At 73.8% G+C, this 56,012-nt stretch carries 52 protein-coding genes and 1 pseudogene (2 of these 53 cut by a window edge); 32 read left to right on the top strand and 21 right to left on the bottom strand.

Annotation, left to right across the window (positions count from 1 at the left end; genetic code table 11):
- From K2F47_RS21680 to hpnH, 7 genes are all read left to right on the top strand, one after another.
- Positions 1-518, top strand: the 3' portion of a protein-coding gene (locus K2F47_RS21680) for an aminoglycoside phosphotransferase family protein (protein ID WP_242906569.1). The gene continues 415 nt to the left of window position 1, outside the view; only the last 518 of its 933 coding nucleotides appear in the window; its start codon lies beyond the left edge, outside the window; it ends in the stop codon at positions 516-518.
- A gap of 163 nt (positions 519-681) precedes the next feature.
- Positions 682-1,545: a squalene synthase HpnC gene (gene hpnC, locus K2F47_RS21675; protein WP_242906567.1), complete on the top strand. Its 864-nt coding sequence runs from the start codon at positions 682-684 to the stop codon at positions 1,543-1,545.
- Complete coding sequence (gene hpnD / locus K2F47_RS21670) at positions 1,542-2,459, top strand: presqualene diphosphate synthase HpnD (RefSeq protein WP_242906566.1); 918 nt, start codon at positions 1,542-1,544, stop codon at positions 2,457-2,459. Before hpnC ends, hpnD begins: the two co-directional genes overlap by 4 nt.
- Positions 2,456-3,778, top strand: coding sequence for a hydroxysqualene dehydroxylase HpnE (gene hpnE / locus K2F47_RS21665; protein ID WP_242906565.1), 1,323 nt, complete (start codon positions 2,456-2,458; stop codon positions 3,776-3,778). The genes hpnD and hpnE overlap by 4 nt, the downstream gene beginning before the upstream one ends.
- Entirely contained in the window at positions 3,775-4,788 is a 1,014-nt protein-coding gene (locus tag K2F47_RS21660; protein WP_242906563.1) for a polyprenyl synthetase family protein, read from the top strand. The genes hpnE and K2F47_RS21660 overlap by 4 nt, the downstream gene beginning before the upstream one ends.
- Positions 4,788-6,665 carry a squalene--hopene cyclase gene (shc, locus tag K2F47_RS21655; protein WP_242906561.1) on the top strand — a complete coding sequence of 626 codons (1,878 nt, stop codon included), beginning with the start codon at positions 4,788-4,790 and terminating at the stop codon, positions 6,663-6,665. Before K2F47_RS21660 ends, shc begins: the two co-directional genes overlap by 1 nt.
- Positions 6,666-7,670, top strand: coding sequence for an adenosyl-hopene transferase HpnH (gene hpnH, locus K2F47_RS21650; RefSeq protein WP_242906559.1), 1,005 nt, complete (start codon positions 6,666-6,668; stop codon positions 7,668-7,670).
- A gap of 12 nt (positions 7,671-7,682) precedes the next feature.
- Here hpnH and K2F47_RS21645 read toward each other — a convergent pair whose 3' ends face one another.
- Positions 7,683-9,665 (bottom strand): bifunctional phosphatase PAP2/O-acyltransferase family protein, encoded by a 1,983-nt coding sequence (locus tag K2F47_RS21645; RefSeq protein ID WP_242906557.1) that lies wholly within the window; start codon positions 9,663-9,665, stop codon positions 7,683-7,685.
- A gap of 188 nt (positions 9,666-9,853) precedes the next feature.
- Between K2F47_RS21645 and K2F47_RS21640 the strand changes: the two genes are divergently transcribed.
- The gene (locus tag K2F47_RS21640; RefSeq protein ID WP_242906556.1) at positions 9,854-10,654 is read left to right on the top strand and encodes a PadR family transcriptional regulator; all 801 of its coding nucleotides are present in this window, start codon (positions 9,854-9,856) and stop codon (positions 10,652-10,654) included.
- A complete protein-coding gene (locus K2F47_RS21635; RefSeq protein ID WP_242906555.1) occupies positions 10,651-11,106 on the top strand; it encodes a DUF1707 SHOCT-like domain-containing protein in 456 nt (151 codons plus the stop codon). The genes K2F47_RS21640 and K2F47_RS21635 overlap by 4 nt, the downstream gene beginning before the upstream one ends.
- On the opposite strand, the gene K2F47_RS21630 is transcribed toward K2F47_RS21635, so the two are convergent.
- On the bottom strand, positions 11,073-12,362 hold the full coding sequence (locus K2F47_RS21630; protein WP_242907518.1) for a sensor histidine kinase: 1,290 nt from the start codon (positions 12,360-12,362) through the stop codon (positions 11,073-11,075). The genes K2F47_RS21635 and K2F47_RS21630 overlap by 34 nt on opposite strands.
- A gap of 147 nt (positions 12,363-12,509) precedes the next feature.
- On the opposite strand from K2F47_RS21630, the gene K2F47_RS21625 reads away from it, so the two are divergent.
- On the top strand, positions 12,510-15,053 hold the full coding sequence (locus K2F47_RS21625) for an ABC transporter permease (RefSeq protein ID WP_242906554.1): 2,544 nt from the start codon (positions 12,510-12,512) through the stop codon (positions 15,051-15,053).
- Between the two features lie 3 nt (positions 15,054-15,056).
- On the opposite strand, the gene K2F47_RS21620 is transcribed toward K2F47_RS21625, so the two are convergent.
- Entirely contained in the window at positions 15,057-15,989 is a 933-nt protein-coding gene (locus K2F47_RS21620; RefSeq protein WP_242906553.1) for a LysR family transcriptional regulator, read from the bottom strand.
- A 73-nt stretch (positions 15,990-16,062) separates the two neighbouring features.
- Between K2F47_RS21620 and K2F47_RS21615 the strand changes: the two genes are divergently transcribed.
- Positions 16,063-16,224: a hypothetical protein gene (locus K2F47_RS21615; protein WP_242906552.1), complete on the top strand. Its 162-nt coding sequence runs from the start codon at positions 16,063-16,065 to the stop codon at positions 16,222-16,224.
- Positions 16,225-16,226: 2 nt separating this feature from the next.
- Here the strand turns inward: K2F47_RS21615 and eda are convergent, their stop codons facing one another.
- The 3 genes from eda to edd are packed head-to-tail and all read right to left on the bottom strand — an operon-like array spanning position 16,227 to position 19,752.
- Positions 16,227-16,892: a bifunctional 4-hydroxy-2-oxoglutarate aldolase/2-dehydro-3-deoxy-phosphogluconate aldolase gene (eda, locus tag K2F47_RS21610; protein ID WP_242906551.1), complete on the bottom strand. Its 666-nt coding sequence runs from the start codon at positions 16,890-16,892 to the stop codon at positions 16,227-16,229.
- A complete protein-coding gene (gene glk / locus K2F47_RS21605) occupies positions 16,889-17,941 on the bottom strand; it encodes a glucokinase (protein WP_242906550.1) in 1,053 nt (350 codons plus the stop codon). Before glk ends, eda begins: the two co-directional genes overlap by 4 nt.
- Positions 17,938-19,752 (bottom strand): phosphogluconate dehydratase, encoded by a 1,815-nt coding sequence (edd, locus tag K2F47_RS21600; protein ID WP_242906549.1) that lies wholly within the window; start codon positions 19,750-19,752, stop codon positions 17,938-17,940. Before edd ends, glk begins: the two co-directional genes overlap by 4 nt.
- A gap of 148 nt (positions 19,753-19,900) precedes the next feature.
- Here edd and K2F47_RS21595 point away from each other — a divergent pair, with 148 nt between their 5' ends.
- The 10 genes and pseudogenes from K2F47_RS21595 (at position 19,901) to K2F47_RS21550 (ending at position 27,480) form a co-directional block, all read left to right on the top strand.
- A complete protein-coding gene (locus tag K2F47_RS21595; RefSeq protein ID WP_242906548.1) occupies positions 19,901-21,013 on the top strand; it encodes an ROK family transcriptional regulator in 1,113 nt (370 codons plus the stop codon).
- A gap of 282 nt (positions 21,014-21,295) precedes the next feature.
- Positions 21,296-21,877 carry a hypothetical protein gene (locus K2F47_RS21590; RefSeq protein ID WP_242906546.1) on the top strand — a complete coding sequence of 194 codons (582 nt, stop codon included), beginning with the start codon at positions 21,296-21,298 and terminating at the stop codon, positions 21,875-21,877.
- A gap of 7 nt (positions 21,878-21,884) precedes the next feature.
- A complete protein-coding gene (locus K2F47_RS21585; protein ID WP_242906530.1) occupies positions 21,885-22,808 on the top strand; it encodes a J domain-containing protein in 924 nt (307 codons plus the stop codon).
- Positions 22,809-22,864: 56 nt separating this feature from the next.
- Positions 22,865-23,590: a DUF899 domain-containing protein gene (locus K2F47_RS21580; protein WP_242906528.1), complete on the top strand. Its 726-nt coding sequence runs from the start codon at positions 22,865-22,867 to the stop codon at positions 23,588-23,590.
- Between the two features lie 224 nt (positions 23,591-23,814).
- Positions 23,815-24,084, top strand: coding sequence for a hypothetical protein (locus K2F47_RS21575; RefSeq protein ID WP_242907516.1), 270 nt, complete (start codon positions 23,815-23,817; stop codon positions 24,082-24,084).
- A complete protein-coding gene (locus K2F47_RS21570) occupies positions 24,077-24,682 on the top strand; it encodes a DUF6879 family protein (protein ID WP_242906527.1) in 606 nt (201 codons plus the stop codon). Before K2F47_RS21575 ends, K2F47_RS21570 begins: the two co-directional genes overlap by 8 nt.
- A gap of 12 nt (positions 24,683-24,694) precedes the next feature.
- Positions 24,695-25,399 carry a DUF6082 family protein gene (locus K2F47_RS21565; RefSeq protein ID WP_242906526.1) on the top strand — a complete coding sequence of 235 codons (705 nt, stop codon included), beginning with the start codon at positions 24,695-24,697 and terminating at the stop codon, positions 25,397-25,399.
- Between the two features lie 21 nt (positions 25,400-25,420).
- On the top strand, positions 25,421-25,882 hold the full coding sequence (locus tag K2F47_RS21560; RefSeq protein ID WP_308198437.1) for an NUDIX hydrolase: 462 nt from the start codon (positions 25,421-25,423) through the stop codon (positions 25,880-25,882).
- Between the two features lie 148 nt (positions 25,883-26,030).
- Positions 26,031-26,762 (top strand): annotated as a pseudogene (locus K2F47_RS21555) (phosphatase PAP2 family protein); the annotation flags it as partial.
- A 31-nt stretch (positions 26,763-26,793) separates the two neighbouring features.
- Complete coding sequence (locus K2F47_RS21550) at positions 26,794-27,480, top strand: creatininase family protein (RefSeq protein ID WP_242906522.1); 687 nt, start codon at positions 26,794-26,796, stop codon at positions 27,478-27,480.
- On the opposite strand, the gene K2F47_RS21545 is transcribed toward K2F47_RS21550, so the two are convergent.
- From K2F47_RS21545 to K2F47_RS21515, 7 genes are read right to left on the bottom strand one after another with little or no spacing between them, the layout of a single operon-like run.
- Positions 27,394-28,302 (bottom strand): lysylphosphatidylglycerol synthase transmembrane domain-containing protein, encoded by a 909-nt coding sequence (locus K2F47_RS21545; RefSeq protein ID WP_242906520.1) that lies wholly within the window; start codon positions 28,300-28,302, stop codon positions 27,394-27,396. The genes K2F47_RS21550 and K2F47_RS21545 overlap by 87 nt on opposite strands.
- Complete coding sequence (locus K2F47_RS21540; RefSeq protein WP_242906518.1) at positions 28,299-29,057, bottom strand: class I SAM-dependent methyltransferase; 759 nt, start codon at positions 29,055-29,057, stop codon at positions 28,299-28,301. The genes K2F47_RS21545 and K2F47_RS21540 overlap by 4 nt, the downstream gene beginning before the upstream one ends.
- Entirely contained in the window at positions 29,054-30,100 is a 1,047-nt protein-coding gene (locus K2F47_RS21535) for a glycosyltransferase family 4 protein (protein WP_242906516.1), read from the bottom strand. Before K2F47_RS21535 ends, K2F47_RS21540 begins: the two co-directional genes overlap by 4 nt.
- Positions 30,088-30,486, bottom strand: coding sequence for a 6-pyruvoyl trahydropterin synthase family protein (locus K2F47_RS21530; RefSeq protein ID WP_242906514.1), 399 nt, complete (start codon positions 30,484-30,486; stop codon positions 30,088-30,090). Before K2F47_RS21530 ends, K2F47_RS21535 begins: the two co-directional genes overlap by 13 nt.
- On the bottom strand, positions 30,453-31,478 hold the full coding sequence (locus K2F47_RS21525) for a zinc-dependent alcohol dehydrogenase (protein ID WP_242906512.1): 1,026 nt from the start codon (positions 31,476-31,478) through the stop codon (positions 30,453-30,455). The genes K2F47_RS21530 and K2F47_RS21525 overlap by 34 nt, the downstream gene beginning before the upstream one ends.
- Positions 31,435-32,181, bottom strand: coding sequence for a CDP-alcohol phosphatidyltransferase family protein (locus K2F47_RS21520; protein WP_242906511.1), 747 nt, complete (start codon positions 32,179-32,181; stop codon positions 31,435-31,437). Before K2F47_RS21520 ends, K2F47_RS21525 begins: the two co-directional genes overlap by 44 nt.
- On the bottom strand, positions 32,178-32,846 hold the full coding sequence (locus K2F47_RS21515) for a GTP cyclohydrolase II (RefSeq protein ID WP_242906510.1): 669 nt from the start codon (positions 32,844-32,846) through the stop codon (positions 32,178-32,180). Before K2F47_RS21515 ends, K2F47_RS21520 begins: the two co-directional genes overlap by 4 nt.
- A 251-nt stretch (positions 32,847-33,097) precedes the next feature.
- On the opposite strand from K2F47_RS21515, the gene K2F47_RS21510 reads away from it, so the two are divergent.
- The 5 genes from K2F47_RS21510 to K2F47_RS21490 all read left to right on the top strand — a co-directional run bounded on the left by K2F47_RS21510 (position 33,098) and on the right by K2F47_RS21490 (position 38,530).
- A complete protein-coding gene (locus K2F47_RS21510) occupies positions 33,098-34,393 on the top strand; it encodes an extracellular solute-binding protein (protein WP_242906509.1) in 1,296 nt (431 codons plus the stop codon).
- Between the two features lie 34 nt (positions 34,394-34,427).
- Positions 34,428-35,429 carry a carbohydrate ABC transporter permease gene (locus tag K2F47_RS21505; RefSeq protein ID WP_242906506.1) on the top strand — a complete coding sequence of 334 codons (1,002 nt, stop codon included), beginning with the start codon at positions 34,428-34,430 and terminating at the stop codon, positions 35,427-35,429.
- Positions 35,426-36,244, top strand: a complete 819-nt coding sequence (locus K2F47_RS21500; RefSeq protein WP_242906505.1) for a carbohydrate ABC transporter permease — start codon at positions 35,426-35,428, stop codon at positions 36,242-36,244. The genes K2F47_RS21505 and K2F47_RS21500 overlap by 4 nt, the downstream gene beginning before the upstream one ends.
- Positions 36,245-36,267: 23 nt before the next feature.
- Positions 36,268-37,896 carry a glycoside hydrolase family 13 protein gene (locus K2F47_RS21495; RefSeq protein WP_242906504.1) on the top strand — a complete coding sequence of 543 codons (1,629 nt, stop codon included), beginning with the start codon at positions 36,268-36,270 and terminating at the stop codon, positions 37,894-37,896.
- 202 nt (positions 37,897-38,098) lie between these two features.
- Positions 38,099-38,530 (top strand): hypothetical protein, encoded by a 432-nt coding sequence (locus tag K2F47_RS21490; protein WP_242906503.1) that lies wholly within the window; start codon positions 38,099-38,101, stop codon positions 38,528-38,530.
- Here the strand turns inward: K2F47_RS21490 and K2F47_RS21485 are convergent.
- On the bottom strand, positions 38,522-40,075 hold the full coding sequence (locus K2F47_RS21485) for an MFS transporter (RefSeq protein ID WP_242906502.1): 1,554 nt from the start codon (positions 40,073-40,075) through the stop codon (positions 38,522-38,524). The genes K2F47_RS21490 and K2F47_RS21485 overlap by 9 nt on opposite strands.
- 89 nt (positions 40,076-40,164) lie before the next feature.
- Between K2F47_RS21485 and K2F47_RS21480 the strand changes: the two genes are divergently transcribed.
- On the top strand, positions 40,165-41,976 hold the full coding sequence (locus K2F47_RS21480) for an AfsR/SARP family transcriptional regulator (protein WP_242906497.1): 1,812 nt from the start codon (positions 40,165-40,167) through the stop codon (positions 41,974-41,976).
- Here K2F47_RS21480 and K2F47_RS21475 read toward each other — a convergent pair.
- Positions 41,961-42,752 carry a putative hydro-lyase gene (locus K2F47_RS21475; RefSeq protein WP_242906496.1) on the bottom strand — a complete coding sequence of 264 codons (792 nt, stop codon included), beginning with the start codon at positions 42,750-42,752 and terminating at the stop codon, positions 41,961-41,963. The genes K2F47_RS21480 and K2F47_RS21475 overlap by 16 nt on opposite strands.
- 11 nt (positions 42,753-42,763) lie before the next feature.
- Complete coding sequence (locus tag K2F47_RS21470) at positions 42,764-43,987, bottom strand: NRAMP family divalent metal transporter (RefSeq protein ID WP_242906495.1); 1,224 nt, start codon at positions 43,985-43,987, stop codon at positions 42,764-42,766.
- Between the two features lie 104 nt (positions 43,988-44,091).
- On the opposite strand from K2F47_RS21470, the gene K2F47_RS21465 reads away from it, so the two are divergent.
- Positions 44,092-44,865: a GntR family transcriptional regulator gene (locus K2F47_RS21465; protein WP_308198436.1), complete on the top strand. Its 774-nt coding sequence runs from the start codon at positions 44,092-44,094 to the stop codon at positions 44,863-44,865.
- A 24-nt stretch (positions 44,866-44,889) separates the two neighbouring features.
- On the opposite strand, the gene K2F47_RS21460 is transcribed toward K2F47_RS21465, so the two are convergent.
- Positions 44,890-45,525, bottom strand: a complete 636-nt coding sequence (locus tag K2F47_RS21460; RefSeq protein ID WP_242906494.1) for a GntR family transcriptional regulator — start codon at positions 45,523-45,525, stop codon at positions 44,890-44,892.
- A 133-nt stretch (positions 45,526-45,658) separates the two neighbouring features.
- On the opposite strand from K2F47_RS21460, the gene pdhA reads away from it, so the two are divergent.
- Genes pdhA through K2F47_RS21445 form a run of 3 tightly spaced genes read left to right on the top strand, consistent with a single transcriptional unit; the run spans position 45,659 to position 49,095 of the window.
- Positions 45,659-46,774: a pyruvate dehydrogenase (acetyl-transferring) E1 component subunit alpha gene (pdhA, locus tag K2F47_RS21455; protein ID WP_242906493.1), complete on the top strand. Its 1,116-nt coding sequence runs from the start codon at positions 45,659-45,661 to the stop codon at positions 46,772-46,774.
- A gap of 12 nt (positions 46,775-46,786) precedes the next feature.
- Entirely contained in the window at positions 46,787-47,821 is a 1,035-nt protein-coding gene (locus tag K2F47_RS21450; RefSeq protein WP_242906491.1) for an alpha-ketoacid dehydrogenase subunit beta, read from the top strand.
- Complete coding sequence (locus K2F47_RS21445) at positions 47,818-49,095, top strand: dihydrolipoamide acetyltransferase family protein (protein ID WP_242906489.1); 1,278 nt, start codon at positions 47,818-47,820, stop codon at positions 49,093-49,095. The genes K2F47_RS21450 and K2F47_RS21445 overlap by 4 nt, the downstream gene beginning before the upstream one ends.
- Before the next feature lie 55 nt (positions 49,096-49,150).
- Here the strand turns inward: K2F47_RS21445 and K2F47_RS21440 are convergent, their stop codons facing one another.
- The 4 genes from K2F47_RS21440 to K2F47_RS21425 form a co-directional block, all read right to left on the bottom strand.
- Complete coding sequence (locus K2F47_RS21440; protein ID WP_242906487.1) at positions 49,151-49,435, bottom strand: hypothetical protein; 285 nt, start codon at positions 49,433-49,435, stop codon at positions 49,151-49,153.
- Positions 49,432-49,740, bottom strand: coding sequence for a hypothetical protein (locus K2F47_RS21435; RefSeq protein WP_242906486.1), 309 nt, complete (start codon positions 49,738-49,740; stop codon positions 49,432-49,434). Before K2F47_RS21435 ends, K2F47_RS21440 begins: the two co-directional genes overlap by 4 nt.
- An 80-nt stretch (positions 49,741-49,820) precedes the next feature.
- Positions 49,821-53,579, bottom strand: coding sequence for a glycoside hydrolase family 2 TIM barrel-domain containing protein (locus K2F47_RS21430; protein ID WP_242906484.1), 3,759 nt, complete (start codon positions 53,577-53,579; stop codon positions 49,821-49,823).
- 156 nt (positions 53,580-53,735) lie between these two features.
- Positions 53,736-54,980 (bottom strand): ROK family transcriptional regulator, encoded by a 1,245-nt coding sequence (locus tag K2F47_RS21425; RefSeq protein WP_242906482.1) that lies wholly within the window; start codon positions 54,978-54,980, stop codon positions 53,736-53,738.
- 130 nt (positions 54,981-55,110) lie between these two features.
- Here K2F47_RS21425 and K2F47_RS21420 point away from each other — a divergent pair, with 130 nt between their 5' ends.
- Positions 55,111-56,012, top strand: partial view of a Gfo/Idh/MocA family protein gene (locus K2F47_RS21420; protein ID WP_242906480.1) — the 5' portion only. The gene runs 397 nt beyond the window's last position; the window shows 902 of its 1,299 coding nt (coding positions 1-902); the start codon lies at positions 55,111-55,113; its stop codon lies beyond the right edge, outside the window.

The following is a 56,012-nucleotide window of genomic DNA, read 5'->3' as shown; positions in this document are numbered from 1 at the left end:
TGGCGCGGCGGCTCCGGCACGCGCCGCCCCCCGGATGCGTCCTCCCGGACCTGGAGAAGGAGAGCGCGTCGTTCTCCGGCCACCTGCGCCGTTTCCCGGGCGACGATCCGCTCCCCCGCCACCTGGTCGAGCGGGCCGGACGGCTGTTCGACGAGCTGTGCGCGAGCGCGCCCGAGCGGCTCGTCCTGCACGGGGACCTGCACCACGACAACATCCTGAGCGCGGAGCGCGAGCCGTGGCTGGCGATCGACCCGCACGGCGTCGTGGGCGACCCCGGTTTCGAGGCGGGCGCGCTGTTCTACAACCCCGACCCCGACGACCGGGACGAGAGGCTGGTCGACCTGGTGCCCGCGCGGATCGAGCAGGTCGCCGACGGGCTCGCCATGCCGGTGGAGCGGGTCGTCGCGTGGGCCTTCGTGATGGCCGTCCTGTCGGAGGTGTGGAGGGCGCAGGGCGACGGGACGCTGGGCAGCCGCGCGCTGGACGTCGCCCTCAGTCTGGTGAACCGGCTGCCATGACGGGCCGCCCCGAGGCACGTCCGATAGCCAGCTAATTGCCACGAAAGGCGACTTTTCTGTCGCGCCCTTTCGGCCTCGGAAACCCGCGGAAACGCACGGCGGTTCAATAACTCCATACCTTGATCAGAGTTTTTCTGGTGCCGCACCGGCGAATCCCCTAGTGGTGACCACTGAATCACCCTGGAGCGCGCGGGAGCACGAGCGCGGTCTCGACGGGCTCGCGCGACGGGAGAACTTCCCGGTCGCGACCCGGCTGCTGCCGAGGCGGCACCGCGCCCACCTGCGCGCGGTCTACGGTTTCGCCCGCCTGGTCGACGACATCGGCGACGAGGCGCCGGGCGCGTGGCGGGCGGCGCTGCTCGATTCGGTGGACGCGGACCTGGACCTCCTCTACAAAGGGCGGGCTCCGGTTCTTCCGCAGTTAAGGCGACTGGCGGATACCGTCCACGCGCGGAGAATTCCGGCGGAGCCTTTCCGGCGGCTGGTCCAGGCGAACCGCCAGGACCAGGTCGTGACCCGGTACGCCTCGTTCGACGAACTGGTGCGGTACTGCGTGCTGTCGGCCAATCCGGTGGGACGGATCGTGCTGCACGTGTTCGGCGCCCAGGGGCGGGGGCTGGAGGAGGCGTCCGACCGGGTCTGCACCGCGTTGCAGGTGATCGAGCACTGCCAGGACGTCGGCGAGGACTTCAGAGCCGGGCGGATCTACCTGCCCGGCGAGGACCTGCGGCGGTTCGGCTGCGCCGAGGACGACCTGTCCCGGGCGGTGACGCCGACGCGGCTGCGCGGGGTGCTGGCGCTGGAGGCCGGCCGGGCGCGGGACCTGCTCGACCGCGGGTCCGCGCCGCTCATGGCGGGGCTGCGCGGGTGGGCCCGGGTCGCGGTGGCGGGCTATGTCGCCGGGGGGCGCGCGGCGCTGGCCGCCCTCGTGCGCGGCCGCTACGACGTGCTGGCGCGGACGCCGCGCCCGCGCGCGCCCGTGCTCCTCGCCAACTGGGTTTCCACTCTCGGAGAGGGTGAGCGATGACGGTTTCGGAGACGTGCGAGCGGCCCGAGTGGGTCGTGGAGGCGTATCGGCACTGCGAGCGGGTGGTCCGGGAGGAGGCCCGCAACTTCGGCTACGGGATCCGGTTGATGCCGACCCCGAAGCGCCGCGCGATGAGCGCGATCTACGCGTTCGCGCGGGGCGTGGACGACATCGGGGACGGCCCGGAGCCCGCGTGCGTCCGGATGGATCTGCTGGACCGGGCGCGCGGCCGGCTCGAAACGGTCCAGGAGGTGCTCTGGCGGCGGGCCGACTCGCGGGCGCTGGAGGGGCACCCGGTGCTGACGGCCCTGGCGGACGCGGCGGGCCGGTACCCGATCCCGCTGGACGCGTTCGCGGAGCTGATCGACGGCTGCGAGAGCGACGTGCGCGGCGCCGCGTACGAGACGTTCGACGACCTGCTGCGGTACTGCCAGCAGGTCGCGGGGACGGTGGGGCGGCTGTCGCTGGGCGTGTTCGGGTACGACGGGCGGCAGCGCGCGGAGGGGCTGGCGGACTCGCTCGGGGTCGCGTTCCAGCTCACGAACATCCTGCGGGACGTGCGGGAGGACCGGCTGGCGGGCCGGGTGTACCTGCCCCTCGAGGACCTCGACCGGTTCGGGTGCACGCTGGAGCTGGACGGGTCGGGCGAGTTCGTCGACCCGGCGTCCCGGCTGCACGACCTCGTGGCGTTCCAGGCGGAGCGGGCGCGGGCCTGGTACGCCGAGGGCCTCCGGCTGCTGCCGCTGCTGGACCGGCGCTCGGCGGCGTGCACGGCGGCGATGGCGGGCATCTACCGGCGGCTGCTGGAGCGCATCGCGGCGAGCCCGGCGGTCGCGCTGAACTCGCGGGTGTCGCTGCCGACCTGGCAGAAGGCCGTCGTGGCCGCCCGCGCGCTGACCGGGGTGGAGAAGTGAGCGTCGTCGTCGTCGGCGGCGGCCTCGCGGGGATCAGCGCGGCGCTGGCGCTCCAGGAGTCGGGGATGGACGTCACGCTGGTGGAGGCGCGCCCCTGGCTGGGCGGCGCCACGCACTCGTTCGGGCGCGGGGAGCTGAGCGTCGACAACGGCCAGCATGTCGCGCTGCGCTGCTGCACCGCCTACCAGGGGCTGCTGCGGCGCCTGCGCACCGACCACCTCATGAACATCCAAGCCCGGTTCGACGTGACGGTGCTGCGGCCCGGCGAGGCGCCCGCGCGGCTGAGGCGGGCGCCGCTGCCGAGCCCGCTGCACCTGCTGCCCGCCCTGGCCCGGTACGCGCCGCTGTCCCCGGCCGAACGGCTGAGGGCGGTGTGGGCGGCGGCGAAGATCCAGAGCCTCGACCCCGGCGACCCCGTCCTGGACGGGGTGGCGGCGGGCTCGTGGCTGGCGGAACGGGGCCAGCGGCCGTGGGCGCGCGAGGCGCTGTGGGGGCTGTTCGTCACGGCGGCACTGAACGCCGAGGTGGACGAAGCGGCGCTCGGCCTGTCGGCGATGGTGTGCCGCCGGGCGCTGTTCGGGCGGGCGGACGCGGCCGACATCGGCGTCCCGTCCGTCCCGCTGGCGGAGCTGCACGGCGCTCCCGCGCTCGCGCGGATCGAGGAGGCGGGCGGCACCGTCCTGCTGAAGGCGAAGGTGGAGGCGGTCACCGCCGACCCGAAGGTGATCGTGGACGGGGCGCCGGTCGCGGCGGACGCGGTGGTCATGGCCGTCCCGCACGACGTGGCGGCGCGGCTGCTGCCCGCCGAGGCGCTGCCCGTCCCGCTGCGCTGGCCGGAGCTGGGCGCGAGCCCGATCGTCAACGTGCACGTCGTCTACGACCGGCCGGTGCTGGGGCTGCCTTTCGTGGCGGCGGTCGGCTCGCCCGTCCAGTGGGTGTTCGACCGGACGGAGGTGAGCGGCCTGCGCGGCGACGGGCAGTACCTGGCCGTGTCGCTGTCGGCGGCCGACCGCTGGATCGACGTCCCGACGGCACAGCTGCGGGAGAGGTTCACGCGTGAGCTGCGGCGGCTGCTGCCCGCGGCGCGGCACGCGTCCGTCGGCGACTTCTTCGTCACGCGGGAGCGGCGCGCGACGTTCCGCCAGCGTCCCGGCAGCGGCGCGGCGCGTCCCGGCGCGGCGACGCGGGCGCCGGGGCTGTTCCTCGCCGGCGCGTGGACCGACACGGGCTGGCCAGACACGATGGAGGGAGCAGTGCGCAGCGGCCTGACCGCCGCACGCCTGGTCCGCCGCCACCTGGAGGGGGTGAGGGGCCGGTGACGACCGTTCCGGTCTCGATGACCGATGTCCGCGAGCTGGTCGACGGGGCGCTGCGCGCCGCGGTCGGGCGGCTCGACCCGCACACCTACCGGGTGGCGGCCTACCATCTCGGCTGGGCCGACGCGGAGGGGCGGCCGCGCAAGGAGCCCGCCGGGAAGGCGCTGCGTCCCGCGCTGGCCCTGTTGTCGGCCCGCGCGGCCGGCGCGCCGCCGGAGAGCGCGCTGCCGGGCGCGGTCGCGGTCGAGTTGACGCACGCGTTCTCGCTCCTGCACGACGACATCATGGACGGCGACCGGACGCGGCGGCACCGTCCGGCGGCGTGGGCCGTCTACGGCGAGCCCGCCGCGATCCTGGCCGGCGACGCGCTGCTCGCGCTCGCCGGGGAGGTGCTGCTGGAGGCGCCGGGGCAGGGGTCGGCGCGGGCCGCGCGGTCGCTGGCCGTCGCCACCCGCCACCTCATCGCGGGCCAGTCCCTCGACCTGAGCTTCGAGACCCGCCACAAGATCACGTTGGAGGAGTGCCAGGCGATGGCGGCCGGGAAGACCGCCGCGCTGCTGGCCTGCTCGTGCTCGATCGGCGCCGTGCTCGACGGGGCGCCCGAGCGCCTCGCGACCGCGCTGGAGGGGTTCGGCGCCGACCTCGGCGTCGCGTTCCAGCTCGTCGACGACCTGCTCGGCATCTGGGGCGACCCGGCGGCGACCGGCAAGCCCGCGCTGTCGGACCTGCGGTCCCGCAAGATGTCGCTGCCGGTGGTGGCGGCGCTGAACTCCGGCACGGCCGCGTCCGCGGAGCTGGCCGAGCTGTACGCACGCCCGGAACCGCCGGGCGAGGACGAGCTGGCCGAGGCGGCGCGGCTCGTCGACCTCGCGGGCGGGCGGGCGTGGGCGCGGGCCGAGGCCGCACGCCGGGTGGAACGTGCCGGGGAGCAGCTCACCGGCGCGGGAGTGCCCACCCCCGTCCGCACCGAGTTCCTGCGCGTCGCCGACTTCGTCACCCACCGGGACCACTGATGACCACGACAGCCGAACCCGCGGCGCCGTCCACCAGGGAGGCGGCGCGGAAGGCGCTGGACGCGGCGCGCGAGCACCTGCTCGGCCTCCAGTCCCCCGAGGGCTGGTGGAAGGGCGAGCTCCAGACGAACGTGACCATGGACGCCGAGGACCTGCTGCTGCGCGAGTTCCTCGGCGTCCGCGACGAGGACGAGACGCGGGAGGCGGCCCGCTGGATCCGCTCCCAGCAGCGCGAAGACGGCACGTGGGCGAACTTCTTCGGCGGCCCGCCCGACCTGTCCACGACAGTCGAGGCGTACGTCGCGCTGCGGCTCGCCGGGGACCCGCCGGACGCCGGCCACATGCGCCGCGCCGCCGCCTACGTGCGCGACGCGGGCGGCCTCCCGGCGACGCGCGTGTTCACCCGCTTCTGGCTGGCGCTGTTCGGGCGCTGGCCGTGGGACGCGCTGCCCGTCGTGCCGCCGGAGATGATCTACCTGCCGTCGTGGTTCCCGCTGAACGTCTACGACTTCGGGTGCTGGGCGCGGCAGACGATCGTGCCGCTGACCGTGGTGGCGGCGCTGCGTCCCGTCCGGCCGCTGCCGTTCGGCATCGCCGAGCTGCACGGGCAGGCCGTGCCGCGGCGGCGGGAGGGGGGATGGGAGGAGGCGCTCCACGCGCTCGACCGGGCGCTGCGCGTCTACCAGCGGCGCCCGCTGAAGGCGGTGCGGCGGGCCGCGCTGCGCCGCGCCGGTGAGTGGATCATCGCGCGGCAGGAGCCGGACGGGTCGTGGGGCGGCATCCAGCCGCCGTGGGTGTACTCGCTGATCGCGCTGAACCTGCTCGGCCACGACGTCGACCACCCGGTCATGCAGCGTGGCCTGCACGGCCTGGAGCGCTTCACGATCCGGGACGGATCGGGGCGGCGCATGGAGGCGTGCCAGTCCCCCGTCTGGGACACCGTGCTCGCGATGACCGCGCTCGCCGACGCGGGCCTGCCCCCCGGGCACCCGGCGCTGGAGCGGGCCGCCGACTGGGTGCTCGGCGAGGAGGTGAAGGGCCCCGGCGACTGGCAGGTGCGCCGCCCGGGGCTGCCGCCCGGGGGCTGGTCGTTCGAGTTCGACAACGACTACTACCCCGACGTCGACGACACCGCCGAGGTCGTGCTGGCGCTCGGCCGCGTCGCGCACCCGGGCGCGGGCCCGGCGATCGAGCGGGGCCTGCGCTGGATGGCCGGGATGGTCTCGCGCGACGGCGGGTTCGCCGCGTTCGACGCCGACAACACCCGCGAGCTGTGCCGCAGGCTCCCGTTCTGCGACTTCGGCGAGGTGATCGACCCGCCGTCCGCCGACGTCACCGCGCACGTCGTGGAGGCGCTGTGCGCGCAGGGCATGGGCGACTCGCTGCTGTGCAAGCGCGCGGTGGAGTGGCTGCTGAAGGCGCAGGAGCAGGACGGCTCCTGGTTCGGACGCTGGGGCGCCAACCACGTCTACGGGACCGGCGGCGTCGTGCCCGCGCTGGTCGCGGCGGGCGTCCGGCCCGACCGGCCGGAGATCCGGCGGGCGGTGGCCTGGCTGGAGCGGCACCAGCGCGACGACGGCGGCTGGGGCGAGGACCTGCGCTCCTACCGCGACCCGGCGTGGATCGGACGCGGCGCGTCCACCGCGTCCCAGACCGCGTGGGCGCTGCTGGCGCTGCTGGCCGCCGGTGAGCGCGGCCCGGCGGTGGAGCGCGGCGTCGGCTGGCTGACCGAGCGGCAGCGCCCCGACGGGACCTGGGACGAGGAGCACTTCACCGGCACCGGGTTCCCCGGCTACTTCTACATCAACTACCACCTGTACCGGCTGGTGTTCCCGGTGAGCGCCCTCGGCCGCTACCTGAGGGAGGACGCGTCGTAAATGGGCATGCCACTACGCCAGAGCCTGCGGGTGGGCGGCTACATCCTGCGCAACCGGCTCGCCCGCCGCTCGAAGTTCCCGCTGCTGGTCGAGCTGGAGCCGCTGTACGCGTGCAACCTGGCGTGCGCGGGCTGCGGGAAGATCCAGCATCCGGCGAGCCTGCTGAAGCAGCGGATGCCGGTCGAGCAGGCGGTCGCGGCGGTGCGCGAGAGCGGCGCGCCGATGGTGTCGATCGCGGGCGGCGAGCCGCTGATGCACCCGGGGATCGGCGAGATGGTCGCCGAGCTGGTCGCGATGAAGCGGTACGTGTTCCTGTGCACGAACGCGGCGCTGATCCCGAAGAAGATCGACCAGTTCGAGCCGTCCCGGTTCTTCGCGTGGGCGGTGCACGTCGACGGGCTGCGCGAGCGGCACGACGCGTCCGTCTGCAAGGAGGGCGTGTTCGACCAGGTCGTGGAGGCAATCCGGATGTGCCGCGAGCGCGGGTTCCGGGTCACGACGAACACGACCGTGTTCAACACCGACACCCCGCAGACCGTCATCGACGTCCTCGACTACCTCAACGACGACCTGCGCGTCGACCAGATGATGATCTCGCCCGCCTACGCCTACGAGAAGGCGCCCGACCAGGAGCACTTCCTCGGCGTCCAGGAGACGCGGGAGCTGTTCCGGAAGGTGTTCGCGGACGGGCGGCGCCGCCGCTGGCGCTTCAACCACTCGCCGCTGTTCCTGGACTTCCTGGAGGGCAGGGCCGACTTCCCGTGCACGGCGTGGGCGATCCCGTCCTACTCGCTGAAGGGCTGGCAGCGTCCCTGCTACCTGATGGACGACGGCTACGCCGACACCTACGAGGAGCTCGTGAAGACGACCAACTGGGGCGCCTACGGCCGGGGACGCGACGACCGCTGCTCCAACTGCATGGCGCACTGCGGCTACGAGCCGACCGCCGTGTTCGCGACCATGGGGTCGCTGACCGAGTCGCTGCGCGCGATCCGCAGCGGCTGAGTCCGTCCCGGGCTAGTCGGCGCCGAGTTCGCGGACGACCTCGGCGATCGCGTCGGTCATGCGGTCGGCGTCGGGCACGAGGCCGGGGTCGGCGCAGACGCCGAAGCACAGGTCGCGGTCGACGCCGAGCGCCCCGGCCGCGAGCGGCGCTCCGGGCGCGAGCGGGATCACCGGGTAGACCTCCAGCAGCGGGGCGCCCGCCAGCCGCAGCCGCCGGTCCGGGCCCGGCAGGCTCGACACGATGCCCTGGAGGAACCGGGCGCTGTAGGCGTAACGGGCGAAACGGGCGTGCAGCGGGGCGGGCATGACCCGTCCGGCGTGCCGCATCACGAACCAGGCGGCGAGCGGGCGCGTCCCCGACCGCAGCACGCGGGTGCGCCGCGCGATCTCGGCGAGCCGGTCGGCCTCGGCCATCTTGCCGAGCGGCAGGTCGACCATGACGGCGCTGGTGTGGTTGCCCTCCGCGCCGTCGCCCGGCGAGCGCATCATCAGCGGCACCGCGACCCGGCAGGAGTCGCCCGCGCCCGGCGTCTCGCGCAGCACCCGGTGCAGCCCGCCCGCCACCGCGCACAGCACGACGTCGGTGACGCGCACGCCGTGCCGCCGCGCGACGTCCCGGGCCAGGTCGAGCGGGACGAGCAGGCTCCCGAACCGGCGCTCGGACGTCCCGGCGGCGGGCAGCCGCGCGGGGCGCGCCGCGTCCGTGGCGAGCTGCCCGAGCCCCGCCGCGGTCGCGAGCGCCTCCCGGACGGGCCGGCGGCGGCGCCCCGCCGCGCCGTAGCCGAGCTGGTGAGGCTCCATCAGCGCCATCGCGTGCGCGACGACCCCGACGCCGTCGGCGACGACGTGGTGCATGAGGAACACGACGGCGTCGCGTCCCGGCGCGACGCCGGTCAGCAGGATCATCCGCCACAGCGGCCGGTCGCGGGGCAGCGGCTCGGACTGGAGCTCCGCGACCACGGCGCGCAGCCCGGCCATGCCGTCCACGCGGCGCTCCTGGACGTGCCAGGCCCAGTCGATCGCCGGGTGGTCGCGCCAGACGGGCCGCCGCCACCGGCCGCCGTCCGCGAGCCGCTGCCGGAACCGGGGATGGTCGCCGAGCCGCGCGGCGACGAGGGCGACGAGGTCCGCGCGGGTCACCGGCGCCCGCGCCGTGTCCAGGACGATCAGCCCTCCGGCGTGCTGGGGCGCCTCCGGGGTCTCCACGGCCAGGAAGAACGCGTCGGGGGCGCGGACCCGCTCGTCCGCGCCGCGCGGGGCGGCGCGCTCGGCGCCGTACACCGCGAGGCCCACCAGCGGGACGGCGGCCGCCGCGTCCAGCAGGTAGTGGTTCGCGGTCGCCATGATCACATACAGCGTGAGCAGGATGTGGACGGCGTTCAGCGACTGCACCCACCGCCGCGCCGACACCCGGGCCAGCTCGACGCCGACCCACAGCGTCCAGGCCATGTGCAGGGACGGGACGGCCGCGAACCGGTCGGCGTGCTCGACCAGCGGCGATCCCCACGACCCCCACGTGCGGCCCTCCCGGACCGTGTCGACGAACCCGAGCTCGGGCATCAGCCGGGGCGGCATCACCGGGTACAGCGCGAAGCACGCGATCCCGACCAGGTTGATCAGCAGGAACGCGTTGCGCGCCGTCCGGTAGCGCTCGGGGTGCCGCAGGTACAGCCAGGAGAGCAGCGCGACCGCGCTCGCGATGTAGGTGATCGCGTACTCGTAGTTGGCCAGGACGCGCCAGACCGGCTGATGGGCGAGCCAGCCGTTCAGCGTCCGCTCCACGTCCAGCCGGAGCGTCCGCTCAAGGTCGTAGAGCGCGCGGCCGTGCCCGCGCGCGGCCCGCTCCCTGGCGTCCTGCGGCAGCATCACGACCAGCGCGTACAGGCCGAAGACCGCCAGGCCCAGCAGCAGCTCGCCCCGCAGGCGCCCGCGCGCGACCGCGCCGCCCCGGGACACGACCGCGTCCGGCGCGGTCACCGCCTCGTCCGTCCCCATCGTCCCCCCACAGGGGTGGTTACCCAGTATTTCCGCCGGTCAGACGACCATGGCCCGATCCGGGAGGCGTCCGCGACGCGCCGGACGCGCGACTTTCGCGGGAACCATCTTCCCGAACCGTACGTCTTCGATATATCGTTGTCCTATCGCGAGAGATCATAGAGAGATCTCAGAAGGTGGTGGTGAACATGGGAACGACACACCGGAGCGGACCCGACTGGCGCTGGGCGGTCGCGGCGGCGGCGATCGGCGCGAAGGCCGCGCACGCGGCGTCCCGGCACGGACACGGACATGAGCACGGCTTCGGGCCGGGCCATGGCCATGGGCACGGGGATGCGCGCGCGCACGGCGGGCCCTGGCAGTGGGGGCCGCCCGGCGGGTTCGGGCCCGGCGGCGGCCGTCCGCCCTGGGGACGCGGCGGCGGGCGCGGCCCATGGGGGCGGGGACGCAAGGCGCCCAAGGGCAACGTCCGCGCGGCGATCCTCGCCCTGCTCGCCGAGGAGCCGCGCAACGGCTACCAGATCATCCAGGAGATCGACGAGCGCAGCGGCGAGGCGTGGAAGCCGAGCCCCGGCGCGGTCTACCCGGCGCTCCAGCAGCTCGCGGACGAGGGGCTGATCGTCGCCGAGGAGGCCGGCGGGCGCCGCACCTACCGGCTCACCGCCGAGGGCGGCGCCTACGTGGCCGAGCACGCCGACGAGCTGGACGAGCCGTGGGCGCAGATGGCGCCCGACTTCGGCGAGGGCGCGCCCGACCTGTTCCGGCAGGTCGCGCAGACGGGCGCGGCGGTGATGCAGATCGTCCACTCCGGGACACCGGCGCAGGTCAGGCGGGCCACCGAGATCATCTCCGAGGCCCGGCGCGCGCTCTACCGCGTCCTCGCCGACGAAGAGCCGCACGCCGACGAGGAGCCGCACGCGGGCGAGGCCGACGCGGGCCCCACCGACGCGGGCCCCACCACTGGGAACTCTGGCGAGGAACCGGCGTGACGACCCTGGACGGCACCGGCGTCGCCGACCTCCGTGTCGGCGACGCCGAGCGCGACGCGGTCATGGTCGCCCTGCACGACCATTTCGCGGCCGGACGGCTCGACCGCGCCGAACTCGACGAGCGGCTCGGCACGACGCTCGCCGCCAAGACCCGCGGCGACCTCGAGGTGATCGTCCGCGACCTGCCCGACCCGAAGGGCCTGGCGGTGCCGAAGACGGCGCCCGCACGTCGCGAACGCCGCCACCATCACCGGGGACACCGCCATGGTCCGCCGTTCCCGCTGCTGCTCGGGCTGTTCCTGGTGCTGGCGTTCACGATGGGCCCGGGGACGGGGTTCCTGGTCGTCCTCCAGGTGGCGCTGGCCCTCTGGGTGGTGCGGGCGATCCTGATGACGCTCAGGCACCGGCTCGCGCACCGTCAGGGCGCGGGCGGCGCCGGCAGCGGGACGTAGGCGGGAAGCGACGCCTCGACGCGGAACCCGTCCCCGCTCGGGCCCGCCGAGAAGGTGCCGCCGACGGTCTCGACGCGCTCGCGCAGCCCGGCGAGGCCCGTCCCGGAGCCGCTGGCGGCGAGGGCGGCGAGCGCCGCGTCCGGCTCGCGCTCCGGGGCGGCGCTGAGCACCGTCAGCCGGACGCCGTCGGCGCGGTAGCGGGCCTCCACCCGGACGGCGGCGCCCGGCGCGTGCTTGCGCGCGTTGGTCAGCGCCTCCTGGACGACCCGGTAGGCGGTGCGTCCGACGGCGGGCGAGGCGGGCGCGGGCTCCCCGCGTTCGACCAGCTCGACCCGGACGCCGACGGCGGCGGACTCGGCGACCAGCGCGGACAGGTCGGGCAGCGGCCCCGACGCGGGGGCGGGGGCCGCGCCCGCGTCCCCGGCGTCGCGCCGCAGCAGGCCGATGACGTCGCGCAGCTCCTCCAGCGCGTGGCAGCCGTCGTCGCGCAGCGCGTCGGCGGCGGCGCGGGTCTCCTCGTCGGGCGCCCTGACCCGCAGCGCGCCCGCGCGCAGCACCATCAGCGTCACCCGGTGCGCGACGACGTCGTGCATCTCGGCGGCGAGCCGGGCGCGCTCCTCGGTCCGCGCCCGCTCGGCGAGCAGGTGCCGCTCCCGCTCGGCGCGCTCGGCCCGCTCGGTCAGCCCCGCCAGGACGCGGCGCCGCGCCGCCACGTACATGCCGAGCAGCGCCGCCGCGACCAGCACCACCAGCCCGCGGAAGACCATCACCTCGACCGAGGACGTCTCCTGCCCGGAGACGCGCCGGATCGACCCGTCGGGGATCACCTCCTGGGTGAGGCCGACCAGCGGGACGAGCACGGCGACCGGCAGCCCCCGCACCCAGACGGGGCGGTCCGTGTCGCGGGGGAAGGCCATCGCGGCGTAGGCGGCGAACGGCAGCGCGGGCGGCCACCACAGGATCGGGGCGAACGCGCCGGGCGCGCCCTCGCGCAGCAGCGCGCCGGGCGCGAGGCGTTCGACGACGTCCAGCAGCGCGGCGAGCGCGACCGTGAGCCAGGCGACCGTCATCGGGAACCGGCGGCGGACCGCCAGCGCGAGCGCGGGCACCGCCACCACCACGGCCGTCGCGCCGCCGTAGCCGCGCAGGACCGAGTCCGGGCCCGTCGCCGTCTCCAGGCTCAGCGCCAGCGCGAGCACCACGGCCACGGCGTCCGCGGCGCGGTCGCGTCCGGGGAGCGTGAACGGCAGTGTCATGCGCACGGGCCCACCGTACGCACCCGTTCCCCGCCCGCGAGCCCTACGAAAGTCGGGTGCGGCCTGCCGTTCGTAGGGCGCGGGCGGAACGCGGAGGCGACGATGCGCCCTGCCGCCGCCCCACCCCGCACCGGTCGAATCGTGGCCATGATGGTGAAGCTCGTATTCCGTGGGCTGGCCGCGCACCGCGCCCGCCTGCTGCTATCGGTGGTGGCGGTCCTCGCGGGCGTCGCGTTCGTCTCCGGCACGCTGATCTTCTCGGCCACGCTGAGCCGCTCGTTCGACCGCGCCTTCGACGACCTCGGGCGCGGGACGGACACGGTCGTCCGGGCGCGGCAGTCGTTCCAGACCGGGCCGGGTGAGCGCGCGGGATCGCGTCCGGTGCCCGCGTCGGCGCTGGTGGCCGTCCGGCGCGCGCCCGGCGTCGCGAAGGCGGAGGGCGTCGTCACCGGGTTCGCGGCCGCCGTCGACCGGCGGGGGAGGATCGTCGGGGCGGATCCGCAGATAGGGGTGGCGTGGAGCGGCGACCGCGACCTGTCGCTGACCCGCCTCACCGCCGGGGCGCCGCCGCGCGCGCCCGACGAGATCGCCATGGACGTCACCACCGCCCGCGACGCCGGCTACCGGGTCGGCGACCGGGTCACGGTCGCGCTGCGCTCCGGGAAGCGGACGTTCCGGCTGACCGGCCTGTTCCGGGTCGGCGACTCCGCGCTCGGCTCCTCGATCTCGATGACCGCGTTCGCGCCCGGCGCCGCGCCGCGCCTGCTGGGGCAGCGTCCCGGCACCTACGAGCGGATCGTCGTGCACGCGGACGGCGGCGTGACCCAGGAGCGGCTGCGCGACGCGGTCGCCGCCGTCCTCCCGCCGGGCCTGGAAGCTGTCACCGGCGAGAAGGCGGCCGACGAGCAGGCCGGGCCGCTCCAGGACATCATCAAGATCATGCGGACGTTCCTGCTGGTGTTCGCGCTGATCGCGGTGTTCGTCGGGTCGTTCATCATCTTCAACACGTTCGCGATGCTGGTCGGCGGGCGGGTCCGGGAGCTGGCGCTGCTGCGCGCGGTCGGGGCCTCGCGCGGGCAGGTGACGCGCTCGATCCTCGGCGAGGCGGCCGGGGTGGGCCTCGCGGGCTCGACGCTCGGCCTCGCGGCGGGGGCCGGGGTCGCGGTCGGGCTCGCGAAGCTGATGACGCTGGTCACCGGCGGGGAGGAGCTGCCGTTCGGGCCGCTCGCGCTGCCCGCGTCCGCCGTCCTCGCCGCGTACCTGGTGGGGACGGCGGTGACGCTGGCCGCCGCGTTCGTCCCGGCGCGGCGCGCGGCGCGGACCCCGCCGGTCGCGGCGCTGCGCGAGGACGCGGCGCCGCCCCGCCCGCTGCGGCGCCGCGTCCTCGCGGGATGCGCGGTGCTGGCGATCGGCGCCGCCCTGGCCGGGGCCGGGCTCGCGGGGGACGGGACGTCCGGCCTCACGCTCGCGGGGGCCGGGGCGGCGCTGCTGTTCGCGGGGGTCGTGGTGGTCTCGCCCGCGCTGAGCCGTCCGGTGACCGGCGTGCTCGGCCGCCCGTTCGCGCGGCTGCGCGGCGGCGCCGGGCGGATGGGCGCCCGCAACGCGACCCGCGATCCCCGCCAGACGTCGGCGACCGCGTCGGCGCTGACGATCGGGCTGGCGCTGATCGCGACCGTCTCGATCATCGTCCAGTCGATGGCGGCCTCGGTCGACCGGCAGCTGGACGCCGCGCTGACCGCCGACTACCAGGTCACCGGGCGCAGCCAGGTCACGCCGGTCGAGGCGGGCGCGGGCGCGGCGGTGGCGCGGGTGCCGGGCGTCCGCGCGGCGATCCCCGTCCGGACGGCCAGGTTCCGGCTGGACGGCGCAGTGCGCACCGCGACCACCGGTTCGCCAGGCGAGCTGCTCGCCCACTTCCGGCTCCCGCTCCAGGAGGGCACGGCGGCCGTGCACGGCGAGGACCTGCTGGTCGGCCGCAGCGTCGCCCGCGACCACGGATGGAAAGTCGGCAGCACGATCCCCGGCGAATACCAGGATGGGACGAAGCGAACGTTCCACATCGCGGGGATCTACGCCGACCGGCCGTCGCTCACCCCGTCCGCGCCCACGATGATCATCGACTGGGCGGGCTACCGCGCCCACGACCCGGACGCGCCGATCGACCGCGTCGAGGTGACGGTCGCGGGCGCCCGGCGGGCCGCGCTGGAGTCCGCGCTCGCGCCGTGGCCGAACCTGGAGCTGAAGGACCGCGCGCAGGTCAAGGACGACGCGGCGGGCGAGATCGACCTGTTCCTCAAGCTGGTCCTCGGGCTGCTGGTGCTGTCGGTGCTGGTCGCGGCGCTCGGCATCGTCAACACGCTCGCGCTCGCGGTCACCGAGCGGACGCGCGAGATCGGGCTGCTGCGCGCGGTCGGCACCCAGCGCCGCCAGCTCCGCCAGATGATCCGCTACGAGGCCGTCGTCGTGTCGCTGTTCGGCGCGGTCCTCGGCGTGGGGACCGGGACCGTGCTCGGCGTCGTCCTCCAGAAGGCGATCGCGGGCGGGGAGGACGGCATGGTGGTCCTCGCCGTGCCCTACGGGCGCCTCGCGCTGTGCGTCGCGGCCGCCGCGTCGATCGGCGTGGTCGCGGCGGTCTGGCCCGCCGCCCGCGCCGCGCGGCTGAACATCCTCCAGGCCATCGCGACCGACTGAGCGTCAGCTGGCCGCGGGAAGGCGGTCACATTGGGAGGGGACGACCTCGTACAGCGCCGCCAGGCCGCGGGCGATCACCGGGTTGGCGCGGCTCCCCCGGCGGACGCACGTCAGCACCCGCCGCTTCGGGACGGAGTCGCCCGTCAGCGGCACCCGGACGACGGGCTGGTCGGACAGCCCGTCGGCCAGCCTCGGCACCAGCGACACGCCGAGGCCGCTCGCGACCAGCGCCCAGATCACCGACCAGGTCGTGGCGTTGTGGGCGATCCGGGGCGTGAACCCGGCGGCGGCGCAGTAGGTCATGACCTGCTGGTGGTGGGCGCAGCCGTCCGGTTCGACGCTGATCCAGGGCTCGGACGCCGCGTCCTCCAGCCGGGCCGTGTCGCGCCGTGCGAGCGGATGGCCGACCGGGACGATCAGGTCGAGGGCCTCCTCCAGCAGCGGCTCCCGGTCGAAGCGCGGGTCGCCGGGCGGCGGCGCGTCGGGGGTGGGCTCGATCACGGCGAGGTCGGTCTCCCCGGCGGCGAGCAGGCCCATCGCGACGTCGGTGTCGCACTCGCGGATCTCGATGCTCAGGTCGGGGTCGGTGCGCAGCAGGTTCCCGGCGGCGGGGGCGATCAGGCCGCTGACCGCCGTCGTGAACCCGCAGATCCGCAGCGGCCCCGCGACCCCGGCGCGGTGCGACTCCAGGTCGGCGAGGGCCTCCTCCCAGCGGGCGTGCAGCGCGTCCGCGTGCCCGATCAGCAGGTGCGCCGCCGGGGTGAGCCGCACCCGGCGGCCCTGCGGCTCCAGCAGCGGCACGCCGAGCTCCCGCGCCAGCTCGCGCAGATGGTGGGAGACCACCGACGGCGTGAGGTGCATCGCCTCCGCCGTCGCGGTGACCGTCCCGTACTGGTGGACGAGCCGGAGCATGTGCAGCCGCCGCAGATCAATCATGTCACCATATTGCACGATCAGATCTGGAAATGTGAAATAGACGCGCACGTTCCGGCGGGGGCAGACTGCTTGCATGAGCCAGCGAAACAGTACCCTCTCCCGGCATCTGACCAGCGAAGGAACCGTCATCTGGAGCCGCTGCGCCTGCGGGCGGCTGCGGATGGACCTCGTCCCGCACGGCTCGGCCCCCCGGCTCACCGCCGGCCCCTGCGCCCGCTGCCACCCGCCTAAGTAGGGTCAGCCCTTTCCGAGGGCGGCGGCGTCGGCGGCGAGCGCGCGGATGCGGTCCCAGTCGCCCGCGCGGACGGCGTCCCCAGGCGTAAGCCACGACCCGCCCACGCAGCCGACGTTCGGCAGCGCGAGGTAGTCGGCGGCGTTGCCGGGGGTGACGCCGCCGGTCGGGCAGAAGCGGGCGTCGAGCAGCGGGCCGCCGAGCGCCTTCAGGTAGGCGCGGCCGCCCGCGGCCTCGGCGGGGAAGAACTTCATCGCCGTGATCCCGTTCTCCAGCAGCGCGATCGCCTCCGACGCGGTGGCGACGCCGGGCAGGAACGGCAGGCCCGTCGCGACCATCGCCGCCTGGAGGCGGGGCGTGCAGCCCGGGCTGACCAGGAACCTCGCGCCCGCCGCCGCCGACCGCTCGGCGTCCTCGGGCCGGACGACCGTCCCCGCGCCGACAACCGCGTCCGGGACCTCGGCGGCGATCCGCGTGATCGCCGGCAGCGCCGCCGGGGTCCGCAGCGTCACCTCGATCGCGGGCAGGCCGCCCTCCACGAGCGCGCGGGCCAGCGGGACGGCGGCGTCCTCGTTCTCCAGCACCACGACGGGGATGACGGGCGCGAGGCCGAGCAGGTCGGTGTTGGTCAGGTCGGTGTGGGTCGGATCGGTGGGGGTCAGGTCGGTCATGCGGGCTCCAGGAACTCGGTGGCGGGCAGGCTCGCCGCCAGCCGGACGGTGGCGCCGACCAGCGCCGGGCCGGGGTGGACGATCAGCGCCGTCGGGATCGGCCGCAGATAGTCCTCCATCGGCGGCTTCGCCTCGAAACGGCTCCGGAACGCGCTGGCGGTCAGCACGGCGGTGATGCGCGGCAGGATGCCTCCGCCAAGATAGACGCCCCCGCGCGCGCCCAGCGTCAGCGCCACGTTCCCGGCGAGCGAGCCGAGCAGCGCGCAGAACATGGCGAGGGCCTCCGCGCAGCGCGGATCGTCGCCGTGCTGGGAGATCTGCGCGGCGGTCAGCGGCTCGGCCGCCTCCCCGTCGAGTTCGGCGAGGTAGCGGTGGATGCGGGACAGCCCGTCCCCCGACAGCAGCAGCTCGGCGGTGGCGGCGCCGCGCTCGGCGCGCAGCAGCCGCATGACCTCGATCTCGCGGTCGGTCCCGGCCGGGATGTCGACCTGGCCGCCCTCGCTCGCGAGCTGCACCCACCCGCCCGGCACCGGGACGAGCCCGGCGACGCCGAGCCCCGTGCCCGGGCCCAGCACGGCCATCGGGGCCTCGGCGGCGACCGGCGGCGCGACCGCCTCTCCCGGTCGCGTCGCCGGACCGCCGATCGGGACCAGGTCGCCCGGCCCGAGGTGCGGCAGCGCGAGCGCGAGCGCCTCGAAGTCGTTGACGATCTCCAGATGCGGGATGCCGAGGTGCCGCCGGACGTCCTCGGGGGTGCCCGCGGGCCAGCCCGCGTTGGTCAGCCGGTACGTCCCGCCGCCGGTGGGGCCCGCGACGACCGGCCCGGCCACCGCCAGGCACGCCGCTGACGGCCGCACGCCCGGCGCGTACCGCTCCAGGTAGGCCGCCGCCGCCTCCGCCAGCCCGGCGAACTCGCGCGTGGCCAGCGACTCCACCCGGGTCGGCGCGGCGTTCGGACCCGCCACGAGGGCGAAGCGGGCGTTGGTGCCGCCCACGTCGGCGACCAGCCAGGGGCCGTCGTCGCCCTTTGGGGCGCCCGCGGCGCTCACGCGAAGACTCCCGCGCCCTGCTCGGCGGGGCCCACGGCCCGCCGGAACGACTCGAACAGCTCGCGGCCGGTGCCCGACCAGTCGCCGGGCGGCGCGCCCTCGGGTTGGCGCGCCTCGAACTCCTCGTCCGGGACGAGGATCTCCAGCAGGCCCTTGTCGGCGTCGAGGCGCACGATGTCCCCGTCCCGGACGCGGGCCAGCGGGCCTCCCGCCGCCGCCTCGGGGGACACGTGGATCGCGGCCGGGACCGCGCCCGACGCGCCCGACATCCGGCCGTCGGTGACCAGCGCGACCCGGTGCCCCCGGTCCTGGAGGACGGCGAGCGGCGGGGTGAGCCGGTGCAGCTCCGGCATGCCGTTGGCGCGCGGGCCCTGGTAGCGGACGACGGCGACGACGTCCCGGTCGAGCTCGCCCGCGCCGAACGCCTCGTGCAGCGCGTCCTGCGTCTCGAACACGCGGGCGGGCGCCTCGATCGTCCGGTGCTCGGGCCGCACGGCCGACACCTTCACCACCGCGCGGCCGAGGTTCCCGCGCACGGTGTGCAGGCCGCCGTGGGTGTCGAACGGCTCGTCCACCGGGCGCAGGACGCCGAGGTCGCCCGACTCCGGCGCCACGTCCTGCCAGACGACCCTGCCGTTCGCGCCCAGCTCGGGCGTCTTGCGGTAGGCGGCGAGGGTGCTGCCGCCGACGGTCCGCGCGTCCTCGTGCACGAGCCCGGCGTCGATCAGCTCGCCGATGAGGAACGCGGTGCCGCCCGCCGCGTGGAAGTGGTTCACATCCGCGGTGCCGTTCGGGTACAGGCGGGTGAGCAGCGGCGTGACCTTGGACAGCTCGTCGAAGTCGTCCCAGGTCAGCTCGATCCCGGCGGCGGCGGCCATCGCGACCAGGTGCAGCGTGTGGTTGGTGGACCCGCCGGTGGCCAGCAGCGCGACGACGCCGTTCACCAGCGCCCGTTCGTCCATCAGCTCGCCGATCGGGGTGTACTCGTCCGCGAGGTCGGTCAGCTTCAGGACGCGGCGTGCCGCCGCCTCGGTGAGCGCGTCGCGCAGGCCGGTGCCCGGCGGGACGAAGCTCGCGCCCGGCAGGTGCAGGCCCATGACCTCCATGAGGAGCTGGTTGGAGTTGGCCGTCCCGTAGAAGGTGCAGGTCCCGGGCGAGTGGTAGGACGCGGCCTCGGCGGCGAGCAGCTCGTCGCGGCCGATCTCCCCGGCTGCGTACCGCTTGCGGACCCTCGCCTTGTCGGCGTTCGGCAGCCCGGAGGCCATCGGCCCGGCGGGCACGAGGATCACCGGCAGGTGCCCGAACGACAGCGCCCCGATCACCAGCCCCGGGACGATCTTGTCGCACACCCCGAGCATCAGCGCGCCGTCGAACATGTCGTGGGACAGCGCGACCGCCGCCGCCATCGCGACCACGTCCCGGCTGAACAGCGACAACTCCATGCCGGCGCGGCCCTGCGTGATGCCGTCGCACATCGCGGGCACGCCCCCGGCGAACTGCGCGGTGCCGCCCGCCGCGCGGATCGCCGCCTTGATCAGGTCCGGGTAGTCCTTCAGCGGCTGGTGCGCCGACAGCATGTCGTTGTACGCCGACACGATCGCGATGTTCGGTGTCACGTTCCCGCGCAGCCACAGCTTGTCCTGGACGCCGCACGCCGCGAACCCGTGCGCGAGGTTGGCGCAGCCCATGCCGCCGCGGGCCGGGCCGGCCGTCCGCGCGGCCCGGATCCGGGCGAGGTAGTCGGCGCGCCGTCCCGCGCTCCGCTCGGCCACACGTCGGGTCACTCGTTCCAGCACAGGGTGCACAGCCATCAGAACGCTCCAGAGCAGGGGGACCACTGATCGACAAGCTACCGAGACTTACGTCACCCGGACAAGCCGACTTATGAATTTTGGGTTACCGAACCTCCTCGATTATGCCAACTAGACGTACAGAACGGACACATGCTTGACTGACCGGATGCCGCGAGCCAACCGTCCGTCCACGGCCGGGGACATGCTCCGCCTCATCCGCGAGGACGGCGTCGCCACCCGCGCCGAGCTGGGCCGCATCACCGGCCTCTCGCGTCCGGCCGTCGCGTCGCGCGTCGCGGGCCTCATCGCCCGCGGCCTGGTGACCGAGCGCGCGGACGGCCCGTCCACCGGCGGGCGCCCCCCGGCCCGGCTGGAGTTCAACGCCGCCGGAGGCACCGTCCTGGTCGCCAACCTCGGCCAGTCGCGCGGGCAGATCGCCGTCTGCGACCTCGCGGGCGCGATCCTCGCCCGCGCCGAGGGCCCCCTGGCGGGCGCCTCCCCCGCCGAGACGCTCCCCCGCCTGCTCGACCGGTGGGCCGCCCTGCTGGACTCGGCGGGCATCGACCCCGGCACCGTGCGCGGCGCCGGGCTCGGCGTCCCCGACGCCGTCGAGCACACCCCCGGACGCTGGGACGGCGTCGCCGTCGGCCCCCCGGTGCTCGCCCGCTTCGGCGTCCCCGCCTACCTCGACAACGAGGTCAACGCCGCCGCCCTCGGCGAGCACCGCGCCCACCCCGGCGTCGACGACCTGCTGTTCGTCAAGGTCTCCACCGGCATCGGCGCGGGCGTGATCGCGGGCGGCGAGATCCAGCGCGGCGCGCTCGGCGCGGCGGGCGAGATCGGCCACGTCCCCATCCCGGACGGCGGCGGCCTCCCCTGCCGCTGCGGCAACCTCGACTGCGTCGAGGCCGTCGCGGGCGGCTCCGCGCTCCTCGCCCGCTCCCCCGCCGCCGACCTGCCCGCCCTCGCCGCCCTCGCCCGCTCCGGCGACGCCCCGACCGTCGCCCTCCTGCGCGCCGCCGGACGCCGCATCGGCGAGGTCGTCGCCACCGCCGTCAACCTCCTCAACCCCGCCGTCGTGGTCCTCGGCGGCGACCTCGCGGGCGCGGACGCCCCGCTCATCGCGGGCCTGCGCGAGGTCGTCTACCAGCGCTCCACGGCCCTGGCCACCCGCAGCCTGCGCATCGAGGCCAGCCGCCTCGGCGAGTCCGCGGGCCTGACCGGCTGCGCCGCGATGGTCCTCGCCCGCGCCCTGGCCCCCGAGACCATCGACGCCTGACCGTCCTTTTCGCCCTTGTTCGTTTACCCGCACCGGGGCGGTCCGAAATAGCGCGGAGCGGCCCCTTCCGGATTTCTTCCACTAACCTGGCCGCCAGGTGGTCGAAGAACAGCATGGGGGCTGCGCGTGGGGTCGTCCTTTCCGATGGTTCCGTCCGACTCTCATGGACCAGCGGCGCGACGCGAAAGCGGCCTGACGAGATACACGCCCGCGCCGGGAGTCCATCAGCCGGGCGAGATGGGCCTGAGCAAAGGCCGCAACCTCCGAGACGAATGCTGGCAAATGATCGGCGCCCGCATCCGGCAGCGGCTCGCCGAACTGTCCGGCGCCGCCGTCGAATGGTACGCCGCCACCTACTCCTCCGACGAAGAGCGCCCGTACGCCGTGACGTTCGGGCACGCGGGCCTGTCCATCGCCGAGCCCCGCGTCAACACCGACCACCGCCCGGTCTACGCGATCTCCTCGTTCCAGTTCGTGCCCGGTTCCCTCCGGCACGTCCAGGTCGATCACAGGCCGTTCCCGCTGGCTCCGCGGCCGTTCGCCAACGCGGGCGCCCCCGGCTCCGGAAGCGCCCCCACTCTGGGCCTTGGACAAAGCACGCTCGGCCTTCTCGGCAACCTTCCGCCGCGCGCCCAGGAACTCCTCCAGACGCCCTTCGTCGACGGCCAGAAGATTCTGCGCGACGACTGGCACTACGAAGGGCGCACCAATCGCCTCAACATGTTCATGTTCTTCCTGGCCGGAGCCAAGGACGTGACCGTCGCGACCGGCACCAAGGTCATTCCCGTCGGCCACACCGACGCGACCGCGCACTGGTCGCTGACCTGCTACCGGGCGTCGGTGGCACGCCGCATCGGCCGGTAGCCGCGCCATGTTCGGCGGCCTCTCCGGACACGACGCCTACGAACTCCTCCACGTCTCCCCGGACGCCTCGTCCGAGGAGATACAGAGGGCCTGGCGAAAGCTCGCGCGAACCCATCACCCCGACAGGTTCACCGACCCCGCCGCCAAGACCAGGGCGGAACGGGAGTCACGCCTCATCAACCTGGCGCGGGACGTCCTGCTCAACCAGCGCGCCACCTACGACGCCCACCGCCGCGGCCCAGAGCCGGCCGAGGAACTCATCGAAGAACCCTGGGAAGAATTCCCAGACCCATGGGACGAGGAACCTCCACCTGACCCCTGGGCCGACGCCACCCCGGGCGCCGCCGCGCCGCCCTTCACCTACGCCCCGCGCCCCCAACCCCCGCCCGCCTACACCCAACCCACCTACACCCCACCCGCCTACCCCCCGCCCACCTACCCGCCGCCCCAATACGTCCCGCTCCCGCAGTCCCGCTACCGCAGACGCCGGCGGATGGGCGCGACAGCCGGAGCCGGCTGCGCGCTCTTCTACTTCGGCATGATCTTCCTCTTCATCGCGGCCTCCTTCCTCGGCGGCTCGGACGACCCCGAGCCCGAGGCGCCCGTCCCCGGCAGGCTCGCGGGCACCTGGACGGGCACCGTCAAGATGGTCGGCGGCGACTCGTCCTGGGACATCGAGCTCACCCTCCGCAAAGGGAAGCACAACGGCAAGGTCCGCTATCTGCGCGGGAAATGCACCGGCACGGCAGTACCGGTAGCGGCCGACGCGAGCAGGACCGTGACCGTGCGAACCGCCTTCTCCAACGAAGGGTCCAGCTGCGACGCAGGCGACCTGCGCATCAGCTCACGCGCGGACGGACGCGCCCAGGCCACCTACTACAAAGCCGACGGGGTCACAAAGTCCGCCACAGGGACGCTCCGCCGCCGATGAGTTTCGCCGCTCCGGCACGTCTACTTAGGCAAGGACCGGTCGACGAGGGAGGCCCGATGTCACTGCCGCAGGTCGTGTCACGCGAGGAATGGCTGGCCGCGCGCAAGGAACTGCTCGCGCGGGAGAAGGAGGCCACCCGGGCGCAGGACGCCGTCCACGCGCGGCGCCGCGAACTGCCGATGGTGCGGCTCGACAAGGCGTACGAGCTGGAGGGCCCGGCCGGGCCGGCCGGCCTGCTCGACCTGTTCGAGGGCCGCCGCCAGCTGATCGTCTACCACTTCATGTTCGACCCCGACTGGGACGCGGGCTGCCAGAGCTGCTCCCTGGTGACCGACAACATCGGCCACCTCGCGCACCTGCACAACGCGAACACGTCCCTCGCCCTGGTCTCCCGCGCCCCCCTGGCCAAGATCGAGTCCTTCCGGGCGCGCATGGGCTGGACCGTCCCCTGGTACTCCTCCAACAAGAGCGACTTCAACTACGACTTCCACGTCTCCAACGACCCGTCCGTCGCCCCCGTCGAATACAACTACAAGGACGCCGAGACCCTGGAGCGCGAGGGCCTTTCAGGCTTCGCGAACGGCGAGGCGCACGGCCTGAGCGTCTTCCTCCGCGACGGCGACACCGTCTACCACACCTACTCCGCCTACGGCCGCGGCCCCGAGGCCCTCGTCGGCACCTACCATTTCCTGGACTTCACCCCCTTGGGCCGCCAAAAATACATAAACGAATTCGCCCACCACGACCGCTACGAAGACACCAACCCCCCGTCCTGCCACTAACCCCCCACAGGCCCCGGCGCCCCCACCCCCTCCGCGCCGGGGCCTTCTCATGTCCGCGCAAACCGAGGTGCCGCATCCGAGGGCAAATAGATCAACTGACACGCGCCATTCACGCACCACCGGCACAAGTAGCACAATGATGGACGTTTAGGACAACGCTTGCCGCCTCGCACTTCCGATGAGAATATTTCTCCAAGGGATGGCGATCGAAAGTGAGCGACATCGTGACCAGGCCATGGGAAGCAGATCATGAGGTTGGCTTTCGTCGAAGACTGGGGAAGACGGCCGCCGAAGTGGGCGACAGCCGCACCACGCAGGACTGCCCCGAGATCTGGGAACTGGACAACGGAGACATCGCGGTCATCGGCCGCGACGCCACCGGCGCGTACAGCGACCGGCTCCCACCCGGCGTGAGCATCGGCTCCGACGAACGACTCGTGATCATCTCCGGGCGCATGCTCTCGGCGGCGAAACCGGACATCCGAGATGCTTGACCAGATCCCGGCGCTGGACGGCGACACACTCGACCACGCCGCCTATCACAAGGATTTCGCCCGGCAGGCCGAGGACCTGCGAGGCGTGATCTGGAAGCTCGAACGCTCCCAGGTCTTCCGCGAGCCGCGCGACACCAGCTGGCAGGCGTTCATGGCGGGCGACTGGCGCGGTGCCCTGGAACTGCTGGAGAAGGACCGTGAGGCCGTCAGAACCGAGGCCCGGCAGAACGCCGCCAAAGGCCTGGAGATCCGGCGCGTCCGGGTGGCCGAGCTTCCGATCGGCCCCTACCTCCAGTGGGAGTTGCACGCGCTGAAGCTTCTCGCCGACGAAGGCTTCGGCCTGACCGTCCTCACCGCCGACCAGGTCGCGCCTCTCGAAACCCGCGCCCGACTGCCCGAGGTCGTCGTCTTCGGGAACGAGGTCCTCTACGAGGTGCAGTACGAGCCCGACTGGACACCGTGCGGGGCCAGGCGAATCACCGATCCGGACGTGATCAGCGCGGCGGCCACCGAGATCAGAGCCCTTTACGAACGCGGCGAGCCTTTCCACGACTTCTTCAGACGGGAGGTCGCCCCTCTCCGGGCACCCGCCGTTTGAATACCGCCGTGAATGCCCTCAGCCCGTCCGATCCGCCGTACGGCGAAGGTGGTCAGCGTTTCGTTCGGCGTCTTACTCGTCGTCGGGCTGATCGGCGCGTCACCGTGGGCGCTGCGCGCGTTCGACGGGTCGGCGGCGAGTTGGGAGCGGTTGAGCTTCATCGGCCAGACCTATGGCGCCGCGTCCGCGCTGCTGGCCGTCATCGCCCTGATCGGCATCGTCGCGACGCTCGTCCTCCAGGCTCACGACACGAGGATCGCCCGCGAGGAGGCCCGCCGCGCCGCGATCGCCGAATTGCTGAAGATGGCCATGGACGACCCGGACCTCGACGAGGCCTGGGGGCCGGTGCCCGAAGGCGAGAACCGCAAGGCCCGCCGGCAGCTCATGTACATCAACATGATCGTCTCCGAGTGGCAGACCTCGTTCCAGACCGGGGCGCTCAACGAGAAGCGTTTGCGCGCCATCTCCCGTGAGATGTTCAGCGGACGTCCCGGACGCGCCTTCTGGCAGGAGGCCCGCGAGGTCCGCATGAGCACGTCGGAGAACAAGCGGGCGCGCCGTTTTCACCAGATTCTGGACGAGGAATTCCAGCAGGCCCCTGCTCCCCCGCCCGAACCGCCGCAGGCCCGTCAGCGGAGTTGGCCGCTTGTCGCCGGCGCCGTTACCGGAGCCCTGGTCTTGGTGCCCTTCGTCCGGTGGGTGCTGCGGCGCAAGTAGGCGGGGCGCCGGTGCCCGGCTGTGCGGCGCAGTTTCTGTTGTGGTCGACTGGGGGGACGGGTGGTCAGGGAGGTTTTGGTGGGGCAGGCGCAGGCGGTTGTGGCGGTTTTGCGGCGGGGGGATCGGGTGCTGGTCATCCGGCGGGGGCCGGAGGCTCAGAGGTCGGGGTACTGGGCTCCGCTCAGCGGCAAGGTGGAGGCCGGGGAGAGTCAGGCGGACGCGGTGGCGCGCGAGGTGCACGAGGAGGTGGGGCTGCGCGTCTCGCCGCTGGCGAAGGTGTGGGAGTCGGAGACCGACGACGGGCGGTTCCGGCTGCACTGGTGGGTCGCCGATGCCGGGACGGGTGAGGTGGTCATGGACCCCGGCGAGGTGAGCGACGTCCGCTGGGTCACGCCGGACGAGTTCCTGCGCATGGAGCCCATTTTCGACGGTGACCGGGAGTTCTTCGAGCGGCTTCTGCCCGACCTTCTTCCGGGGGACTGACGGGCCGGAGAACGTCGCACTTTCGGCGTTGCCCGCGAGGGTGGGTTTGTGGTGGTGGTTCGTGTTCTTCGAGGTGGGGAGGGCGGGGTGGGGTTAGCCCCACCCCCGGGCAGGGGGGTTGGCTTCCGGGAATGGGTGGTTGGGCCCAATGTCCGGGAGTCCTCCGGGCGACAGGGTTGTTGTGGTGAAGGAACCCGGCACGGAGGACGGCATGGCTGACGGTGTGATTCGCGGGGGGCGGACGTTGCGGTCCGCGCGGCCTCTGATGACGGAGGTGGCGCTGCTGCTCGGTCTGTTCGCGTTCTACAAGTACGGGCGGACGCTCGTGAAGCACGGGCCGGGCGAGGCGCTGTCCAACGCCCACTGGTTGTGGGGGTTCGAGCGGTCGTGGCTGCCGAGCGAGGTGTCGTTGCAGCATTGGGCGCTGGAATGGGACCACACGGCGTTCCTCGCGAACCTCTATTACGTGTCGGTGCATTTCCCCGGGACGGCGCTGCTGCTGGTGTGGCTGTACGCGCGGCACCGGGATTCCTACCGCCGGGTCCGCAACGAACTGGTGGTGTTGACGACGGCGGGTCTCGTTGTGCACCTGCTGTTCCCGCTGGCGCCGCCGAGGCTGGCGGGCGTCGGGGCCGTGGACACGATGCTGACCGTGGGGCCGTCGGCGTATCCGGCGGCGGCCGACGGGATCGCCAACCAGTACGCGGCGATGCCGTCGCTGCACATCGGGTGGGCGCTGCTGGTGGCGGTCACGGTGGTGCGGGTGTCGAGCAGCAGGTGGCGGTGGGTGGTGGCGCTGCACGCGCCGGTCACGGTGTTCGTGGTCGTGGTCACCGCCAACCACTACTGGACGGACGGCCTGGTCGTCGCGCTGCTGCTGGGCGGGGCGATGCTCGTGGTGAAATGGCTGCATGATTCCGTTGCACACCAGTGGCGAGGAGCCCGCGGCCTCCGTGGCGCTGCTGCCGGTCGGGAGCCACGAGCAGCACGGGCCGTACCTGCCGCTGGCGACGGACACGGTGATCGCCTGCGTGGTCGCGGCGGAGATCGCGCGGTCCCACTCGGTGCGGACGCTGCCGCCGGTGACGATCTCGTGCTCGCAGGAGCACGCGGGGTGGCCGGGGACGGTGAGCGTGTCGGCGGTGACGCTGACCTCGATCGTGCGGGACGTGGCCGGGTCGCTGCGTAGGGCCGGGGTGCCGAAGCTGGTGCTGGTGAACGGGCACGGGGGCAACTACGTGCTGGGGAACGTCGTCCAGGAGGCGGGAGGGGACATGGCGCTCTTCCCCGTCCTGGACGACTGGGAGGAGGCCCGCCGGGCGGCCGGGCTCGAAACCTCCGCCGACAGCGACATGCACGCCGGGGAGCTGGAGACGTCGATCCTCCTGCACGCCCACCCTGAGCTCGTCCGGGACGGGTACGAGGACGGCGACCACCTGTCCGGCGACCGGCGGCATCTGCTCACGGCGGGGATGGCGCCCTACACGGCGTCGGGGGTGGTGGGGCGGCCGTCACTGGCCTCGGCCCGCAAGGGCCGGGACGTCCTGGCGAGCCTGGTCGGGTCGTTCGGGCGGTGCCTGGCGGTCCTGGAGCAGTAGCGCGAGGGCGCCGGGCAGGCTCGCGACGAAGGCGAGCACCCCGTAGACGACGGCGACGGTCAGGCCCCGCTCGGAGCCGAGCCCGGCCGCGCCGAAGGCCAGCGACAGCACGGCCTCGCGCGGGCCCCAGCCGCCGATGTTGATCGGCAGCGCCATGACCAGCAGCGCGAGCAGAACGAGCGGGACGAGGTCCCCCAGCGGGGCGGTCACACCGGCGAGGCGGGCGGCGATGAGGAAGAGCGTGACGTGCCCGGCGAGGGCCCCGGCGGACAGGGCGGTGACGGTCGGCCACGCGTCCAGGACGGGGCGGACGTCGAACGTCCGGCGGCGCGCGACCACCAGTACCCCCGCGAGCACGCCCAGCAGCGCGAGGCCGGGGAGCACCGCCGGGCCCAGCGCCGGAAGCAGGGACGGGCGCGCGAGCAGCACCGCCGCACCCGCCGTGAGCAGGACGGCCTGCCCGGCGGCGCGTTCGAGGACGACCGCGCGGACGCCGCCCGCCACGTCCCGCGCCCGGTGCCCGTGGCTGACCGCGCGGTGCACGTCGCCGAGGACGCCCGCCGGGAGCACCGCGTTCAGGAACTGCGAGCGGTAGTAGTCGGCGACGGCCCGGCGCAGCGGCAGGTGGAGGCCGAGGCGGCGGGCGACGACGCGCCAGCGGGCGGCGCTGAGCACGGTGGTCGCGAGGCCGATGCCGAGGGCGGCGGCGATCGAGGGCGGGTCGACGGCGCGCAGCGCGGCCGTGAACGCGCCCGTGCTGTGCCACCACAGCAGCGCGGCGAGGATGCCGAGCCCGGCGAGCGGACGGAGCCACCGGGTCATGTGACGCCTCCCGGAACGGCCAGGATGTCGGCGTGCTCGATCTCGGCCTCGAAGCCGGACGCGAGGCGGCGGCCGAGGTATCCGGCGGCGGGCCGGGCGAGGCCCGGGCGCTGCTCGACGGCGGCGGCGACCCACCCGCGCAGCCACTCGGCGGCCAGCAGGGCGTGCGCGGGGCCGAGCCGCCAGGGGCTCGGTCGGGTCCGGACGACGGCGCCGCGCCGTCCGAACGCCTCGATCGCGGCGGCGACCGCGCCGGGGCCGAGGAGCCCGTCGCGCCGCTGGTGGTCGTCGAACGCGGCGCCGAGATCGGTGTCGAGCGGGTCGGGCGGGGTCAACCGGACGCGGCCGACGACCGACAGCGTCAGCAGCGCGGGGACACCGGCGGCGGTGACGGCGGCGGCGAGGCCGTCCAGCTCGGCGGAGGTGAGGATGTCCAGCAGCGCGGACGCCGTGACCAGCGACGCCCCCTCCAGATCGGCCGTGGCCAGGTCGCCCACGCGCGTCTCGAAGGGGGCGGGCGCGTGCGCCTGGGCCAGGAGGGCCGGGTCGGTGTCGCACAGGATCCAGCGCTGCGGGACGGGCAGGCGCGGCGCCAGCCAGCGGGCCATGGAGCCGGTGCCGGAGCCCACGTCCCAGATCGTCAGGGGGCCGGGAGGGAGGGCGGCGCGGAGCGGGGGCAGCAGGTCGGTCGCACGGGCGGCGGCGTCGGCGGGTTCGCGGAGCGTGAGCCAGGAGGCCGTGAAGCCGGTCGTCACAGCGCCTCCAGGACGGCGGCCATGGCGCGGGACGTCTCGTCCCAGCCGGGAAGGGCGCCGCGCCGGAGGCGGGCGGAGGCGCGCAGGCGCGAGCGCAGCGCGGGTTCGACGAGCCAGCGCCGCAGGGCCGCGGCGAGCGCGTCGGGATCGTCCGGCGGGACGAGCAGGCCCGGGACCCCGCCCTCCGGGTCGTGCCCGAGGGTCTCGGGGAGGGCGTCCACCGCCGTGGCGAGGACGGGCACGCCGCGCGCGAGGGCCTCCGTCACGACCATCCCGTAGGTCTCGGCGCGGGACGGCAGCACGGCGAGGTCGGCGCCCGCGTAGGCGGCGTCGAGGTCCGCGCCGGTCAGCGGGCCTTCCAGGTGGACGCGGTCGCCGAGGCCGTGGCGTCCGATCGCACGGCGCAGCCGGGCGACGTGGCCGGGGTCCTGGTCGAGGGGGCCGACGAACGCGCAGGTCCAGGGCAGGTGCGCGACGGCGGCCAAGGCCTCGACGAGCAGGTCGTGGCCCTTGCGCGGGGTCAGCGAGGCCACGCACAGCAGGCGGGACGCGCCGTCCCCGCCGGAGGCGAGCGGCGCCGGGTCGGTCCCCGGCGGGACGGCGTGGACGCGCCACGGTTCCAGGCCGTGGTGGTCGATCAGGCGCCGCCGCGCCCACGGGGACGTGGCCATGACGGCGCGCGCGGCCCGCAGGACGGCGTTCTCGCGCGTGTCCAGGTCGGCGGCGACGTGCGCGGGCAGGCCCGTCTCGTCCGCCAGGGGCAAGTGGACGAGGACCGCGAGCCGCAGCCGGTCCGCATGCGGGACGACGACCTCCGGCACCCCGCAGGCGACCAGGCCGTCCAGCAGGACGGCGGTGCCGTCGGGCAGGGCGGCGAGGCCGCGGGCGAGTCCCTGGCGGGACGCGGCGTCCGGCCGCGGCCACGTCCCCGGGACGCGCAGCTCGACGGCGGCGGGCCCGAGCCCGTCGCGGAGGCGGCGGTCGTAGACGTTGCCGCCGCTCGGCGCGTCCACGTCTCCGGGGACGACGATCACAGCGCGCATTCGTAGCTCGCCCAGGCCACGTGGGACTCGCGCAGCGTCACGGTGATCCCCGACAGGCCGCGCGCGCCCTCGCCCAGGGCGCCCTCGCGGACGCGCGCGGCGAGCCGGTCGGCGACCACCTTCGCGAGGAACTCCGTCGAGGTGTTGACCCCGGCGAACTCGGGCTCCTCGTCCAGGTTGCGGTAGTTCAGCGCGGCGAGGACGCCGTTCAGCTCGCGGGTGGCGAGGCCGATGTCCACGACGAGGTTGTCGGCGTCCAGCTCCGCGCGGCGGAACGTCGCGTCCACGACGTAGGTGGCGCCGTGCAGGCGCTGGGCGGGTCCGAACACCTCGCCCCGGAAACTGTGGGCGATCATGACGTGGTCGCGGACGGTGACGCCGAACAAGGGGCCTCCTCGTGGTTGGCGGACTCGTAGGTGATGCGGTGGCAGAGGGCGGGCAGGTCGCCGCCCGCCAGACGCGGCATGGTCTCCGGCAGGTCGCCGAACGGGCTCTCGCCGGTGATCAGCGCGTCGAACGCGGGGTCGGCGAGCAGGCGGAGGGCGAGCGCGATCCGGTCGGCGAAGGTCCGGCTCCCCCGGCGGGGCCCGATCGTGCCGACCTGGCTGCCCCGGACGGCGAGGCGGCGGGAGTGGAAGTGCTCGCCGAGCGGGACGGTGACGCGCCGGTCCCCGTACCAGCTCAGCTCGATCACCTCGCCGCCGGGCGCGAGCAGGTCGAGCGAGCGGGCGAGGCCCGCCTCCGTGGCGCTGGCGTGGAACACCAGGTCGCAGCCTTCCCGGGCGTCCCGCGGCGGCGCGAACTCCACGCCGAGCCGCGCGGCGACGGCGGCCCGGGCCGGGTCGGTGTCCACCAGCTGGACCGACGCGCCGGGCAGCCCGGCGAGCACCCCCGCGACCGCGCAGCCGACCATCCCGGCGCCGACGACCGCGATCCGGTCGCCGACCAGCGGCGCCGCGTCCCACAGGGCGTTCACGGCGGTCTCGACCGTCCCGGCGAGGACGGCGCGTCCGGGCGGCACGCCGTCCGGGACGGGGGTGACCGCGCTCGCGGGCACGACGTAGCGGGTCTGGTGCGGATAGAGGCAGAACACCGGGCGGCCGAGCAGCGCGGACGGCCCCCGTTCGACCTCGCCCACGTTCAGGTAGCCGTACTTGACCGGGCCGGGGAACGCGCCGTCCTGGAACGGCGCCCGCATGATCTCGTGCTGGTTCGCGGGCACGCGGCCGTGGAAGACCAGCGCCTCGGTACCCCGGCTGACACCGGAGAACAGCGTCCTGACGAGGACGTCGTCGGGCCCCGGGTCGGGGAGCGTCTCGGCGCGGATCTCGCCCTCACCGGGCGACCGGATCCAGTACGCGCGCGCGTCGCGGTTCATGCGTCCTCCTTCGGGGTCGCCGGGCGAACAACCAGTGGACGTCGCGTCCGAACGACCAGGTGAGCAGGCCCAGCGCCGCCGCCACCAGGACGTCCGCGTGCGGAACGGTCCCGGCGGCGGCCACCACGAGCGCCACGCCCTGGAGCGCCGCGACGGCCTTGCGCGCGAGGCTCGGCGGGAGCGCCGCACGCAGCCAGGGCACCGCGAGCGACGCGGCGCCGAACGCGTACCGCATCGCTCCGATCGCCAGCACCCACGCCCCCGCCGACTCCGCGACCCGCACCGACAGCACGAGGATCAGGAACGCGTCGACCTCCATGTCGAACCGGGCGCCGAGCGCCGAGACGGTGCCGGTGCGGCGGGCGACGCGTCCGTCCAGGCCGTCCAGGACGAGCGCCACCGCCGACAGCGCGACGAGCGCCGCGCCGTCGCCGCCCTCCCCCGCCAGGTGCGCGGCGACCAGCGCCGTCACTCCCCCGGCCAGGACGGCGCGGACGAGCGTCACGTGGTCGGCGGGCCCGAGCGCGCGCCGCGCCCGGAACGCCGCCGCGAGAACGATCCACGCCCCGGCCGCGTAGCCGAGCCCGGCCGCCCAGCCCGCCAAGCCCGGACGCAGCACCGCCAGCAGCCCGGCCTGCGCCGCGACCGCCGCCGCCAGCTCCCGCCCCGGCGTCACCCGCGTGGTCGGCGTGGTCGGCGTCACCCGCGCGCCTCGTCGAGGTGGGGCAGGTCGTGGCCGAGGCGGTCGCGCTTGGCGGTCAGGTACCGGACGTTGTCGTCGCTGACCGGGACGAGCAGCGGCAGCCGCGCCGCCACCGCGATCCCGTAGGACTCCAGCGCCGCGACCTTGGCCGGGTTGTTGGACAGCAGCCGCACCGACCGCACCTTGAGGTGGCGCAGCACCCGCGCGGCGGCGCCGTAGTCGCGCACGTCCACCGGCAGGCCGATCGCGGTGGCGGAGTCGACGGTGTCGAGCCCGTGGTCGTCCTGGAGGACGTGCGTGCGGACCTTGGCGACCAGCCCGATCCCGCGTCCCTCGTGTCCGCGCAGGTAGACGAGGACGCCCGTGCCCTCCCGCGCGAGGGCGTCGAGGGCGGCGCCGAGCTGGTCGCCGCACTCGCAGCGCGTCGCGCCGAAGATGTCGCCGGTCATGCACTCGGAGTGCATCCGGACGAGCACGCCCTCCCGGCCGCCCACGTCCCCCCGGACGAGCGCCAGGTGCTCGTGCCGGTCGACCGGGTCGCGGAACGCGACGGCGCGGAAGACGCCGCGCCGCGTCGTCAGGTCGGCCTCCGCCAGATCGTCCGGCCCGAACAGCTCCCCGTCCTCGGGCTCGTGATCCCCTTCGTCGGCACCGCGATCGTGCATCGTTCCCCCTCCTCGGCTCGGCGTGCTCAACCCCTGGTACGCGGCCGCCCCGCCGCCCGGCCGTGTGCAAGATCAGCCTATCCATGAACCATTCAGGCCATGAATCAATCGAAACCTCCGTTACTTCTGACACGGGGCGGGACACCGGGAAGGTTCATCCCCCGCGAACGCGTTTGCTAGCGTCCCGTCGAGTCGCCGCCGTTCCCGGACTCGCCGGACGGCGGCGCGGCCCGTCCCGTGGAGGAGGAGAGATGCGGCGCACCCCCTGGCGAGGCGGCACGCTCGCGGGCGCCGTCGCCTGCGCCGCGCTCGCGCTCTCGGCCTGCGGCACCGGCGACCGCGTACGGGCGGGCGCGATCGCCGCCGGGCTGGAGGGACGCGGCCCGATCACGTTCGTGACGGCCATCGACCACTCCGGGTACCTGCGCAAGCAGCTCGACACCTGGAACGAGGACCATCCGGACGAGCGGGTCCACGTCGTCGAGCTGAACGGCGGACCCGCCGAGCAGCGGCGGCGGCTGGTGGAGGACGCGAGGGCCAAGTCGGGCGTGTACTCCGTCCTGGACCTGGACGTCGTGTGGACGGCGGAGTTCGCGGTGAACGGCTGGCTGGCCCGGCTGCCCGAGGACAGGCTGGACCTGTCCGGGACGCTCCCCGCCGCGGTCGCCACGGGGCGTTACCAGGGCGGGCTGTACGCGGTGCCGTCCTCGTCCGACGCCGGGATGCTCTCCTACCGCAAGGACCTGCTGGACAAGGCGGGGATCGCCGCGCCGCCCCGCACCTACGCCGAGATGTGGGCCGACTGCGACAAGGTGCGGAGACTTCCCGAGGGCCGGAACGTCGACTGCTACCTCACCGGCGTCGACCGCAGCGAGGACCTCACGGTCAGCCTCACCGAGGCGGTCGGCGGCGCGGGCGGCTCGATCACCGCCCCGAACGGCGATCCCACGCTCGACACCCCGGCCGCCGAGCGCGGCCTGGAGTTCCTCGCTCGGGCGCGCGAGGACGGGCGGATGCCGAAGAACGCCACCGCGCTCGACGCAGCGGACGCGCGCCGCCGCTTCGAGTCCGGGCGGCTGCTGTTCCTGCGGCAGTGGACCGCCGACCAGGACGTGCCCGCGAGCGAGGACGACGGGGCGTCCCGGGTCGCGAGCGGGCACGCCGTCGCGCCGCTGCCCGGCCCGGACGGCCCGGGCACGGCGGCCCTCGGCGGCCGCGACCTGGCGGTCTCGGCGTTCGCCGCGCACAAGCTGACCGCGCTGGACTTCGTCCGGTTCCTGACCGGGGAGGCGGCCCAGCGCGCCGGGTTGACCGCGACCTCGCGGCCCCCGGCGCTCGGCACGCTCTACGACGACCCGGAGCTCGTGCGGCGCTTCCCCTACCTTCCGGCGCTCAGGGCGGCGATCACGAACGCGAGGCCGCGTCCGGCGGGGCCGGGGTATCCGAAGGTGTCCGCCACGATCCAGGACGCGGCATACGGGGCCATAACGGGACAAATCCCAGTCGACCGGGCGCTGTCCGAACTTCAGAACGATCTTCGCCATTGACCGCGCGGTGACCCCGCACCGCACAATGATCAACATGACGGACGACGCACCGTCCGCCCCGGCCCCCGCCGTGGCGGACGCCCCCCGTGGCAAGGCCCGTGGCACGACGAAGGACGTCCAGGGGACCCGGCGGCTGGCCGCGCTGCTGCTGTCCCCCACGCTGCTCGTCCTGGCCCTGGTCATCGGCTATCCCGTGCTCGCCGGGTTCCGCGAGTCGCTCTACGCGCGCGGCCAGGGCCTCGACGCCGACGGGTTCGTGGTCGAGGGCGAGCGGTTCGCGGGCCTCGACAACTACACCTCGATCTTCGGCGGCGACCGGTCGGACGCCTTCTGGAACGCCCTGTCCAACACCACGTTCTTCACCTTCACCACCGTCGTCCTGGAGACCGGGATCGGGGTGGGGATGGCGCTGATCATGCACCAGGCGTTCCGGGGGCGGGCGCTGGTGCGCGCGAGCATCCTCGTCCCGTGGGCGATCCCGACCGCGATCTCCGGGCTGCTGTGGCGGTGGATCTTCCAGGCGGACGGCGTGGCCAACGCCGTCCTCGGGCGGGAGGTCCTCTGGACGGCCGGCGGGTTCCCCGCGAAGTCGGCCGTCGTCATCGCCGAGGTGTGGAAGACCTCCCCGTTCATCGGTCTGCTCGTGCTCGCCGGGCTCCAGATGATCCCCCGCGAGGTGCACGAGGCCGCGCGGGTGGACGGCGCCGGGCCGCTCCAGCGGTTCTGGTGGGTCACGCTGCCCCTGGTCAGGCCCGCGCTGCTGGTCGCGGTGCTGTTCCGGATGCTGGACGTGCTGCGGATGTTCGACCTGCCCGCCGTCCTGGTCGGGGTGAACCAGCGGTCGGTGGAGACGCTGACGATGCTCGCCTGGTCCGAGGCGTCCGACCTGCGGTACGGGTCGGCGGCGGCGTACGCGACCGTGCTGTTCGCCTACATCGCCCTGATCGCCTACCTGTTCGTCAAGCTGCTCGGCGCCGACATCATCGGCGAGGCGCGCAAGGCGTCCGCCCGGCGCGTGAAGGCGGTGGCGCGGTGACACGGCGAATCCTGTCGGTCGCCGGGGTCGCGGCGGTGGTGGCGTACTGCCTCGCCCCGTTCTACTGGATGGTCGTCTCGGCGTTCCGGCGCCCGCAGGACCAGTTCGACGACTCGCCCGTCCCGTCCCGGTGGTCGACGGAGAACCTCTCGGCGGTGTTCTCCGGCGGCAACGGGTTCGGCCGCGCGCTGCTGAACAGCGTGGTCGTCGCGGGCTGCACGACCGCGCTGACGCTGCTCATCGGCACCTCCACCGCGTACGCGCTGGCGCGGCTCGACTTCCGGTTCAAGAACGCGGTGCTCGGGCTGGTCGTCGCGGCGTCGATGTTCCCGGGAATCTCCCAGCTCGTCCCCTTGCTGAAACTCTTCACGGATCTGGGCTGGATCAACACCTACCAGGCGATGGTGCTGCCGAGCCTCGGGTTCGCGCTGCCGCTGTCGGTGTGGCTGCTCACGGCGTTCTTCCGGCAGTTGCCGTTCGAGCTGGAGCAGGCGGCGATGGTGGACGGCTGCACCCGCGGCCAGGCGTTCCGCAAGATCATCGTCCCGTTGGCGGCGCCCGGGGTGTTCACGACGGCGATACTGACGTTCATCGCCACGTGGAACGAGTTCCTCATCGCGTTGTCGATGGTGAACAGGAAGGAGATGCAGACCGCGACCGTGGCGATCTCGAAGTTCACCGGCGTGTCCGGTTTCGACCAGCCGTTCGGGACGCAGATGGCGGCGGGCGTCGTCGTCACCGTCCCGCTGATCGCCGTGGTGCTGGTGTTCCAGCGCCGCATCGTCGCCGGCCTCACCGCCGGCGGAGTCAAGTAGCCACGAGAACCCGGAGGACGTACATGACGCAGGACACCCTCGCCACTCCCTCGGGCTCCCCCGCCGGGGACGCCGCCCACTGGTGGCGCGACGCCGTGATCTACCAGGTGTACGTGCGCAGCTTCGCCGACTCGGGCGGGGACGGCGTCGGCGACCTGCCCGGCGTCCGGTCCCGGCTGCCCTACCTGGCGCGACTCGGCGTGGACGCGCTGTGGCTGACCCCGTTCTACGTCTCCCCGATGGCCGACTTCGGCTACGACGTCGCCGACTACCGCGCCGTCGACCCGCTGTTCGGCACCCTCGACGACGCCCGCGCCCTGATCGAGGACGCGCACGCGCACGGCCTGCGGATCATCGTGGACGTCGTCCCGAACCACACCTCCGACCGGCACGCCTGGTTCCAGGCCGCACTCGCCGCGCCGCCCGGCTCCCCCGAGCGCGCCCGCTACATCGTCCGCGACGGCCGCGGCCCGGCCGGCGACGAGCCGCCCAACGACTGGCAGTCGGTGTTCGGCGGCCCCGCCTGGACGCGGCTCCCGGACGGCCAGTGGTACCTGCACCTGTTCGCGCCCGAGCAGCCCGACCTGAACTGGGAGAACCCCGAGGTCCAGGACGAGTTCGACGACATCCTGCGGTTCTGGCTCGACCTCGGCGTCGACGGCTTCCGGGTGGACGTCGCGCACGGCATGGCCAAGGCCCCCGGCCTGCCCGACGTCGGCCGCGCGGACCAGGCCGAGATGCTCGGGACGGCCGTCCTGCCCTACTTCGACCAGGACGCCGTCCACGAGATCCACCGCCGCTGGCGCCGCGTGCTCGACTCCTACCCCGGCGACCGCCTCGCCGTCGCCGAGGCGTGGGCGCCGACCCCCGAACGCCTCGCCCTGTACACGCGTCCGGACGAGCTCCACCAGGCGTTCAACTTCCACTACCTGACCGCGCCGTGGGAGGCGCCCGCGATGCGCGAGGTCATCGAGGAGTCGCTGCGCCTGGCCGGAGAGGTCGGCGCGCCCGCGACGTGGGTGCTGTCCAACCACGACGTGAAACGGCACGTCACCCGGTACGGCGACGGCGAGCGCGGCCTGCGCCGCGCCCGCGCGGCGGCGCTGCTGACCCTCGCCCTGCCGGGCTCCGCCTACGTCTACCAGGGCGAGGAACTGGGCCTGCCCGAGGTCCTGGACCTGCCCGAGGAGTTCCTCCAGGACCCCCAGCGCGCCCGCGACGGCGCGGGCCGCGACGGCTGCCGCGTCCCGCTGCCGTGGGAGGGCGAGGAGCCCCCGTTCGGCTTCGGGGCGACGTCCTGGCTGCCGATGCCCCCGTCCTGGCGCGCGCTGACCGTCGCCGCCCAGACCGACGACCCGGGCTCGATCCTCTCCCTCTACCGCGACGCGCTCCGCCTCCGCCGCGAGCACCCGGCCCTCGGCGACGGCCCCCTCCGCTGGCTCGTCGGCCCGCCCGGCACGCTGTTCTTCACCCGCGAGACCCCCGACGGCCACACCCTCACCTGCGCGGTCAACATGGGCACCCGCACCGCCCGCGTCCCCCTGAACGGCACCCCCCTCCTCGCCAGCGCCCCCATCCAGACCGACGCGGCCTGCGCCGTCCTCCCCCCGGACACCGCCCTCTGGTGGACCCCCACCCCGGTCGACCGCTAGTCGCTTATTGTGATGAAACAACTACCTTCATTGTCAAGGGGGGCTAGATTACACTGGTGGACCCCCGACAAGGGACCGCACACCAAGTGGATCTGCCCTGCGGCCAGCATCGGGCGATCATCCCCCGCCACAAGGAGATCTCCGCGCTGGTGGTGGGGAACACGGTCAAGGGTCTGGCCTGCCTTGAGGAAGGGTGGCTCAGGTGAGCGATGACGGTGGACGCACGGTGTACACGGTCCACGCGCGGCGGTGGGAGCACGGCTGGGACCTGGAGATCGAGTCGGTCGGCGCGACGCAGTCCCACAGCCTGAAGGACGCCGAGATGATGGCGCGGGACTATATCGGCCTCGTCCTCGACGTGCCCGCCGACTCCTTCGACGTCGAACTCGTGCCCGAAGTCGGGGATGGCCTGGCCGAGCAGGCCCGGCGAGCCCGGGCGGAGACCCGGGCCGCCGAGAAGGCGCGTGACGAGGCAGCCCGGAACCTCCGGAAGGTCGCGCGACGCCTTCACGACGAACGGCTTACCGGCAAGGAGATCGGAATCATCTTGGGGGTCTCGACACAGCGCGTCTCCCAACTGCTGAAGGACGACGCGCGCGAGCGGGCCCACGAACAACGGCGGTCGTCAGCCTGAAGGGGCGCCCTGATACACCGAATCCTCGGCGAGGCTCGGGTCTTGGCTGATCGGGGTGGTGTGGCGTAGGGAGATGGCGGAGAGGAGCGCGAGGGCCAGGACGCCGAGCGCGGCGGTCAGGGTGGCGGCGTTCAGGCCGTGCGTGGCGGCCTCCCGCGCCTGGTCGAACAGGCCGGGGGGCAGCCGGTCCTGGACGGAGGACGCGCCCGCGAGGCTGTCGCGCACCGGGTCCGCGACGTCCGGCGGGGTGCCGGCGGGGACGGCCGCGGCGACGCGGTCGCGGTAGACGGCGGCGGCCAGGCTGCCGAGGGTCGCGACGCCCAGGGCGACCCCGAGTTCCTGGACGGTCTCCGACAGCGCCGACGCCGAGCCCGCCTTGTCCGGTGGCGCGGCGCCGACGACCAGGTCGGTGCCGAGCGCCGCGATCGTCCCGAGCCCGAGGTAGACCAGCCCGAAGCCGACGACGAGCGGGGTGATGCCGTCGGCGGCGTCCAACCGGGCGAGCAGGACGTAGCCGACGGCGGACAGCGCGAGCGCGGCGGCCACCACGATCCCCGGCGGCACCCGGCGCGCGGCCAGCGGTGATCCGATGGCGGCGACCAGCATCATCAGGGCGGGCGGCGCCATCCACGCGCCCGCCGCCGTCGGCGACAGCCCCTTCACGAACTGGAGCTGCTGGGTGACCAGCAGCAGGACGCCGCCGACGCCGACCAGCCCGGCGAGCAGGATGGCCAGGGCGGCGGTGAACGTGCGATCGGCGAACAGGGTGAGGTCCAGGAGGGGGTCCTTCAGGCCGCGCTGGCGCCGGACGAACAGCACGGCGCACGCCGTCCCGGCGAGGGCGGCGGCGATCGCGGGGACGCCGGGCCCGTGCTCGGCGGCGTGTTTCACCGCGTAGATCAGCGGCAGCGTGGCGGCCAGCGACAGCGCGACGCTGGGCAGGTCGAGGCGGCCCCCGCGCGGGGCGCGGTACTCGGGGACCAGCCTCGGCGCCGCCGCCAGCGTGACCGCGGCGACCGGGACGGCGAGCAGGAACGCCGAGCCCCACCAGAAGTGGGCCAGCAGCGCGCCGCCGACCAGGGGTCCGGCGGCCATGCCGAGCGCGAAGCTCATCGCCCAGACGCCGATCGCGAGCGAGCGCTGGCGCGCGTCGGTGAACATCGTGCCGACCAGGGCGAGCGTGGACGGCATCAGCGTGGCGCCGGCGATCCCCAGCGCGGCGCGCGCGGCGATGAGCATCGGGGCGCTGGTGGCGAAGGCGGCCGCGACGGAGACGGCGGCGAAGGCGGTGACGCCGGTCAGCAGCAGCCTGCGGCGGCCGACCCGGTCGCCGAGGGTGCCCATCGTGACCAGGAAGCCGGCGATCAGGAAGCCGTAGGCGTCCATGATCCACAGCGCCTCGGTGCCGCTCGGCCGCAGGTCCTCGACCATGGCCGGGAGCGCCAGGTACAGCAGGGTCACGTCGAGGCCGAGCAGTGCGGTGGGCAGGGACAGGACGGCGAGCCCGGCCCACTCGCGGGGGCCGGCTCGGTGCGCGGTGCTCATCGGACTCCGTTCACGGGGATGGGGCGGTGCCCACGCTGCCGTCCCGCGCTCACGGAAATCTCATGGTCCGCTGGCGGTAGTCTCGGGTCATGCGCTACGGGGTGCTCGGGCCGCTCGCCGTCTGGGACGCCGCTGGACGGCCGGTCGCGGTGCCCGAGGCCAAGGTGCGCGCGCTGCTGGCGAGCCTGCTGGTCCACCGGGGCGGGCCGGTCCCGGCAGACCGTCTCATCGAGGAGGTCTGGGCCGGCGACCCGCCCTGCGGCGCCGCGGGCGCGTTGCAGACGAAGATCTCCCAGCTCCGCCGCGTGCTGGGCCGGGAGCGGGTGGTCCGCGAACCGGCGGGGTACCGGCTGGTGCTGGACGGCGACGAGGTCGACGCGTTCAGGTTCCAGGAGCTGGTCGAGCGCGCGGCCGTCCAGGAGGACCCGGCGCTGCGGTGCGACCTGCTCGCCGACGCGCTCGCGCTGTGGCGGGGCCCGGCCTACGCCGACGTCGCCGGGTCGTTGTTCGCCCTCAACGAGATCGCCCGGCTGGAGGAGCTGCGGCTGACGGCCATCGAGGACCGGGCCGAGGCGCGGCTGGCGGTGGGCGAGCACGCGGCGCTGGCCGCGGAGCTGGCCGACGCGGTGGCGCGGCATCCGCTGCGCGAGCGGCTGCGGACGATCCAGATGCGCGCGCTGTACCGGGCCGGTCGGCAGACCGAGGCGCTGGGAACGTTCCAAGAACTACGCCGGCTGCTGGCGGACGAGCTGGGCGTCTCGCCCGGCCCCGAGGCCGCCGATCTGCACACGGCGATCCTGCGCCAGGAGGCCCACCTGGCGCCGCCCGCGCGACGGCCGCCGTGCCGCTCCAACCTGCCCGCGCCGCTGACCCCGCTGGTCGGCCGGGAGGAGGCGGTCGAGGAGCTGCGGGCGCGGCTGGCCCCCGGCTCGGGGACCCGGCTGGTCACGCTGACCGGCCTCGGCGGGATCGGGAAGACCCGGCTGGCGGTGGCGGCGGCGGGCGGGATGACCGAGCGGTTCGCCGACGGGGTGTGGCTGGTCGAGCTGGCCGGTCTCGGGACCTCCTCCACCCCGGACGACATCGCCGAACAGGCCGTCAAGACGCTGGGCTGCGCGGCGCCCCCGGGGCCGGGCCCCGACCATCCGGTGGGACGGCTCTGCCGGGCGGTCGCCGACCGGCACCTGCTGATCGTGCTGGACAACTGCGAGCACGTCGTCGAGGCGGCCGCCGAGCTGGCCGGGGCGGTGCTGGCGGCGGCGCCCGGGGCGCACCTGCTCGCCACCGGCCAGGAGGCCCTCGGCATCCCCGGCGAGCTGGTGCGCCCGGTGCCGCCGCTGGCGCTGCCCGACCCCGGCGGCGTGGTCGCCCGCACGGGCGCCGTCGAGCTGTTCGTGGAGCGGGCGGCGGCGGCCGTCCCCGGGTTCGACCTGGACGCGGGCAACGCGCAGGCCGTCGCCACGATCTGCCGCAGGCTGGACGGCGTCCCGCTGGCGCTCGAACTCGTGGCCCCCCGGCTGCGGACGATGACCCCCGAGCAGCTGGCCGCCTACCTGGACGACCGGTGCGCCCTGCTCGCGGCGCGGGCGCGCGGCCTGCCCGCCCGGCAGCGGACGCTGCGCGACATGCTCGACTGCGCCTGGGAACTGCTGGCGCCGGACGAGCGGGCCGTGCTGGGACGGCTGTCCGCGCACCCCGGCGGCTGGTCGCCCGCGTCCGCCGAGGCGATCTGCGCCGGGGCGGACCTGCCCGCCGACCGGGTGCCCGACCTGCTGTCCCGCCTGGTGGACCGGTCGCTGCTGATCCATGAGGCGGGACGGTTCCGGATGCTGGAGTCGGTGGCCGCCTACTGCGCCGAACGGGTCGCCGAACGGGTCGCCGAGGGTCAGGGCACTAGGTAGCGGGTGTTGCGCGCGTCGGTGATGGCCATGTGGCCCGGCGCGTGGCCGATCGCCAGCTTCGGACGGGAGGCCATGACGGCCGCCTGCGGCGTCACCCCGCACGCCCAGAAGACGGGGATCTCGTCCACCCGGACCTCGACGGGGTCGCCGAAGTCGGGCCGGTCCAGGTCGGCGATGCCGAGTTCGACGGGGTCGCCGACGTGGACGGGCGCGCCGTGCACCGACGGGTAGCGCGAGGTCACCCGCACGGCGTCGGCGACCTGCGCGGCCGGGACCGGGCGCATCGACACCACCAGCGGGCCGCCGAACTCGCCCGCGCGGCGGCAGGTGCGGCTCGTCCGGTACATGGGGACGTTGACGCCCTGCTCGATGTGGCGGACGGGCACCCCGGCCTCGCGGAGCGCGTCCTCGAAGGTGAAGCTGCACCCGATGAGGAAGCAGACGAGGTCGTCGCGCCAGTAGGGGGTCACGTCGCCGACCCTGGCGACCGGCTCGCCGTCCTCGTAGACGACGTAGCCGGGCAGGTCGGTGCGCAGGTCCCCGCCGAACAGCGACGCCGACACCTCACCGGGCTCCGTCACGTCCAGGACGGGGCAGGGCTTGGGATTGCGCTGCGCGAACAGCAGCAGGTCGTAGGCCTGCTCGCGGGGTACGGTGATGAGGTTGGCCTGGGTCCATCCGGCGCACCAGCCGGCCGTCGGGACGTCGAGCCCGGCGCGGAACAGCGCGCGGGCCTGGTCCGGCGACAGGGCGCCCGGGTCGATGGGATCGGTCATGGTTCTCTCACCTACTTCCAGAGGTCGTCCAGGTCGGAAAGGGAGTTCCAGCCCAGGTACAGCGACAGCAGCCAGGCCGCGGCGCCGAGGGCGAGCAGCCACACCGGGTAGCGGTAGCCGCCGAGCAGGTCGCGGCGCCGGGCCGCCACCCACAGCAGGACCGCGAGGCCGAACGGCAGGATCAGGCCGTTCAGGGCGCCCGCGAGGACGAGCAGCTTGGCGGGGGTCGTGCCGATCATCAGGTAGATCGCGGTGGAGATCACGATGAAGCCGACGACCAGCCAGTTGCGGTTGCGCTCGATCCAGGACGAGAAGGAGACCAGGAACGACACCGAGGTATAGGACGCGCCGATCACGGACGTGATCGCGGCCGACCACATGATCAGTCCGAACAGGCGCAGCCCGGTCTCCCCGGCCGCGTGCTTGAACGCCGACGGCGCCGGGTTGTCGGCGGCGAGCTTCACGCCGCCCGCGACGACGCCGAGGACGGCGAGGAACAGCAGGATCCGCATCAGGCCGGTGACGAGGATGCCGGTGACCGCGCTGCGGTTGATCTCGCGGATGTTCTCCGGGCCGGTGAGCCCGGACTCGATCATCCGGTGCGCGCCCGCGTAGGTGATGTAGCCGCCGACGGTCCCGCCGATCAACGTGGTGATCACCAGGAAGTCGACCTCGCCGGGCGCGACGCTCTCGCGCAGCGCGTCGCCGAGCGGCGGGTCGGACACGATCGCCACGTACAGGGTCATGAGGATCATGACGGCGCCGAGCACGACGACGATCCGGTCCATCGCGACCCCGGCGCGCTTGCTCAGGAAGATCGTGATCGCGATGAGCGCGGAGACGGCGCCGCCGACCTTGACGTTCAGGCCGAGCAGCGCGTTAAGGCCGAGTGCGCAGCCGGCGACGTTGCCGATGTTGAACACCAGGCCGCCGAAGACGTCGAGCGCGGCGAGCGCGTACCCGCCGCCGGGGACGACGCTGTTGCCGAGATCCTGGGCGCGGCGGCCCGAGACCCCGACGATCCGCCACACGTTCAGCTGGATCGCCACGTCCACCAGCACCGACACCAGGATCGCGAACGCGAACGCGGCACCGAGCTTGGCGGTGAACGTCGTGGTCTGGGTGATGAAACCGGGGCCGATGGCGCTGGTGGCCATCAGGAACATGGCGCCGATGAGCGCGGCACGCCGTGAGGTGGCGGTGGGCGGCGGGGTCGTGTCGACGGTGTCGGTCATGACTGCCCCTTCTGGGCGTTCGGCTTTCCGACAGCGTATGGATTGTTCAACAATCCAGCAATCCCCTTGTTGAGGTATTTCGCGGTGCGGAGGGATACGCTTGCGTGGCAGCAGTCCGCCGCGCGGGGCGGCGGGCCCGGACGGGCGGCCGGTCCGCGCCGCCGAGGAGGGAAGGCGCGTCGATGCCGGAGCGGGAGTCGTGGCTCGACAGCATGGCGGCGGCCCGGCACGGCCTGGATCGCTCCAGCACGGCCGCCCGGGTCGCCGACCTGCTCCGCGAGCAGATCACCGACGGGCGACTCGTCCCCGGCGAGCGGCTCCCCGAGGAGGACGTGTGCCGCGCGGTGAAGGTGTCGCGCAACACCACGCGTGAGGCGTTCCGGCTGCTCGTCCAGGAGCGGCTGCTCGTGCACGAGTTCAACCGGGGCGTGTTCGTCCGCCGCGTCACCGCCGACGGCCTCGCCGACCTCTACCGGGTCCGGCGGATCATGGAGTGCGAGGGCGTGCGATGCGCACCGGACGCGCCGCCCGAGGCCCTCGAAGCCGCGGGAACGGCCGTGACCGACGGCGAGCGCGCCGCCGCCTCCGGGGACTGGCCCGCCGTCGGGACCGCCGACATCCGCTTCCACCGGGCCCTGTCCGCCCTGGTCGGGAGCCCCCGGGTGGACGAGCTGATGCGGCACCTGCTCGCCGAGCTGCGCCTGGTCTTCCATGAGATGGGATCGCCGCGCGAATTCCATGAGCCCTACCTTGCCCGCAACAGGCGGATCTACGACCTGCTCGCCGCCGGCGCCGTCGATGCGGCCGAACGCGAGCTGCGCGCCTACCTCGACGACGCGGAAGCACAGCTCACCAAGGCGTTCCGCGAGTCGGAGTGATCGAACGGGCCCCGGGACCCTGGGTCAGGACGGCGCGTAGTTCATGACGTGGTCGTGGAGCAGGCGCGGCGCCTCCGGGTCGCGGCGGCGGAAGGCCTCGATCAGCTGGGCGTGCTCGGCCGACTTGGAGTAGATCTCGGTCTGGTGCAGGCGGAGCGACAGCGTCGTCCAGAGCTCGATGCCGAGGCCCTCCCACACCGAGACCAGCAGCCGGTTCCCGGCCGTCTCGACGATCTCGCGGTGGAAGGCGATGCTCAGCCGCATCTGCTCGTGCAGGTCGTCGGCGCGCGCGGCCTCGCAGAGGCGGCGGTTGTGCTCCTCCAGCGCGTCCAGGCAGCCGGACATGCGCGGCAGCGCCAGCTCGACGGCCGTCCGCTCCAGCCCGGCGCGGACGGGGAAGATCTCGGCGAGGTCCTGCTCGGTGAACGCGCGGACGCGGGCGCCCCGGTTCGGCAGCGACTCGATCAGCCCCTGCGCCTCCAGCTGCCGCAGCGCCTCCCGGACCGGCCCCTGGCTGACCCCGAGCTCGGACGCGATGCGCCGCTCGACGATCCGCTCGCCCGGCTCCCAGCGTCCCGCGCTGATCCCGTCCACGATGAACTCGCGGATCTGGACGGCGAGCCCGGTGCGGAGCAGCGGGGCGGGGATGGGCGCGTTCACGGGACTAGATATTAGACGGCGCGATGGTAGGCGGGGCCTACCGGGGTAGAATATGATCGATCATTGATCAATGATGATCGGTGAGCGTCGTGGTGATCCTACGGCGTTCCCCCCGGACAGAGGAAGGTCGCCGATGGCTGAGACCACCCAGTCGGCGGGCACGGCGGGCACGGCCGCCCCGGCCCGTACCCGCAGAGCGCGCGGCACCAGGACGCCGCGTCCCGCGGCGGCCGTCCCCCCGGCCGATGCCAAGGAGCTGATCGGCTACTACCGGCAGATGCTGCTGATCCGCCGGTTCGAGGAACGCGCGGCCCGCGCCTACACCGAGGCCAAGATCGGCGGCTACTGCCATCTGAACCTGGGCGAGGAGGCGACGGTCGTCGGGCTGCTGGACGCGCTGCGTCCCACCGACTACCTCTTCACCAACTACCGCGAGCACGGATACGCGCTGGCCAAGGGCATCGGCGCCGACCGGGTCATGGCCGAGCTGTACGGGCGCTCCACCGGCGTGTCCAAGGGCTGGGGCGGGTCGATGCACCTGTTCGACGCGCAGGCGCGGCTGCTCGGCGGCTACGGCATCGTCGGCGGCCAGGTGCCGCTCGCGGCCGGGGCGGCGCTCGCCGTCTCCTACAAGGGCGGCGACGAGGTCGTCATGTGCCACATGGGCGACGGGACGACCGCGATCGGCGCGTTCCACGAGTCGCTGAACATCGCCGGGCTCTGGGACCTGCCGGTCGTCTTCGTCGTGATCAACAATGGTCTCGGCATGGGCACGACCGTGGAGAACTCCGCCGCCGAGCCCGAGCTGTACAAGCGCGGCGCCGCGTACCGGATGGAGAGCGCCCGCGTGGACGGCACCGACGTGGTCGCCGTGCGGGACGCGGCGCGCGTCGCCGTCGAGCGCGCCCGGTCCGAGAGCAAGCCGTACCTGCTGGAGGCGGTCAGCCCCCGCCTCAAGGGCCACTCGGTCGTCGACCCGGCCCGCTACCGGTCGAAGGAGGAGAAGGAGGCCCTCAAGGCCGCCGACCCGCTCGCCCGGATGGCGCTGGAGCTGGCGGAGGCCGGCATCCTGTCCCACGACGACCGCGACGCGCTCGACGCGGAGGTCACGGCCGAGATCGACGCCGCCGCCGCGTTCGCCGACGCGAGCCCCGCGCCCGACGTCTCGACGCTGTTCGACTACACCTACGCCACCCCCGTCCCGGGCGAGCTGCGCCGCCTTCCCGCCGACCCCGTCTTCCGCGCCTGAGGAGCCCGTTTCATGACAACCGCCACGCAACGGGCAACCGTCACCTACCGCCAGGCCCTCCGGGACACGCTGCGCTCGGAGATGCTGCGGGACGAGAACATCTTCCTGATGGGCGAGGAGATCGGGCTCTTCGAGGGCTCCTACAAGATCACCGAGGGGCTGCTGAAGGAGTTCGGGCCGCGCCGCGTCCGCGACACCCCGATCGCCGAGGAGGGCTTCGTCGGCGCCGCGATCGGCGCCGCGATGCTCGGCCTCCGCCCGGTCGTGGAGATAATGACGATCAACTTCTCGCTGCTCGCGCTGGACCAGATCGTCAACCACGCCGCGAAGATCTATGGGATGTTCGGCGGGCAGGCCAGCGTGCCGATGGTGATCCGCACGCCGGGCGGCGGCGGGCAGCAGCTGGGCGCCACCCACTCGCAGAACGTCGAGCTGTTCTACTCCTTCATCCCCGGCCTGAAGGTCGTGGCGCCGAGCACGCCCGCCGAGGCGTCGGCGATGCTGAAGGCCGCGATCCGCGACGACGACCCGGTGCTGTTCCTGGAGAACCTCGCCCTCTACAACACCAAGGGCGAGCTGCCGGCCGAGATCGACGCGATCGAGCCCGCCGAGATCGGGCGCGCGGCGGTCACCCGTCCGGGCACCGACATCACGATCATCGGCTACTCCCGGATGGCGCGCGTCGCCGCCGAGGTCGCCGAGACCCTCGCCGCCGACGGCATCTCCGCCGAGGTCGTCGACCTGCGCAGCCTGCGTCCGCTCGACCGGCAGACGGTCGTGGACTCGGTCCGCAAGACGGGCTGCGCCGTCGTCGCCGAGGACGACTGGCTGACCTACGGCATCGGCGCCGAGATCGCCGCGACCATCCAGGAGGGCGCCTTCGACTGGCTGGACGCCCCCGTCCGCCGGGTCGCGATGGCCGAGGTGCCCCTCCCCTACGCCAAGTCCCTGGAGACGGCGGCGCTGCCGTCCGCCGAATCCCTGCTCGCCGCCGTCCGCGACACGCTCCGGGCGACCGGCCGTCTCGCCCTGGAGAACGCCCGATGACCGAGATCCTCATGCCCCGGCTCTCCGACACGATGGAGGAGGGCGTGATCAGCTCCTGGCAGAAGCAGCCGGGGGACGAGGTCGCGGTGGGCGACGTCATCGTCGACATCGAGACCGACAAGGCGGTCATGGAGTACGAGGCCTACGAGGCCGGCGTGCTGGAGAAGATCCTGGTCGGCGAGGGCGAGTCCGCCGCGATCGGCGCGCCGATCGCGGTGATCGCCCCGAAGGGCGCGGCACCGGCCCCGGCCGCTTCGGCCCCGGCGGCGCCCGCTGAGGCCCCGGCCGAGGAGCCTGCTTCTGCTGAGGAGCCCGCTCCGGTCGCGGCTGCGGCTCCGGCCGTCGCGGCTCCGGCTCCGGTTTCCGCCGGACGGAACGGAGCGTCGCGTCCGCCGTCGTCCCCGCTGGCGCGGCGGCTGGCGCGCGACCACGGCCTCGACCTGGCCGCGCTGACCGGCACCGGCCCTGGTGGACGCGTCGTTCGCGCCGACATCGAGGCCGCGATCCGCAACGGCGCCCCGGCTTCGGCTCCCGCCCCGGCTTCGGCTCCGGCACCCGCCGCCGCGCCCGTCCAGGCGCGGGTGGACGACCCCGACGTCGAGGCCGTCCCGCTGAACCGGTTCCGGAAGGTGGCGGCGCGGCGGCTCACCGAGAGCAAGCGCGAGGCGCCGCACTTCTACCTGAACCGGGAGGTGGACGCCGAGGCGCTGCTGGCCTTCCGCGCGACGCTGAACGAGGCGCTCGCCCCCGCCAAGGTCAGTGTGAACGACCTGGTCGTGAAGGCGGTCGCGACCGCGCTGCGCGAGCACCCGGCGGTGAACGTCTCCTACACCGAGGAGAACCTGCTCTTCCACAAGCGGGTGCACGTCGGCGTCGCGGTCGCGGTGGAGGACGGGCTGCTCGTCCCCGTCGTCCGGGACGCCGACCGCAAGAGCGTCTCGCAGATCGGACGGGAGACGCGCGAGCTGGCGGGCAAGGCGCGGGACGGCAAGCTGTCCGCGCAGGAGATGAGCGGCGGCACGTTCAGCGTCAGCAACCTCGGCATGTTCGGGGTGAGCTCGTTCTCGGCGGTGATCAACCCGCCGGAGGCGGCGATCCTCGCGGTCGGCGCCGTCCGGGACGAGCCGGTCGTCCGCGACGGGCAGGTCGTGCCCGGCAAGCGCATGGCCGTGACGCTCTCGGTCGACCACCGCGCCTGCGACGGCGCGACCGGCGCCAAGTTCCTGGCGCGGCTGGCCGAGCTGCTGGAGAACCCCGTCCTCATCGTCGCCTGACGCCGCGACCGAAGGGCCAGGTGGTCGGCGTCCCCGCCGACCACCTGGCCCTCACTCATTCCGCGTGGACGAGTTCGGTGACGTAGAACTCCTTAATGTCGGCCATCACGAGATACTCGATGAACATGTGGATCTCCTCGATGAGGAGGTTGTAGGCGACGCCGGCGTCGTCGAGGGGCTTGCCCGCGGGGGCCTGCCCGGAGTCGACGGCCATGCCGCTCGCGGAGGCGAAGTCACAGAAGAACCTCACGAAGAAGTCCGCCCGCTCGGGCATCGTCAGCATGACCTCGCACACCGTTTCGGAGCAGAAGACGGTCCAGCCGGACTTGCCGAGGTTCACTCCGCGCCGTCGCGGCCCCGGCACCGGGCCCGGATCTCGTCCAACGAGATCTTCCTGCCCTCCCTCATCTGCTGGAGCGCCCTGGCGCGCCGCTCCTCCCGGTCAGGGAGCTGGTCGAAGTGCGCCTCCGCCCACCAGCCGTCCATGACCTGCTTGAAGTCGGCCTCCTCCTTGGCGGCCATGACCTCCTCCAGGAACTTGGCCCGCTTCTCCTTGCTCAGCCAGTCGCTGATCCCCCGGATGGTGCGGGGAACGCGCTGGACCTGCCCCGGCAGCATGGGCTGTTCCGCTGGCTGTGCGCTCATCTGACTCCTGTCGTCGGGTTCGGTCCCCTGCTCGCCCGTACGAAGGAAACCCTAGTGGGAGCCTCTGTCAGTACGGACGGTTATCGATGAACACGTGCCGTGATCGCCTCGCGTGGGGTGAGAGGGCGGATGAGGGTCGTGTAGGTGTACCCAGTATCGGCGCGGACCTGGTATTCGGGGCGGACGGTGTTGGGCGTGTCGCCGACCCCCGTGACGGCGTGGTCGACGTGGAGGGTGTTCCAGCCCGGGTTGCGGACGCGGGCGAAGGGGTAGAGCGCGCGGTCGAGGTCGTCGTAGGAGGTCACGCCCGCCTCGACGTCGCCGCCGACGAGGAGCCCGGCGCGGCCGTCGGTCAGCAGGGCCCAGCGGACGTCGCCGTGGTCGCCGTGGTCCTGGGGCCGGTAGTACGGGACGTACTGCTCCTCGACCGTGGACGACCAGACGCCCATGCGCGTGCCGTCCTCGCGGTCGGGGTAGTTCTCGACCGGGCCCCGCCCGTACCAGGCGAACGTGTCGAAGCGGGCCGGGGCCTTGAGCGTGTAGCCGACGCGTCCGAGATAGGGCAGGGCGCGGACCTCGCCTCGCGGGACGACCCGGTGGGTCAGCTCGATCTGGCCGGAGCCGTCGACGGCGTAGGTCGCGGTCTGGTCGAACCAGGCGCCGGGACGGTCCGGGGCGGCCGACCTCGACGTGATGGAGACGACGACCTGTCTCCCGGGCGTGACGGTCGTCGAGGACGGCGTCGTGACGAGGCGGTCGAGGCCCGCCCGCCGCCAATCCTCGCCCTCGGCGCGTCCCCAGGTGTAGGTCTCGTTGCTGATCGGCGGGCGCCACACGTCGAGTTCTGGGCCGGTGCGCAGCAGTTCGGTTCCCCGGGCGCGCATTGAGGTGAGCGTGCCCTTGCGCTTGTCGAAGACGTATCGGAAGCCTTTCCCGGAGACCACGACCTGTTCGGCGTTCTCGCTGACCTCGGGTTCTCCCCCGGCGGCCTTCCGCAGGCCGGGAATGGCGGCACCCCCGGCTGAGAACTGCCCGAATCCGACCACGTGCCCGGCCGGTGCGTACCAGGTGCGGTGTTCGAGCACCGCCTCCACGGTCAGCCACCGTTCCGCATTGGACGGGTTATCGGGCGGCTCCGGAATCGGCGGACGCACCGCCCCGCCCGGCGGCAGGTCCAACGCCATCGCCCCTGCCTTGAGCGTCCGACCGCCCTCGGTGTACTTCCAGCGGAGTTCCAGGTCGGATGTGCCGGCGAAGACCCGCTCGCTCGAAACGGAAACGGCGTCCCCTTGCCTCGTGACCCGGATCGGTGACTGCACCCAGGAGAGCTGCGCCGTCTCCGGTTGGACGTAGCGGTCGGAGCCGACGAGGCCGTCCACCCCCGAAAGGCTCTGCCCGTTGGACAGGAACGTGCCCTCGGTGTCGAACCGGTCGAAGTCGAGCGCGAGAATCGCGTCCCGCTTCGGATCGGCGCCCGCGCCGAGTTCGGCGGGCGCCAGCGCGCGGCCGTAGACGCGGACGTCGTCGATCGTGCCGTGCGCCATGCGCCCCTTGTAGTTGTCCTGCATGGTCTCGGAATTGCGGGCGACGTTGAGGTCGGCGGACGAACGGTCGATGGCGCCGGAGAACGGGACGGACGCGGCCTGGTGTCCGTCCACGTAGAGGCGCAGGGCGGTGCCGTCGTAGGTGCCGGTCACGCGGTGCCACGCGTCGTACCAGTTCGGCGGGACGGGGGCGCGCACCGTCCGCCAGGTGCCGCTGTGGACGAAGAATTCCAGCGTCCGCTCGTTCGACATCTTCAGCGCGTAGGAATGGTCGCCCTTGGCGACGATGGTGAAGTCGCCCGTCCACGGGCGGACGGGTTTCACCCACGCGTCCAGTGTGAGCGCCGTGCCGGTCAGGTCGAGGCGCCGGTCCCGGTAGACCTCGACGAAATCGTCGAGGCCGGAGAAGTAAAGGGCTTTTCCGCGATGGCCGTCCACGGTCTTCGGCAGCCCTTGGAGCCAGCTCAGAATCCGGTTGCCCGAGCCGTCGGGAGTGGTGATGAGGGGCTGCCGCTGGTTCGCCTCGGCCCAGTCCCAGATGAACCCGCCCTGCGTCTGCGGATGCCGCCTGATGACGTCCCAGAACTCGCGGAAGTTCCCGAGGCTGTTCCCCATCGCGTGCGCGTATTCACCAAGGATGATGGGTTTCTGAGTGTCCGCCGCCTGTTTCTCCAACCGGGCCGGAGTCGGGTAACGCGGCCCCCACACCTGCGCGTAGGGGGCGTCGCCGTTCGGGCTGTTGGACTGGTGATACAGCGGACGGGACGGATCGACCTGCTTCGCCCATTCCGCCATCGCGTAGTGCGCGGCACCGAGCCCGGCCTCGTTTCCCGTGTCCCACAGCAGCACGCTCGGATGGTTCCTGTCGCGCGCCACCATCGCCTGGAACCGGTCGAGGAAAGCCGCCCGCCATTCGGGGCGGTCGGCGAGGCAGTCCCGCCCGGCCGGTTTGGAGCAGTCCTGCCAGTTGTGGGTCTCGGCGTCGACCTCGTCGTCGATCCACAGCCCGCGCCGGTCGGCGAGGTCGTACAGGTAGGGGTCGGACGGGTAGTGCGCCGTGCGGACGGCGTTGACGTTCAGCCGCTTCATCAGCGCGACGTCGGTCTCCATGCGGTCCGGGGTCTGGTGCCGTCCGGTCCGGGCGTCGGTCTCGGGCCGGTTCACGCCCTTGACCAGGACGCGCCTTCCGTTGACGAGCACCTGCCGGTCCCGGACCTCGATCTCGCGGAACCCGACCGTCTCGCGGGTGGTGTGGACGACGCGTCCCCGCTCGTCGGCGAGTTCGAGCAGCAGCGTGTACAGGTTCGGGGTCTCGTCGGTCCACTTCGCCGGGTCGGCCACCGGCGCGCGCAGCCGCAGGGACGTGGTCTCGCCGCGCACGGTCGCCGAGCCGGAGAAGCGCTGGACGACGCGTCCGTCCGGGTCGGCCAGCGTGGCGCGGACGGTGTGCTCCCCCTGCGGGCCCTGCCTGCTGCCGAGCGTGATGTCGGCGGTGAGCGTCGCGTTCCGGTAGGCCGCGTCCAGGTCGGTGTGGACCGCGACGTCCCCCACATACGTCTTCGGGGTGGAGTACGCCCAGACGTCGCGAAATATTCCGCTGAACCGCCACTGGTCGTAGTCCTCCAGGTAGGACCCGGAACTCCATCGGTGCACCTGGAGGGCGACCCGGTTCGCGCCCGCGTGCACGAGGCCGCTGACGTCGAACTCGGCGGGCGTGTACCCGCCCTGGTCGTAGCCCGCGTACCGGCCGTTGACCCAGACGAGGTAGGCGCTGGTGACGCCCTCGAAGCGCAGCAGCGTCCGGCGGTCCTCCCAACTGGCGGGCAGGTCGAGCGTCCGGACGTAGGCGCCGGTCGGGTTGATGTCGCGCGGCGTCCTCGGCGGGTCGTCCGGGACGACCTCGGTCGGGATGTTGCGGAACACCGGATGGTCGAGGCGGTCGCTCTGCCACGTGTGCGGCACGCGCACCTCGCGCCACCCTGACGTGTCGTACCCGTCGCGGTAGAAGCCGGCGGGCACCTCGGCGGGACGGTCGGCGAGCGCGAAACGCCAGGTGCCGTTCAGCGACCGCGTCCAGCGGCGGGCCTCCCCGGCGCGGGCCTCGCGGGCGCCGTCATAGGGGCGGAGCACGGCGTGCGGCGGCTCCTGCCCCTCCCCCGTCATCCCGGGATCGTCGAGGTAGGTGTAGACGTCGGGCGGCGGCGCGAGCGGCCCCGGCCCGGCGGCGAGGCTGGACGGCGACGCCGTGACCAGCGCGAACAGGGCCGGCAGGGCGGCGGCGAGCAACCGGTGCACGGTCCGATCATGGCGTGGCCGGCGGCGGGAGCGGCGGAACACGTGCATCGGCGCGGCGCCTTCCCGGGAGGGTCTGCGGAGCGGCCTTCAGAGACTGCCCGGGACGTTAGGCGCCGCCCGCGGCCCGGTCAACGCGTCCCACCGGGGTCTGGCGGTTCATGCCGACCGCGACGGCCGCGCTCGGCGAACCTCGCCGGAGCGGCGCCCCTCGCCCGCGTCCGTCCTCGGGTCGAGGCGGAACAGGTCCTCGTCGATGCGGTCGAGCGCGAGCCGCAGCGCGCCGAGCCCCACCGACTCGTCGCCGAGTTCGGACGCCTCGATCCGGACGGGGCTGAGGCACAGCGGCCTGACCTGCCGGCGCAGCTCGGCGATCAGCAGGTCACCGGCCCGGATCAGCGGCCCGCCGACCACGATGACCTCGGGGTCCAGGGCGAGCGCCATCGCCGCGATGCCGCGGGCCATCCGCCCGGCGAGCCGCTCCACGACGGCCTGCGCCTCGGCGCCGCCCCACCCGGCGACGGCGAGGACGCGTTCGGCGTCGTCCAGCGCGGGGCCCGCGGCGGCGATCCCGGCGAGGGCGGCGAGCGCGGCCTCGGGACCCACGTCCGAGCCGGTGATGAGGCCCGCCGTCGTGTCGCGCAGCCCCAGCTCGGGCAGCATCCCGATCTCCCCGGCGGCGCCGTAGCGGCCCCGGTGCAGCCGTCCGCCGATGAGCGCGCCGATGCCGGTGTGCAGGCCCGCGTGGACGCAGATCACGTCGTCGGCGGCGCGGGCGGCGCCGCGCCACCGCTCGGCCAGCGCGGCGAGGTTGGCGTCGTTGTCGACCATGACGGGGCAGCTGAACGAGCGGGCCAGCTCGCGGGCGAGGTTGACGCCCTTCCAGCCCGGGACGACGGTGCAGAACACGATGGTGCCGTCCGGCGAGACGACGCCCGGCGTCCCGGCGGCGACCGCGCGCAGCTCGTGCCGCGCGACGCCCGTGGACGCCAGGCACGCCTTGACGGCGGCGCGCACGGCGGCGATCCGTTCGGCGGGCGGTCCGGCGACGTCCAGGCGGGCGCGGTGCCCGCCGACGACCTCGCCGGCCAGGTCGGCGACCATGAGCCGCACCCGGCGCGCGTCGATCTCGATGCCGAGCGCGTACCCGGCCTCGGCGCGGAACCGGTAGCGGCGGGCGGGACGGCCGAGGCCGGTGCCCTGGCGGGGCGCGGCCTCGGCGACCAGGCCGCGGTCGGCGAGCGCGGCGATGACGCCCTCGGTGGTCGGCCGGGACAGCCCGACCTGGTTGGCGAGCTCGGTCAGCGTCGACTCGCCGCCCTCGCGCAGCGCCCGCAGGATCGCGGCGGAGTTGAGGCGGCGGAGCACCGACGGGTCGCCCCCGTGCAGGGAGTGTTCGGACACGGCACCTCTTGACAGAGATCGGTGGACGGACGACATTATTGCCAAAATACTTATGAAATGTGTTTTCTTAAGTCCGGACGAACACCGGTTCCAGGGTATCCACCCAGGTCAGGAGGCACACAAGGTGAAGATGACGGGACCGGCGATCGCCGTGGCCGGGGCTGGACTGCGGGGCACGGCCTACGCCCGGCGCATCGCCCGCGCGGGCCGGGGACGCGTCGTCGCGGTCGCCGAGGCCGATCCCGCCCGGCGCGCCCGGTTCGCCGCCGAGCACGGCGTCCCGCCCGAGCTGGCGTTCCCCGGCTGGCGCGAGATGGCCGCCGCCGGGAGGATCGCCGACGGTGTGATCATCGCGACCCAGGACGCCGAGCACGCCGAGCCCGCGATCGCCTTCGCGGGCCTCGGCTGCCACATCCTGCTGGAGAAGCCGATGGCGACCACCGAGGACGACGCGCGCCGCGTCGTCGAGGCCGCCGAGCGCGCCGGGGTCATGCTCGCGGTGTGCCACGTCCTGCGGTACACGCCCTACACCCGCGCGCTGCGGGAGCTGATCGGCGCCGGACGGATCGGCACGCCGGTCAGCGTCCAGCACCTGGAACCGGTCGGCTGGTGGCATCACGCCCACTCCTACGTCCGCGGGCACTGGCGTCGCGAGGACGAGTCCGGGCCGATGCTGATGACGAAGTCCTGCCACGATATCGACTGGCTCGTCCACGTGATGGGCGAGGCCCCCGCGCGGGTCGGCTCGTTCGGGCGGCTGTCGCACTTCCGGCCCGAGAACCGCCCCGAGGGCGCGACCGCGCGCTGCCTCGACTGCCCGGTCGAGGCGTCCTGCCCGTACTCGGCGAAGCGGCTCTACCTGTCGTGCCTGGGCGACCCGAAGATGGAGGTGTGGCCGCTCGGCGCGGTCACCCACGACCGCACCGAGGACGGCGTGCTCCGGGCGCTGCGCGAGGGCCCCTACGGCCGCTGCGTCTACGGCTGCGACAACGACGTCGTGGACCACCAGGTCGTGAACATAGAGTTCCCGTC

The sequence above is a fragment of the Actinomadura terrae genome, from assembly GCF_022751215.1.
Classification (GTDB): domain Bacteria; phylum Actinomycetota; class Actinomycetes; order Streptosporangiales; family Streptosporangiaceae; genus Spirillospora; species Spirillospora terrae.
Note: the sequence above shows the minus strand (reverse complement) of the source record. Positions and strands in the feature narration are given on the sequence as shown.

What these genes read in the sequence shown, in the direction of transcription:
- K2F47_RS21550 (WP_242906522.1), top strand. Translation starts at nt 26,794, where the DNA reads ATGATTCCGTTGCACACCAGTGGCGAGGAGCCCGCGGCCTCCGTGGCG.
- K2F47_RS21505 (WP_242906506.1), top strand. Translation starts at nt 34,428, where the DNA reads ATGACGGACGACGCACCGTCCGCCCCGGCCCCCGCCGTGGCGGACGCC.
- K2F47_RS21450 (WP_242906491.1), top strand. Translation starts at nt 46,787, where the DNA reads ATGACAACCGCCACGCAACGGGCAACCGTCACCTACCGCCAGGCCCTC.
- K2F47_RS21535 (WP_242906516.1), bottom strand. Translation starts at nt 30,100, where the DNA reads ATGCGCGCTGTGATCGTCGTCCCCGGAGACGTGGACGCGCCGAGCGGC.
- K2F47_RS21545 (WP_242906520.1), bottom strand. Translation starts at nt 28,302, where the DNA reads ATGACCCGGTGGCTCCGTCCGCTCGCCGGGCTCGGCATCCTCGCCGCG.
- K2F47_RS21515 (WP_242906510.1), bottom strand. Translation starts at nt 32,846, where the DNA reads ATGCACGATCGCGGTGCCGACGAAGGGGATCACGAGCCCGAGGACGGG.
- K2F47_RS21590 (WP_242906546.1), top strand. Translation starts at nt 21,296, where the DNA reads ATGATCGGCGCCCGCATCCGGCAGCGGCTCGCCGAACTGTCCGGCGCC.
- K2F47_RS21630 (WP_242907518.1), bottom strand. Translation starts at nt 12,362, where the DNA reads ATGACACTGCCGTTCACGCTCCCCGGACGCGACCGCGCCGCGGACGCC.
- K2F47_RS21570 (WP_242906527.1), top strand. Translation starts at nt 24,077, where the DNA reads ATGCTTGACCAGATCCCGGCGCTGGACGGCGACACACTCGACCACGCC.
- K2F47_RS21480 (WP_242906497.1), top strand. Translation starts at nt 40,165, where the DNA reads ATGCGCTACGGGGTGCTCGGGCCGCTCGCCGTCTGGGACGCCGCTGGA.
- K2F47_RS21525 (WP_242906512.1), bottom strand. Translation starts at nt 31,478, where the DNA reads ATGAACCGCGACGCGCGCGCGTACTGGATCCGGTCGCCCGGTGAGGGC.
- K2F47_RS21495 (WP_242906504.1), top strand. Translation starts at nt 36,268, where the DNA reads ATGACGCAGGACACCCTCGCCACTCCCTCGGGCTCCCCCGCCGGGGAC.
- K2F47_RS21620 (WP_242906553.1), bottom strand. Translation starts at nt 15,989, where the DNA reads ATGATTGATCTGCGGCGGCTGCACATGCTCCGGCTCGTCCACCAGTAC.
- K2F47_RS21510 (WP_242906509.1), top strand. Translation starts at nt 33,098, where the DNA reads ATGCGGCGCACCCCCTGGCGAGGCGGCACGCTCGCGGGCGCCGTCGCC.
- K2F47_RS21435 (WP_242906486.1), bottom strand. Translation starts at nt 49,740, where the DNA reads ATGAGCGCACAGCCAGCGGAACAGCCCATGCTGCCGGGGCAGGTCCAG.
- pdhA (WP_242906493.1), top strand. Translation starts at nt 45,659, where the DNA reads ATGGCTGAGACCACCCAGTCGGCGGGCACGGCGGGCACGGCCGCCCCG.
- K2F47_RS21640 (WP_242906556.1), top strand. Translation starts at nt 9,854, where the DNA reads ATGGGAACGACACACCGGAGCGGACCCGACTGGCGCTGGGCGGTCGCG.
- K2F47_RS21615 (WP_242906552.1), top strand. Translation starts at nt 16,063, where the DNA reads ATGAGCCAGCGAAACAGTACCCTCTCCCGGCATCTGACCAGCGAAGGA.
- K2F47_RS21475 (WP_242906496.1), bottom strand. Translation starts at nt 42,752, where the DNA reads ATGACCGATCCCATCGACCCGGGCGCCCTGTCGCCGGACCAGGCCCGC.
- K2F47_RS21625 (WP_242906554.1), top strand. Translation starts at nt 12,510, where the DNA reads ATGATGGTGAAGCTCGTATTCCGTGGGCTGGCCGCGCACCGCGCCCGC.
- shc (WP_242906561.1), top strand. Translation starts at nt 4,788, where the DNA reads ATGACCACGACAGCCGAACCCGCGGCGCCGTCCACCAGGGAGGCGGCG.
- K2F47_RS21565 (WP_242906526.1), top strand. Translation starts at nt 24,695, where the DNA reads ATGCCCTCAGCCCGTCCGATCCGCCGTACGGCGAAGGTGGTCAGCGTT.
- K2F47_RS21585 (WP_242906530.1), top strand. Translation starts at nt 21,885, where the DNA reads ATGTTCGGCGGCCTCTCCGGACACGACGCCTACGAACTCCTCCACGTC.
- hpnD (WP_242906566.1), top strand. Translation starts at nt 1,542, where the DNA reads ATGACGGTTTCGGAGACGTGCGAGCGGCCCGAGTGGGTCGTGGAGGCG.
- K2F47_RS21595 (WP_242906548.1), top strand. Translation starts at nt 19,901, where the DNA reads ATGCCGCGAGCCAACCGTCCGTCCACGGCCGGGGACATGCTCCGCCTC.
- K2F47_RS21445 (WP_242906489.1), top strand. Translation starts at nt 47,818, where the DNA reads ATGACCGAGATCCTCATGCCCCGGCTCTCCGACACGATGGAGGAGGGC.
- edd (WP_242906549.1), bottom strand. Translation starts at nt 19,752, where the DNA reads ATGGCTGTGCACCCTGTGCTGGAACGAGTGACCCGACGTGTGGCCGAG.
- K2F47_RS21645 (WP_242906557.1), bottom strand. Translation starts at nt 9,665, where the DNA reads ATGGGGACGGACGAGGCGGTGACCGCGCCGGACGCGGTCGTGTCCCGG.
- K2F47_RS21470 (WP_242906495.1), bottom strand. Translation starts at nt 43,987, where the DNA reads ATGACCGACACCGTCGACACGACCCCGCCGCCCACCGCCACCTCACGG.
- K2F47_RS21580 (WP_242906528.1), top strand. Translation starts at nt 22,865, where the DNA reads ATGTCACTGCCGCAGGTCGTGTCACGCGAGGAATGGCTGGCCGCGCGC.
- hpnH (WP_242906559.1), top strand. Translation starts at nt 6,666, where the DNA reads ATGGGCATGCCACTACGCCAGAGCCTGCGGGTGGGCGGCTACATCCTG.
- K2F47_RS21485 (WP_242906502.1), bottom strand. Translation starts at nt 40,075, where the DNA reads ATGAGCACCGCGCACCGAGCCGGCCCCCGCGAGTGGGCCGGGCTCGCC.
- eda (WP_242906551.1), bottom strand. Translation starts at nt 16,892, where the DNA reads ATGACCGACCTGACCCCCACCGATCCGACCCACACCGACCTGACCAAC.